Here is a 56633-nt window from a genome sequence, read left to right on the forward strand (position 1 = left end):
GAGCTTCCTCGCCGGCCTCCACCTGCGCGCCTCGATGATCTGGGTTACAGACCTCATCCGGAGCACCCGGTGATCACGACTCGATACGCGCCCTAGATGATCGATTCCAAGGGAGGCCTGATGAGTGGAGCCAGGTTCCTGCGCGGCCCAGCCGGTCATGCGCGCACTGACCGCCTACGACCACTAGAGTTCGCCCGAAAATCGCCTGGCTGGATGGTGGTGTCGTCGACGTTCGTTCGCCGTGAACGAAGTGCTGTCGCAGGTGAACGAGCTGCTGTTTTCCTCGGCCGAGGGCGTGTTGGTGGAATCGGCCGAGGTGATCGACACACGAACAGAGCCACTCCGCCAAGCCACTCCGCGAAGTCACTCCGCGACGACTCGACCTCCGCTCTCCGACTGGGCGCTCGCCGCGTGAGACGATCGGACATGTGAGCAAGACTGATGGCTATTCAGAAGCTCATTTGATCTCCCTACGGTGGACAGCATCACACCGAATCGACAGGGGAGATCCTGATGCGAGCTGTTATCCAGAAGACCTTCGGCGGCCCGGAGGTCCTTGAGGTCACCGAGGTCGAACGCCCCCGCCCGCTCTCTGGCGAGGTACTCATCCGGGTGCACGCCAGCGCGGTCAACCCGGTCGACGCCGCAGTCAGATCCGGTGCGTTCCCGCTCCTGGGCGAGCCGCCGTTCGGCGTCGGCTGGGATGTATCGGGCGTCGTGGAGGAGGCGGGGCCCGGAGCCCGGTTCGCGGTGGGCGACGAGGTGTACGGGATGCCGTTCTTTCCCCGCGCAGCCACTGGATACGCCGAGTACGTCGCCGCCCCGTCGCGGCAGGTCGCCCGCAAGCCCGCCACCCTCGATCACGTACACGCCGCCGCCCTGCCGCTCGCCGCGCTCACCGCCTGGCAAGGGCTGGTGGACGCGGCGGACATCAAGGAAGGCGACCGGGTGCTGATCCACCGGGCAGCCGGCGGCGTCGGCCACCTCGCGGTGCAGATCGCCAAGGCGCACGGGGCGCACGTCATCGCGCTCGCCAGCGCTGCCAGGCACGAGTTCGTGACCGGTCTGGGTGCGGACGAGGTGATCGACTACCGAACCATCGACTTCACCGAAGCGGTCCAGGACGCGGACGTGGTCTTCGATTCCACCGCCCAAGGCGCGCGTTCGCTGCGCGCGCTGCGCCCCGGGGGCGTGCTGGTCAGCATCCTCGAACACGGCGACACCGACCTCGCGGCCACGGTCGCGGCGGCCGGGCGGCGCTTCGCCGGGGTCTCCGTGGAGCCGGACTACGCGAGCCTGGAGGCGGTCGCCGCGCTCGTGGATGCCGGCCGGATCCGCCCTCATGTCGAGAAGACCTTCCCGCTGGCCGAGGCCGGCAAGGCACATGAGCTCATCGAGTCCGGGCGGGTGCAGGGCAAGGTCGTGCTGACGGTCTGATACGGATACCGGCCGCTCCCTTGCGCCGGGGGGCGGCCCCGTATCGTTCGTCATCGACGAGGGGAGCGACGATGGACATCCTGACCGAGGCGTTGGCCTCCATGCGCACCGGCAGCCCGGCGTCCGTCCGCACTGACGGCCGCGCGCCATGGGGGTTGCGGCTGCCGCCGGTCGCGGGCGCGGGATTCCATGTGGTGCTCCACGGAACGTGCTGGCTCGTCCCGCTGGATGACACCCCGCCGATCCCGCTCGCCCCCGGCGACGTGATCTTCGTACGCGACGGCCGCGGCCACATCCTCGCCGACCAGCCCTCGACACCGGCTGAGGAGCCCCGCCCCGAGCAGTTCAGCGACACCATGCCCATCGGCTCCGTCTCGCTGGGCGGTGACGGCCCGCGCACCAGCCTGCTGTGCGGCAATTACCACCTGGACCAAGGCCGTCCCCACCCCCTGGTCATGCGGCTGCCCGAGATCATCCACCTGCCCACACGGCACGGCCGCCACCCCGAACTCAGCGCCGCCGTCCAGCTGCTGGGCGCCGAGCTGGACAACCCACGCATCGGCTCCGAAGGCATCGTGCCGAGCCTGATCGACTCGCTGCTGCTCTACATCCTGCGCGCCTGGCTGGACGACCAACCCGCCGACACCGCTCAGGGCTGGGCCGCCGCCCTGCGCGACGCCGCGGTCGCACCCGCCCTGGCGGCGATCCACCGAACGCCCGCGACGCAGTGGACCGTTGAGTCCCTGGCCGCCCGCTCCGGCTTGTCCCGCGCGGCCTTCGCCCGCCGCTTCCACGCGCTGGTCGGCGAACCGCCGATGGCCTACCTGACCCGCTGGCGCATGACGACCGCCGCGAAGCTGCTGCAGGAGTCCGACGCACCGCTGACGACGGTGGCGGCACAAACCGGATACGGGTCGGAGTTCGCCTTCGCCAAGGCATTCAAGCGGGAATTCGGGCTTGCCCCTGGTATGTACCGGCGCCAGGCGCGCGCCGCGTGACATCGCCCCGGACCGAAGGGACGTCGACGTCGACCGCTACCGCGCGCGCTGACCTGCGAGCACCTCGGCACTCGTCGCGATTCGCCCGCAGTCGTGAACGTCCTCTCTGTCGGGGAGACGGCGAAGCGACGACGAGAAGCGGGTGGTGAGACTGCGCCGGGCCCGCGATCTACACCTGCCGCCATCCCCTCGCCATGCTGCGTCGCGACCGCGCCAACGCACCTGAAATCATTGCTGTGTTGGACGCCGGTCGTTCAGGGCACAGCTCTGGGCGAGCCGGCGGGGCAGACGCCCTTTCTGTGCTGTCCGAGCTCGACTCCGCAGCGGTTCCACCAGGGCGAGGCATCCTCGGAGGCCCGTAAAGAGCCGGCAAAGACGTGATCCAGGGCTCACGCGGTGCCACGGAAACCTGACACCGCGGAGACAGCCACAGATCGGGATCTGACGGTGTTCTGTAAGGCCAACACCCCTTTGCTGCTTCGAATTTCGTTGATCATCAGGGGTTGTTAGCCGTGTTTCCATCGTGCCACGCTCCTCCCGTCGCGACACCGAGATCCACCGCCTGACCAGGCGCAATCGCGAAGGGCATCCAGGATGGCCGGATCACGCTCGATCTGCCCGACGGCCTCACCGCCGAGGACGCAGTGGCATGGCAGATGCGGATGGCCGAGCACGACGGCGTCGTGGTCACCCCCTCCGGAGACGTCCGCTTCAGAGCTGCTGGCGCAGCAACTGCGGTGCCGTCGCGAGGAGTTGCGAGCAGAGCCGGCTGCTGAAGACGGTAGGGCTGCGCGCCGGACGGGACGCGCAGCCCCACGCAACCACGCGCAGCCCCAGGCAACCCCGACTGCTCGACCGGAAACCGGCGCGCGCCGCGGCGTGCCGACGCTCAAGGAGGTCACCCATCACTCAGCTCCCCACCCGCCGCGAGCACGCTGTCGCAGCGATCAGCAGAGGACTGGGTGCCGTCCCCGCCTCCGGGCTGGTCATGGGCGGTGTGATCGGCCTGCAGGCAGGGGCCGCCCTCACCACACGCCTCTACCCGGCCGTGGGACCGGCGGGAGTGGTGACCCTGCGCCTGTGCATCGCCGCAGTCCTCCTCACCGCCCTGTGGCGGCCTGGACTGCGGTGGGACCGAACCACCCTCGGAATCGCCGCCGCCGCCGGAACCCTGCTCACCGTGCACCACCTCAGCTACTACGAAGCGGTCGACCGCCTCCCGCTGGGTGCCGCCACCACCATGGAGTTCCTCGGCCCCTTCGCCCTCGCGCTCCTCGGCTCACGCCGGGCCGCCGACCTGCTGTGGGCCTGCCTGGCCGCCGCCGGCGTCGTACTGCTCAGTCACTCCGGCATCCCCCTCAATGCCGCGGGACTCGGCTTCGCCACCCTCGCCGGATGCTGCTGGGGCGGCTACATCCTCATCGGCAAACGCCTGGCCGAACGCGTCCCCGACGGCCGCGGCCTGGCCCTCGCCGTCACCTGGGGATCCCTCCTCAGCCTGCCCTACGGCATCGTCCAAGCCGGCACCCGGCTCCTGGACCCCGGCACACTCGCCCTCGCCAGCGCCGTCGCCGTACTCTCCAGCGTCCTGCCCTACACCTTCCACCTCGAAGCCCTCCGCCGCCTGCCACCCCGCGTCTTCGGCATCCTCACCAGCCTCGAACCCGCCGTCGGAGCCCTCATCGGCCTACTCCTCCTCGGCCAGCACCTCGCCACCCTGCAATGGGCCGGAGTGCTCGCCGTAGCCCTCGCCTCCACCGGCGCCACCCGCACCCCACGCCGCGACCCCAAGCCGCCCCCGCCCGAGACGCCAAGCGACACACCAGACGCCCTGACGACCCGAACGCCTGCGGAGTGATGTCACGGGCCAGGAGAACTCTTCGCATCCCGCGGAGTCGCGCCAAAGGCTCCTCGGCCTCATGCCTCGCATGCGTCAGGGCTCGCGTGGGTCGAGCGCCAAGGGGACGTTGACCGCGGCTCCCTCACGTTTCTGGCGCATCGATCTCCGATCAACGGCGAGGTGACGTACGCATGCTGTTCCGCACGCGAGGCACAGGCAAGGTCTCTTCCTGACAGGCAGGGTCTCTTCCTGACAGGCAGGGTCTCTTCCTCATACGCCGGGGCGAACACGCCCCGGGGGCGGACCGCGGTCATGGCCGGGGTGCTCGTGAGCGTGTCCGTGGTGGCGCTGGGGGACGGCTTCCGCGGACGAGATCAGGAGCTGGGACCAGCGGTCCGGGGCCGTCGTTCAGGCACGCGCCGCCGACCCCACCGGTAGTGGCGAGAGTGTGCGGCCCGGACGGCCGGGGCGCGCTCGGCCCGGCCGACGTGGACGAGGTCACGACGGCGGCGGGACTCAGCGGCCGCGCAGTGCGGCGAGCGTGGCACCGAGGTCGGTGGTGCGGGGGCGGTTGGGGGGCATCTTGCCGAGGACGGCCGCCATGCCGCAGGTGTCGGTGAGGGCCGAGAAGACGAGACCGCCCGCGATGGCGGCCGAGAGCAGTTGACAGGCCGGGTGCACGAGCAGGCCGAGGGCCAGTCCCAGGAGCACCAGCGCCCCCGCGGTGAAGCGGACCTGCCGTTCCATGCTCCAGGGCGCCCGGGTGTCGCAGGCCGTGGGCCGGTGCAGGCCATGTCCCTGCGCGGCCCATGCGGTGGTGCCGCCCGCGAGGGTGGCGGTCGGAATGCCCTGTTCGGCCAGGAGTTTGCCGGCGCTCTCCGAGCGGGCGCCCGAGGCGCACACCATGAGGACGTCGCCGCGGCCGGCCGCGTGCCGGAGCTCGGGCAGTGCGCGGCGGAGGCGGTCCAGGGGGATGTTGAGCGCGCCCGGCAGGTGGCCGGAGGCGTACTCGCCGGGAGTGCGGACGTCGATGACGGTGAGCTCGTGGAGGCGCTCTCGCACCTGGTCAATGCCGAGCGTGGTGGGGGAGAGGGGGCTGGTCATGGCGGCGGTGATCCTTGTCTTCCGGCTTCGGTGTCGGTCGTCGCCGTCCCGGACGGGACGTAGAGTACCCCTAGGGGTATAGGCGGAGGAGTGGTCGTGGAACTGGAGCTTGAGGGCGCCTCCTTGAAGGCCGTGCTGAACCGGCTGCGCCGGGCGCAGGGGCAGATCTCCGGTGTGATCCGGATGATCGAGGAGGGCCGGGACTGCGAGGACGTCGTCACGCAGCTGGCCGCGGCGTCCCGGGCGCTGGACCGGGCGGGTTTCGCGATCATCGCCACCGGGCTGCAGCAGTGCGTGGCGGACATCGAGTCCGGCAAGAAGAGCGGCGAGGACACCGAGGCGATGCGCGCGCGGCTGGAGAAGCTGTTCCTGTCGCTGGCGTAGGAACTCCTGGAGGCCGGGGCACTCATGCGACGGCGTCCACCAGCATGAAGCCGGCCACCCCGAGCAGGGCGAGGGCGAAGACGCGTTGCAGGGCGGCCCCGGGCAGCTTTGCCGACAGGCGCTTGCCGTCCCAGGCGCCCAGGACCGCGGCCCCGGCGAACGGTCCGATGGCGGCCCAGTTCAGGCCGCTCGCCGTTCCGGCGCGCAGGGCCAGCGCGGCGAGCGAGTTGACGGTGATGACCAGCAGGCTGGTGCCCACCGCCGCCCGCATCCGCATGCCGAGGACGTTGACCAGCGCCGGTACGGCGAGGAAGCCGCCGCCGACGCCGAGTACGCCGGTGACCGCGCCGAGCCCGGCGCCCGCGGCCGCCGCTCGGCCGGGCCGTACCGGTGCGGTGGTTGCCGGCGCCGGGCGGGGCCGGAGCATGCGGATCGCGGCGACGGCCGCGACCACGGCGAAGGCCGCGGCCAGTGCGGCTGCCGGCAGGCGTCCGGCGAGCGCTCCGCCCAGCATCGCCGGGCCGATCCCGGCCGCCGCGAACAGCAGCCCGGTACGCCAGCGGACCTGGCCGTCGCGGGCGTGTGCGGACAGCGCGGTGGCGGAGGTGACGGTGACGATGACCAGGCTGGCTGTGGTTGCCGCGACCGGGGTGAAACCGAGCAGGTAGATCAGGGCGGGCACGGCCAGCACGCTGCCGCCGCCCCCCAGCGCGCCGAGGGCCAGGCCGATGACGGCTCCGGCGAGCAGGGCGAGTATCACCCCGCTCATGCGACGGTTCCGTCCGTGCCGTGCGCGTCCACGACCGGCAGACCGGCCACGGCCCGCTGCCGTACGCCGCCGACCACGTCGAGGCTCGTCATGGTTCCCGCTCCTGTCCGCTTGGGTTCTGGGGCCCTGCTCAGGGGGTGCTGACGGTGAGGCCGGCCTGCTCGGCCGCGTCGAAGGCGTCGTCCACGGCCACCACCTCCCGGCCGGCCGCATCCAGCAGGGAGGCGGCGATGGCGGCGCGCATACCGCCCGCGCAGTGCACCCAGACCTGGCCCGCCGGGATCTCGTCGAGACGCCGGGGCAGGGTGTGGACGGGGATGTGGACCGAGCCGTCGATGAAGCCGGTGGCCCGTTCGGAGTCCCGGCGGACGTCCAGGACGACGACGCCGTCCGCGGAGCGCGCCGCGAGGTCGGCGAAGGTGGCCCTGGGGAAGGAGGTGAGGGCTTCGCCGTCCCGCACCCAGTCGGCCGGCTCGCCGGTGGCTGCGGCGGCCGGCCGGTCGATGCCGACGCGGACCAGCTCGCGCTGGGCGGCGGCGAGTTGGCCGGGCGACTCGGCGAGCAGGGTCACCGGCTTGCCCCAGGGGATCAGCCAGGCCAGGTAGGTGGCGAGCTGCCCCTCGGCCTCGAAGTTGAACGCACCCGCGACGTGGCCGTCGGCGAAAGCGACGCGGTTGCGCAGGTCGACCACCCACTCGCCGGCGGCCAGCCGGGCGGCGATCTCCTCGGCGTCGGCGACGGCGGGCGGGGTGAGGTCCACCGGAGCGGGTCCGTCGGCGTTGGCCGGGCCCATGTGGGCGTAGTACGCGGGGATGTCGTCCAGCCCGGCCAGCAGGTCCGCGACGAAGGTGTCCACGTCCCGGGTGAGCGCCTCGTTGGCCGCCTTCTCCTCGCCGATCGTGGTGGACTCGCCCGCCGCCTGCGAGGAGGAGCAGAAGCTGCCGAAGCCATGGGTGGGCAGCACTGCCGTCCCGTCGGGCAGCTCGGCGGCCAGCCGGTGCGCGGAGGCGTGCTGGGCACGGGCGAGGTGCTCGGTCAGCCGTGGCTCGACCAGGTCGGGCCGGCCGACGGTGCCGATCAGCAGCGAGCCGCCGGTGAACACCGCGACCGCCGTGCCGTCCGCCTCCAGGACGTAGGACGTGTGGTGCGGGGTGTGACCGGGAGTGGCCAGCGCCCGCACGGCCAGTCCGGCGGTGGTCTCGATCTCCCAGCGGTCACCGTCGTGCACGGGTACGCGTTCGTACGAAACGCGGGCCGCGGCGGGAACGAGATACGCGGCGCCCGTGATCCGAGCCAGCTCAAGGCCGCCGCTGATGTAGTCGTTGTGTATGTGGGTCTCGACGACGTGGGATATCCGCACGCCGTGCCGCGCCGCGGCCGCGATCACCGGCTCGATGTCCCGTGGTGGATCGACCGCCACGGCCGTCCGCTCGCCACCGGCCAGATAGCTGCGATTGCCGAGGCCGGCGATCTCAAGGGTGTCGATGAAGAACACGCGATGCTCCGTTCCAGTGGAGAATTACCCCCGGGGGTATGTATCGACGGTAGCATCCATACCCCCTGGGGTATTTCAGCGGGCAAGGGAGAGCCCTGTGAAGCAGCTCACGGATGACCGGCCGCGCGGCCGGCCACCCGTCAGCGCCGGGCAACCGACAGGAAGGCCGACCCCATGCGCTACGACCGCACGGTGCACCTCGACACCGACTTCGCCACCGCCGTCACCCGGGTCCGCGAGGCCCTCGCCGAGCAGGGCTTCGGCATCCTGTCCGAGATCGACGTCACCGCCACCCTCAAGGCGAAACTCGACCAGGCCATGGAGGACTACGTCATCCTCGGCGCCTGCAGCCCGGCACTGGCCCACCGGGCCCTGGAGACGGACCGCACCATCGGCCTGCTGCTGCCCTGCAACGTGGTCGTCCGCGCCGACGGCGACCGCACCGCCGTCCAGGCCCTCGACCCGCAGACGATGGTGGCCCTGACCGGCCTCGACGCCCTGCGCCCCATCGCCGAAGAGGCCACCGGCCGCCTCGACGCCGCTCTCGCCTCCCTCACCAGGACCGACCAGGCGCAAGGACGCTGAGCATGCCCGACCCCGCCGATGCCCACCCGGCCCGCGTTCCCACCCGCGTGTCGGCGGCAGGCGCTCTCGGGCCGTCCTTCACGGAGCGAGGGAGAAGTAGTTCTCCTCCTCCTGGGTGAAGTGCAGACGCAGGACGGTGTTGAGGCCGTAGAGGCAGGAACGCAGGTCGTCGAGTTGCTCGGCGGAGAGGCCTCCGCCCGCGTGGGCCAGTTGCAGATGGGTGGCGATGCGGCGGGAGAGACGCTCGATCTCGGTGTGGGCGCGGCTCATGGTGGCGGTGGCCTCGGGCCCGCCGAGAGTGGGCGCGAGGGCGGGGTAGAGCTCGTGCTCCTCGGCGTACTCGTGCGGCAGCAGCCGTTCGGTCAGCAGCCGGTGGGTCTCCTCCACCGCGGCCAAGGCTGCGGGGCCGGAGCCGTCGGAGAGGCAGCCGGCGGCGTCGCGCACGGCGTCGAGGACGTCCTGGAGGTCGTCGTGTTCGGCGGCGAAGCGGTGGATGAGGGCCTCGGCGGCGGGGGTGAGGGCAGGTCGCGTCGCCTGGTCGGTGCCCAGGGCGCGCAGGGCGTTGAGGATGACGGCGACATCGATGCCCTCCTGGAGCAGGGCACCGGCGGCGGGCGGGAGCAGACCGAAGGCGGCTACACCCATGGCGGCCAGGGACATCAGCATGCCACCGAGGGCGCTTTGGACGGCGATGCGCCGGGCACGCTGGGCGATGGCGACGGCGTCGGCGAGACGGTCGACGCGGTCGGTGGTCAGGACGATGTCGGCGGCTTCGGAGGAGGCGGTGGAGCCGCGGGCGCCCATCGCGACGCCGATGTCGGCGGCGGCGAGGGCGGGCGCGTCGTTGACGCCGTCGCCGACCATCACCGTGACCGCGCGCTCGCGTTCGGCGCGTACCGCGGCGACCTTGTCGGCCGGGCCGAGTTCGGCGCGTACGTCGTCCAGGCCGAGGACGGCGGCGACCTCGTGGGCGGGCGCGGCGCGGTCGCCGGTGAGCATCAGCAGCCGGTTGATGCCCGCCGCCCGCAGGTGGCGCAGGGTGCGTGGCGCGTCGTGGCGCAGGGGGTCGCGCAGGAGTACGGCGCCGGCCGGATGCCCGTCGACGGTGAGCCAGGCGACGGCCGCGCCGTCCAGGAGCGCGCGGGTGTCGACCGCCTTCGCCCAGTCCGGCCGGGCGGTCGCTGTGCCCATACGCCCGACGGAGGTCCGGTGCCCGTCCACGTTTCCGGTGGCGCCCCGGCCGGGCTCCTCGGTGACGCCGGTCGGGACCGAGAGCGCCAGTCCGCGTTCCCGGGCGGTGTCCACGAGGGCCTGGGCGAGGACGTGGGGCGAGTACTGGTCGAGCGAGGCCGCCAGGCGGAGGACTTCGGCGGGTTTGCCGTCGGGAGCGGCGATCACGTCGAGGACGCGAGGGCGGCCGCGGGTGAGGGTGCCGGTCTTGTCCAGCAGGAGGGTGCGGGCGCGACCGAGGTTCTCCAGCGCACCGCCGTCACGGATGACGACCCCGAGGCGAGAGGCCCGGGAGAGGCCGGAGACGATGGCGACCGGAGCAGCCAGCAGCAGCGGGCACGGGGTGGCGACCACCAGGACCGCGACCGCGCGGACCGCGGAGCCGCTGATCAGCCAGGCCAGCCCGGCCACCGCGAGCGAGAGCGGGAGGAACCAGACGGCGTAGCGGTCGGCCAGCCGCACGACGGGCGCGGACTCGGCGCCGGCCTGCCGAGCCAGCCGCACGACCCCGGCGTAGGTGCTGTCCTGCTCGGTGGCCGTGGCGCGCAGCTCGAACGCGCCCGCGGCGTTGACCACGCCACTGCGCACCAGCTCGTCCCGGGCCCGCTCGATCTGGAGGGACTCGCCGGTGAGCACCGACTCGTCGAGGACCGCGGCGGCGCTCGCCACGCGGCCGTCGACCGGGACGACCTCACCGGGACCGACGACGAGCAGGTCACCGACGGCGATCTCGGCCAGCGGCACCGTGGCCACGCCGGCCCCGGTGCGGCGGCGCGCGGAGCGGGGCGCGTGTTCCAGCAGGGCGCGCAGATCGTGGGAGGCACGTCGCTGGGCCGCGGCTTCGAGGGTGCGGCCGGTGGCGAGCATCAGGGCGATCAGCGCACCGGCCAGGTACTCGTGGACGGCGAGGGTGCCGACCAGCGCGAGGACGGCGATGAGGTCCACGCCCGCGCGCCGGTGCCGCAGCGCGGCGAGCACCCATCCCACGGCGGGAACGACGGCCGACAGGGTGCCCAGTCCCCAGAAGAGGTCGGCGAGGCCGGCGGCTCCCGTGAGCCAGGCGATGCCGCCGGCGAGCAGGGCGGCCGCTGTGACGGCCAGGAGGAGGGGTTCCAGCCGTAGCCGTGGGGGCGCGACCGCCGCGGTCGGGCGGTTCGGCCGGGTGGTGAGGGTGCGGTGGTGCATGGCGTACCTCGGTCCGTGCGGCGCCGGGACGGTCAGGCCGGTCCCCCTCCAGCACAGCGTGCCACCGGGGGCCGGCGGGAGGGGACGTCCGGCCCTGTTTCCGGGCCGGGCAGACGGTGCCTGAGCGTGCGGGTCATGGCCGGACCCGGTCGGAGTGGAGGGCGAGGCGGGGGCAGGCGGCGACGGCTCGGCGGGCATGGGTGCGCAGCTGGTCGGGTACCGCTCGGTCTTTCAGGACGGGATAGCCCCATTCGTCGAGTTCGATCAGTTCGGGCAGGAGCTCGGCGCACAGGCCCGCGCCGGTGCAGGCGATGCGGTTGACGCGCAGGGTTCGGGTGCCGGTCATCGCCATGTCTCCGGAGGTGTCGCGGCCGGTACGGGAATGCGGGGCGGCAGATGGGCGGCGGGGCAGGGGCCGTGGGTGAGGTGGTGGTCGACGTCGTCGGCGAAGGCGTGCAGGGCGGAGGCGGCGAGACGGGCGGCGCCGTCGGGGTGGCGGCAGGCGCCGCGGTCGGGCAGCAGACCGGTGTGGCGACGCAGGCGCGCCGGCAGGCCGGGATCGGCTCGTCCGGCGGCCAGGGCGGTGAAGTCCTCGGCCACGGCGGGCAGCCCGAAACGGCAGGGGCCGCACTGGCGGGCGCTGTGGGCGGCCAGGTAGGCGAGCATCCGTGCCGTCTCGTTCACCGCGCAGGCCGCCCGGGGCAGCGCGATGAGGACCCCGGCGCCGGGGGCGGCACCCAGCGGGGCGAGGTCGCGACGGGCGAGGGGCGTGTCCAGATGTGCCGTCGGCAGCCAGGTGCCGGCGAAACCGCCGAGCAGGACCGCCCGCACAGGCTCGACGGGTCCTCCGGCACGGCCGAGGATCGTGGTGATCGGTGTGCCGAGCACCACCTCCAGCACACCGGGGGCGGCGACGGCGCCGGAGACGGTGACGAGCGTGGTGCCGGGCTCGTCCGGGGTGCCTGCCTGCCGGTACCAGTCGGGTCCGTAGCGGGCGATGAGGGCGAGGTGGGCGAGGGTCTCAGCGTTGTTGACGAGCGTGGGGCGCCGGTCGACGCCGCGCTCATGGGTGCGTGGCGGGCTGCCCTGCGGGCGGGCCGGGCCGCCGCCCAGCCAACGCACCAGAGAGGTCGACTCGCTGGAGACATAGGCGTGGGGCAGGGCGTGCAGCCGCAGCCGGACCGGGTCGAGACGGGCGCATCGGCGCTCGTCCAGGGCCGCACTCAACTGCCGGTGCTGGGCACCGCGGGTGCGGGGCAGGCACACGTGAACCGTGTCCGCGCCGATCGCGGCCGCGGCCAGCACGGCGCCGTCGAGTACCAGGTGGGGTGCGACGGCGATGAGGAACCGGTCCTTGCGGCTGGCTGGTTCGCTCTCCATGGCGTTGACGACGACCACGGCGCGGCCACGGCGTTCCGCCACGGCGCGCAGCTTGCGGGCGGTGGGGAAGCCCGCGCCGCCGCGCCCGGTGAGCCCGGCCACCTCGACGTCCTCCACCAGCGGCATCGACGTGCGGCTGCCGACAGCAGCGGTGACGGGCGGCGGCCCGTGGCGCCTGAGATGGTCGTTCAGGGTGGCCGGCCGCCCGGTGGCGTACCAGTCCGCCAGAAGTCGGGCTTCGCCGGGGGAAGTCGGGCGGCGGAAGGGCGCCAGGGGCGCCGTGGCCGAGGAGTTCACCGTCCACCTCCCAGGACGATCGTGGTGGCGGCCGCGCGCTGGGCCCAGCCGGGCTGCAACGGGCCGGTGGCGAGGAACGCGCCGAGCACGACCGGTACGGCGGCTGCGGCTGCGGCGGCGAGCACGCGCCCGATGAGGCGCCCCGGACCGGCCCTGGCCAGCCGCCACCACACGGCCGCCACCACCGCGCCGAGGCATCCGGCGTAGATCCACAGTTGAAGAGCCAACCGGGTGTCGGTGCCGGTGCCGACGCCGTGGAAGAGGGCGAGCGGCCAGGCCGCGTACGCCAGCCGGTGCACGGCCTTCCAGCGGCGCACGCCCAGGCGCTGTCGCAGGGCGCTGGTGAGGAGCACCGCGAGCAGCAGGTCGAGTGCGGCCGTGCACGGCCCGAGCCAGAGCGGTCGGTAGGACGCCCCGAACGGCACCACCAGCACCGCCCACCCCAGGTGGACGAACGGATCGAGTACGGCCGTCACCACGTGCACGGCGAGGAACACCAGCGTGAGCAGGGACAGGTTGCGGTGCAGCAGGCCGATCTCGAACCGGCCGATGCGGTGGGGCGCGGCGCGGCCGCCGGAGGCGATGCCGAGGGCCACGGTGGCCGTGAGCAGCACCAGGGCGAGGGTGCCGCCTGCGCGGCCGGCGTACCAAAGGGGGCTGCCCGTGAGGGCCAGCGTCGTCATCGCGGGCCTCCTGGAGCGGGAGCGTCGGTGTCGGGAGGCCAGCCGCCGAGGCGAACGACGTGGCCGTCGAGGCCGACCAGGCGAGCGGGCAACGCGGTGCCGCGCAGCCGGTCGACGGCCCGGTCACCCAGCACGATCGCCGCCGTAGTGGCGGTGTTGGCGTCCACGCACGTGGCCGCGGCGACGGTGACGGTGCGCCAGACGGGGGCGGCGGGCTCTCCGGTGGCCGGGTCGACGATGTGGTGCAGGATGCGGCCGGCGCGTCGCCAGGTGCGCACGCGGATGCCGGAGGTCGCCACTGCGCCGCCGGTGATGGCGACGGCGGGGCCGCGGTCCGTCGCGGGCCGGGCGTGGTCGTCGGCCAGGGCGATGCGCCAGCCGCCTTCGGGTGCCGGTCCGGCCGCCGCGAGGTCGCCGCCGAGGCTGACCAGGACGCCACAGCCGGTGGCAGCGGCGGCGTTGCGGGCGGCGCGGTCGGCGGTGAGGGCCTTGGCGGTCGCGCCCAGGTCGAGGTGGGTGTGCGGTGGCAGGCACAGCCGTCGGGTGTGCGGGTCGAAGGCGATCCTGCGCCATCCGGGGGCGGGTTGGGGCGGTGGCAGGGGGCGGACGTCGTCGGGGCGCAGGGACACGAAGGTGCGGTCGTAGCCGAGCGCGGCCATCGCCCGGCCGACGGTCGGGTCCACGGCTCCGCCGGTGAGCCGTGCGGCCCGGAGAGCGGTCAGGAGGGCCTCGGTGAAGCAGGCGCTGACCGTCGTGGGAATGCCCGCGGTGAGGTTCACCCGGGTCAGTTCGGAGTCGGTGCGGAAGCGGCTGCAGGCACGGTCGATGGCGGCCAGTTCGGCGCGCAGGACCACCTCGGCGGTGGGCAGCGCGGCGGGCTCGGTGACGAGCAGCGTGGCCGTGGTCCCGAGAGCCGGGAAGCTCAGTTCGGCGGGTGCCGGCTTCGCGATGTGCGTGGTCATGACGCCCCCGTGGTGGTGTGCGGCTTCTGCTGGGTGGGGGTGGGCGGCGGGGCCGGGGTTTTGGGCGCGGGCTTCGTGACGGCCGCGGGCCCCTCGTCGTCCGAAGCGCCCTCTTGGTCCTCCTTGGTCGTGGTGGACGACGCCGGCGGGCTCTGCCCGGACGGGGCCGACGGTGCGGGGGAGGGGGAACTCCCGGGCATCAGCTGGGTGTAGGTGCCGCCGAGGGCGGCCGTCGCTGCTACGGCGGTGACGGCGAGCCACCGGGTGAGGCGGCGGGTCCGGCGCAGCCCGCGGTCGCGTGCGCGGGGGGAACCGGCCGGGGGGAGGGTCTGGTCGAAGGCGTCGGGTGAAGGTGCCATGGCAGCGGCTCCTGGTGATACGGCGGCCCGGATGGGTTGCGTGCACTCCCAGGCTGTGACCGCGGCATCCAGAAACTCGCTCACATCTCCTTCAGGACCGGTAAAGATCTTGGGCCACCACGTGGCGGCCCGCGTCAGCCCTGCGGCCACCGCGGCAGTTCCAGCACGACGGTCAGCCCGCCGCCCGGGGTGTCCTCCAGCCCAGCCGTACCGCCGTTGGCGGTGACCAGCCGGTGGACGATGGCGAGCCCCAGACCGGTACCCCTGGCCTCCGGGTTGCCGAATCGGCGGAAGGCGACCGCCTTGGCCTCAGCACTCATCCCCGGGCCGTCATCCCGCACGCGCACGCGGGCCAGGCCCTCAGCCGCTCGGTGATCGAGCGTCACGCTCCCGCCCTCGGGCACGGCGTCGACGGCGTTGGCGATCAGGTTGTCGAGGATCTGTTCCAGGTGGCCCGCGCCGAGCGCGCAGGTCAGGGCAGGTCCGTCGGAGACGGTCAGCCGTACGCCGCGTTCCTCGGCCACCGGCGACCAGGCCGCCACCCGCTCGGCCACCACCTCGTCGACCCGGACGGCCACGGGCCGGAACGTCGCCTGTTCGGCGCGCGCGACCGCGAGCAGCCCGTCGACCAGCCGCGACAGCCGGACGATCTCCTCCTGTGCCAAGGCCAGCTCGGCGGCGGTGTCGCCCTCCGCCCCGGCCGCGAGGACGTCGAGCCGCAGCCGCAGCGCGGCCAGCGGGGTCCGCAACTGGTGGGACACGTCGGCGAGCACCGCCCGGTGACCGTGCACCAGCGCCTCCATGCGGGCCGCCATGGTGTTGAAGGTGGCGGCGAGCCGGCGGACCTCCGGCGGCCCGCCACCGACCTCGGCCCGCTCGTCGAGCGCGCCCTCGCCCAGCCGCTGGGCGCTGACGTCCAGCCTCGACAACGGGCGGCTGACCCAGCGGGCGAGGCGGACGGACAGCAGCACGGAAGCGGCCAGCCCCACCGCGCCGATCGCTGCGGACCAGCCCCAGAGGGCGGCGATCCGGGCGTCGAGCGGGGCCGCGGAGCGCGCCAGGACGACCGCGCCGGACGGACTGCGAACCTCACCGGCCGGCTCCGCCGTCAGCAGCCGCCCCTCGTTCTCCGGCGGCTCGGGCTCGTGTCCGGACACGACTTCCTCCACCAGTTCCTCTGCCTCCTGGCCCTGGGCCGCCGTACAAGGGGTACTGGCCACCAGGCGTGCGGCGGCGTCGTACACGGCTGCGCAGTCCCCCGCGCGGGCCGCCGCATCCAGTTCCCGGCGCATGGCGGTGGGGGGCTTGCGGTCGGAGAGGTGTTCCTCGGCCGCGGCGGCGACCACCCGGGTGGCCGCCCGCTGGCTGTCGCGGAAGGCGACCCGCTCGCGGGCCGTCATCGACACCGCGAGCGGTACGACCGCAAGTACCAGCAGCACGGAGGTCAGGACCAGGAGCGTCCAGGTGATCCGGCGGGTCATGACCGTTCCCGGGAGTCCTGCCCCGCCCCGAGCCGGAACCCGTGCCCGTAGACGGTCTCGATCAGCCTCGGCACGGCGAGCTTGCGGCGCAGCGCCGCGACATGCACGTCCACCACCTTGGTAGGGCCGTACCAGTCGGCGTCCCACGCCCGCTCAAGGATCTGCTGGCGGCTCACCACCCGGCCGGGGTCGGCGGCCAGGCACTCCAGGATGCCGAACTCCTTCGGCGTCAGCGCGACCACGCGGCCGCCGACCGAGACCTGCCGGGTGCGCAGGTCGAGCGTGAGCGGCCCATGGCGTACGGTCTCCGGCTCCGCCGGGCGCCGGCGGCGCAGCACGGCCCGCATGCGCGCGAGCAACTCGGCCAGCCCGAACGGTTTGACCAGGTAGTCGTCGGCGCCTTCGTCCAGGGCCACCACCCGGTCCGCCTCCTCGCCCCGCGCGGTGACGGCGATGATCGCGGCGTCCGACCGCGCCCGCAGCCTCCGGCACACCTCGACGCCGTCGATGTCGGGCAGACCGAGATCGAGCAGAACGACATCGGGGCTGGGCGCGGAGAGCGCCGCACGCCCGGTACGGACGCCCTCGACCGCGTAGCCGGCCTGCCGCAGCCCGCGCACCAAGGAGTCCGCGATGCCCCTGTCGTCCTCGACGACCAGCACCCGCGTCTCGTCGGCCACGCCCGTGTCCCTGGTGCTCATGCCCGATGCCCGTCCTCCCGGCGGTGAGCTCAGCCGTCCGTCCCCGACACCCAGCCTGCTCCTCGCGCCCCTTGCGACGGCAGGGCCGTTCGTCCCCGGACCGCGCTGCTCGGACCGCCTCCGTCCCGGCGCGCACGTCGGTCACGAGGGCACCGGGCGGCTCAAGCCCACACCGGCCGGACGGTTCCTGGGCCCCCCGGCCGCCATGGGGTTCCGTCAGGGCGAGGCACTCGGCGCAGCCGGTTCAGCGCCGCCTGGAAGGCGGCGGCGTGCGTTTCACCGTTGACCGCCTGACGCAGATTGGCCGTGTTCGTGCCGACCACGCCGGCCAGCGTGGCCGCCTCGCGCAGGTGCTCGTTCAGCTCGGTCCGCGCGCCGTGGCCGGGAAGAGCCGGCCGACGGCGGCGGGGCGCCGAGCACGTTCCGTCATCACCCGGACGGCTCGGCAGGCAGGGCAGTGGTGCACCCGACCGGGTCATATGAGGGAGTGGCACTTTCACCGAGCGGTCCCCGGGACGGGGAAGCCATGTTCCGCCACTCGATACGTACCCTCCTGCTCGGACAGGTCGAGCTGGTGCGGCGGGGCACGGCGGCCCCTGGGGCGCGTCCAGGGACGGGCCGGTATCGCTGCCGCGCAAGAGTTCCCGGGCGGGCCATCGGGTCCTCCTGCGCTGCGCGTCACGGAGGCAGAGGATGGACGGGAGCCGGGCCGGCGGGCGTACGGCCGGGCCGGCGAGGAGGCGCGGCATGGTGAAACCAGTGGTCGTGGGAGTCGACGGCTCACCGTCCAGCCTGGACGCGGTCGAGACGGCGGCACGCGAGGCGGTGCTGAGCGGAGGCGGCCTGCGGCTGGTGCACGCCTTCGGGTGGCCGTCGATCCATCCACCGCCCGGTGGCCCGCCCTGGGATCCTGCCAGGGCGGGGATGCGCGAGCTGGTGGATGGCACGCTGGCCGAGGCCGAACAACGGGCACGCGAGGTCGCGCCGCGGGTGGACATCACCCGAGAGGTCACCGTCGGCGAGCCGCTGATGGTGCTGGAGATCGAGTCGCGCACCGCCTCGCTCGTCGTGGTGGGCAGCCGCGGGCTGGGCGCGTTCGGCAGTCTGCTCCTCGGATCCACCGCCGTGCACCTGGCCGCCCACGGCCGCTGTCCGGTGCTGGTGGTACGGGGCAGGCCGAACCCGACCCGACCCGTACTGCTGGCGGTGGACGGCTCCCCGGCGGGCCAACGCGCTGTCGAGTTCGCCTTCGGAGAAGCGTCGATGCGCGGAGCGGGCCTGCTGGCCCTCCACGTGTGGAACACCTGGAGCGAACGTGCCTACGAGGGGCCGGGCGACCCGCTGAACATGGTGGTCGACGTCGACCGGCTCCGCGACGAGGAACAGCGGCTGCTGGACGACACGCTGGCTCCGTGGCAGACGCGTTACCCCCAGGTCGCTGTGGAACGGCGCCTGGTGCGCTCCCGGATCCGCCCGGCCCTGATCGACGCGAGCCACGAGGCCCAACTGGTGGTGGCCGGTGCACGGGGCCGCGGTGGCTTCACCGGCTTGCTGCTCGGCTCGGTCAGCCAGGCTCTGCTCCATCACGCGCACTGCTCCGTCGCCGTGGTCCGCGGCAAGGAATGACCCGCCTGCGCTCACGACCGTGAACCCGGCGGCGGACGCCTCGGAGCCGCGACGGTTGCCGTGGGCGTTCGCGCTGGACGCCGAGGCCCGCGGGCCGAGGTCGCGCAGGCCGATGTCGCGCTTCCGGACGGGCGACTGCCGGCCGTGTGCCGGAGGGGCCGTCCGGCCCCCCTTCGCCGCCGCGTTCCCCCGGGCCGCTCTCCGGCCAGAGAGGGACCCGTGGCCCTCACCCGAGGCCGCCGGCGGGCTCAGTATGGACACGACTCCCTCAGGCGAAGGACGGCTGACTCATGTACCCGAACGATGGTTTCCGGGAGCTCGGCCGTGACGCGTGCCTGCGCCTGCTGGCGACGGCACCTGTCGGCCGCGTCGTCCACACGCGCCAGGCCCTGCCTGCGGTCGTGCCGGTCAACTTCAGCCTGGACACCGACGGAGCGGTGCTGCTGCGCACCTCGGCGGCCTCCGAGCTGGCCCGCGCGGTCGACGGCGTAGTCGTAGCCTTCGAGGCGGACGCGGTCGACGTGGACACGCACTCCGGTTGGAGCGTCGTCGTCACCGGCCGGGCCGAGATCGTGACGGATGCGGCCGAGGCGGCGCGCCTGCAGCGGATCGGTCCCGACTCGTGGGTTCGCTCGCCCGAGGAGGTCTTCGTGCGGATCGAGCCGGAACTGGTCACCGGGCGCGAACTCGTCGGGGGCCGCACCATGTACGGCTTGGACCTCTCCGCCTGACCGCCGGGAACCTGGGCTCGGGCCGTGGCCGAGGTGCCTCGGTCCTGGCCGGATGACCTCCACCGGGGCGTGCTGCGGTTCCGGGCGGTGCGCTGCGCCCCGTTCGGCTCCCCGGCACGTCACCACCGTGGCACCTGATCGCCAAAGCTGTCGGGCCGTCGCTGCTCGTGCTGCGGTCGCACCTCGTGGGCGCGGGAGACCGGGGAAAACAACAGGGCCGACCGGCCCTGCCCTTCGGCCCGGATACGGGGAAGGATCTCGGCAGGGAGGGTCGAGCCGTCCCCGGGCGGACATCGGCACGGAACGACGAACCAGGGAGCAGTTTGATGGCGGACAGCGAGCAGCCCGGCGCCGACAACCCGATAAGGGTCTTCCTGCTGGACGATCACGAGGTGGTACGGCGCGGGGTGCGCGACCTGCTCAACGACGAGCCGGACATCGAGGTCATCGGCGAGGCCGGCACGGCGGAGCAGGCCTTGGTGCGGGTGCCCGCATTGCGCCCGCAGGTGGCAGTGCTCGACATCCGCCTGTCCGACGGCGACGGTGTGACGGTGTGCCGGGAGCTGCGCTCGCGCATGCCCGAGCTGGCCTGCCTGATGCTCACCTCCTTCGACGACGAGGAAGCGCTGCTGGACTCGATCATGGCGGGCGCCTCCGGGTACGTCCTGAAGCAGATCCAGGGCTCGGACCTGGTGTCCGCCGTGCGCACCGTGGCAGGCGGCCAGTCCCTGCTGGACGCCAGTGCCACCACCAAGCTGATGGCCCGGCTTCGGGGCGGCCGGCAAGAGGAGGAGCAGCCCGACGGGCTGCAGGGTCTGACCCAGCGGGAGCGGGAGATCCTTGCCCTGATCGGTGAGGGGCTGACCAACCGCCAGATCGGGCAGCGGCTGTACCTGGCCGAGAAGACGGTGAAGAACCACATCTCCCGTCTGCTGGCCAAGCTCGGCGTCGAGCGCCGCATCCAGGCCGCGGTCATCGCCACCCAGGTCCACGACCGGCAGCGGCCGGAAGGGCGCTGAACCCGACGCCGGACCTGGCCGGTGTGCCGGGACGCGGTGCTCTCGGACGGCCGGCAGAGCACAACGGGGGAAGCCAGCGGCAAGGCAGGGATCCATCCGTCCCGTGCCGCTCAGGCGGCGTGGCCGGCGCCGTACGGGGCGTAGAGGTCCAACAGCCGGGTCCTGGCGGAGCGCAGGTGATGGGCCAGTACCTCACCGACCCATTGGGTCACGGCCTGGCCGAGAGCCGGGTCGTCCTGGCACAGGGCGCGGACGGCGGCGCCGCTGAACTCGTACGCACGGACCGGGGTCGTCGCCTCGGCCCCCAGATGCCAGACATGGGGCGTGAAGAGCCAGGACCAGCCCAGGAGTTCGTTGTGGCCGAGGGCCTCGACGACGGCGGCGCGGCGGCCGGGCACGGGCATGTCGAGCTCGATCGTGCCGGTACGGATGATCCAGAAGCGGTCGGCGTGGGCTCCCTCCTCGAAGAGGCGCGTCCCCTGGGGGAAGGACACGTGCCGGGCTACCCGCATGAGCCGCTGCCGGTGTTCGGTGGGCAGTGCGCGGAGCATGCTGGGGGTGTTCATGTCCTGCCTCCCGACGGGGGTGTACGACGTGGTGCCTCCATCCTGTGACGGCGGGTGACAGGGGGCGAGGGGCCATCCGGTCCACAGGAGGGCCGCCCGGCCCCGGGACAGATCGTTCGGCTGCGGGCTCCCGGGCGAGCCGTCGCGGCCCACGTGGGCCGTCGCCCAGGTCCGGCGCTGTGGCCGGACCGACGGTCCCTGCCTGCAGGGAACTTCGGCCCTGTTCCGGGTGACGGCCCATCGGAATGATCGTTGTGACGGCCCGGACCCGCCCCACGGTCCCGGCTCTGACGGTGAGCGCCGTCTCTCCACGTGCGTACAACCAGAGGAGTCCTTGCATGCTTTCGCCCGAGTCGGCCGCTGTCGTCCGCGCCACCCTGCCCGTCGTGGGCGGAGCCCTGGACGAGATCACCATCCGCTTCTACGGCACCATGTTCGCGGAACAACCCGAGCTGCTGGACGGCCTGTTCAACCGGGGCAACCAGGCCAGCGGCGAACAGCGCAGGGCCCTGGCCGGATCCATCGCCGGCTTCGCCCGGGCCCTGCTGGCCGACCCCGACGCCCGCCCGGACGCCCTCCTCGCCCGGATCGCCCACAAGCACGCGGCCCTCGGCGTCACCGAGGACCAATACACCATCGTCCACAAGTACCTCTTCCAAGCCATCGGCGAGGTGCTCGGCGATGCGGTGACCCCGGACGTGGCGGCCGCGTGGGACGAGGTGTACTGGCTGATGGCCGGCGCGCTGATAGCTCAGGAGGCGCGCCTCTACCAGGAAGCCCGGGTCGACCCGCGCAAGCCGTGGCGGCAGTGGACCGTCGTGGAGCGGCGCGAGGAGACCCCGGACGTGGTCTCCTTTCTGCTGCACCCGGCCGACGGCGGCCCCCTGCCCCCGGCACGGGCCGGCCAGTACGTCAGCGTCCGGGCGCTCATGCCCGACGGCATCCACCAGACCCGCCAGTACAGCCTGTCCAACGCTCCCGGCGGCCGCTTGCGGCGCATCACCGTCAAGCGGGTGGCCGGCGTCGCCGACGCCCCGGAGGGCGAGGTCTCCAACCAACTGCACCGCACCGTACGGGACGGGGACGAGCTCACCCTGTCGGCCCCGTTCGGAGACGTGGTGCTCGACGACGCCGACACCCCGCTCGTGCTGGTCTCCGCCGGCATCGGCTGCACCCCCATGGCCGGCATGCTCGAACACCTCGCCGCCACCGGCGCGACCCGGCCGGTGTGGGTCCTGCACGCCGACCGCACCCCGACCGACCACGCTCTGCGCGCCGACACCCGACGTCTGGTGGAGCAACTGCCCGATGCGAGGGCGGAGTTCTGGTACGAGGCGGAGGCGGCCGAGGAAGCCGGTTCCCGCCCGGGCCTGATGGACCTCGACGGCCTGGACCTGCCCACCGACGCCGACGTCTACCTGTGCGGCTCGCTCCCCTTCATGCGCGCCGTCCGCACCCAGCTGCTCCGGGCCGGCGTCCCGGCGCGCAGCATCCGCTACGAGGTCTTCGGCCCCGACCTGTGGCTCGCCCACGCGGAAGGCTGACGGTCTCCGGCGGCGTGGCGACGTGGCGGCGCGCGGCCGGACCACTGGGCCGACCGCCTCATCTGCTCCTCCTCCGCCGCCTCAGCGCCCGACCTGGGTGCTGAGGCGGCGCGGGCGCGCCGCGGTCCGCCGGCCGCCGGCAGGGAGCCGCCGTCGATGACCTCCGGACGTCCGCCGTGGTGGTTCCGCGCCATCACCAGGCCGGTGCCGCGGCTCGCGCCCGAGGGCTGCGCGGGTCTGTGGTCGTGGCATCCGGTGTGCGGGCCGGTCGGTGGCTCATGCGGCGCGTCGCCCGGGACCGGGCCTCCGGCTGCCACGTCGTACGGCCGAGTGGGCCGCCGGAACCGTCCGCCCGCGGTAGACCAGGTACGGCCGGGTCAGATACCCGACCGGGACGCTCCACACGTGTACCAGCCGGGTGAACGGCCAGAGCGCGAAGAGCAGGCAGGCGCTCAGGGCGTGCCACTGGAACAGCAGCGGTGCTCCGGCGATCGACCCGGGTCGCGGCTGGAGGGTGAAGATGCCGCGGAACCAGACGGAGACGGTTTCGCGGTAGTCGTAACCGGGGCCGAGGACGTTGTGCGCGGCCGTGGCGGAGATGCCCAGCAGGACGGTCGTGACCAGCAGGGGGAAGAGCAGCTTGTCGGTGCGGTCGGTGCCGAGCCGGATCCGCCGGGTCAGCAGCCGCCGGGCGCACAGCATGCCGAGCCCGGCGACCATCGCGACGCCCGCCACGGAGCCCAGCCACACGGCCGTGGTGTGGTAGGCGTGCTCACCGATGCCGGCGGCCTCGGTCCAGGAGGCCGGCACCGCGAGTCCCACCACGTGCCCGGCGATCACCGCGAAGGCCCCCAGGTGGAACAGCGGGCTGCCCCAGCGCAGCCAGCGGTGTTCGAGGAGCTGGCTGGTGTGGGAGGTCCAGCCGAACTGGTCGTGCCGGTAGCGCCAGACATGCCCCGCGACGAACACGGCGAGGCAGATGTAGGGGACGGCGACCCACAGGAGAAGGTCGACGCCGCTCGGTGTGGCGAATGCGGATCCTGCGGCGCTCATCGTGGGCCTTCCGGGGGCGAGAGGGGCGGCATGAGGCTGGGCGGGGCCTGCTCGGGCGGGACGAAGGTGCCCGGCGGCGCGAACCCGCCCGAGCCGTACGGGTCGAGGCCGACGTCCTCGCCGGGCGGGCCCTGTGCGGCCAGTTCGGCCACGGCCGCCAGGTCCGCCTCGGTGGGTGGTGGCAGGAGCGTGAGCAGCGCGGCCAGGACGTGCCGATAGGGGGACCCGGCGTCGGTGAGCGCGTGGTGGATCAGCTCCAGGCCGCGCCGGTGCTGGCGCAGCGGCGCCTCGCCCCTGCCCGGCCCGGCGAGAGCGGCGAACTCCAGGACCACCGGCAGGTGGTCGGGCAGCTCGCCGCCGTCGATCTCCCAGCCGGCCGCCCGGTACCGCTGGGCGAGGGCGAGCAGTGCCATGCCCCGGCGGCGGGTGTCGCCGTGCAGGTAGTAGGTGAGGTAGAGGCTGCTCTTGCGGCGCAGGTCGAACATCTCGACGTAGTGCCTCTCCAGTGCCTCCGGCTCCTGGCCGGCGAACCAGGTGGCGGAGGCGGCCAGCCGTTCGGCGGCGGGTGAGGGCGGTAGCCCGCCGACGGTGGCGGTGAAGTCCGGCCGGGCGGCGACCAGTTCGGCGTCCGGGTACTGCAGCAGCAGCGAGCACAGCCGCAGCAGCAGCACCCGCGCCTCGGCCTCCTCGGGCGTGAGCCGGGCCGGGCGGCGCACGGCCGCTCGCAGCCGCGTGCGCACGAGGGCGGGAACGGATGGGGGTCCCCCCAGGCGTCCGGCACTGGGGGAGGGCAGGGGACTCACGGACGGCCTCCGGCGGGGGCTTCGGGCGTACGACGACGGAGGGTGGGGATACCGAGCATGACCTTCCGCCCGGCCGGCTCACCGGAGGACTCCACCGGGCAGCGGTTCTCCACGGCGGCCAGAGCGGCCGCGTCCTCCTTGTGCGCGGCGGGGACGACGTACCGGTCCCGGTACTTGGCGACGGCCAGCAGCCGGTGCAGGTCCTCAGCCTCGCGCGGGGTCAGTCCCACGGAGTGCAGCGCGGTCTCGTCGCCTGGCTCACCGAGGATGCGCTCGCGCATGTACGAGCGCAGCGCGGTGAGCTTCATCAGTACCCCGGCGACCACGCCGCCGTCCCCGGCGGTGAACAGACTGGCCAGGTAGTCGAGCGGGATGCGCAGGCGGGTGACGGCGGCGAACACGTGGTCCGGGTCGTCCTGGTTCCCGCCGGCGCTGCTCACCGCGTCCAGGACGGGGGAGAGCGGGGGGACGTACCAGACCATGGGCACGGTGCGGTACTCCGGGTGCAGCGGCAGCGCCACCTTGTACCGCATGACCAGGTCGTACACCGGGGAGCGGCGGGCGGCCGCCAGCCAGTCCTCGGGGATCTGGGACTCCCGTGCGGCTGCGATGACGTCGGGGTCGGCGGGGTCGAGGAACACGCCCCGCTGGGCCTCCAGCAGGTCCCGCTCGTCCGGGGTGGCCGCGGCCTCGCCGACGCGGTCGGCGTCGTACAGCAGCAGGCCGAGGTAGCGCAGCCGGCCGACGCAGGTCTCGGAGCAGACGGTGGGCTGCCCGGCCTCGACGCGTGGGAAACAGAACGTGCACTTCTCGGCCTTGCCGGTGGCGTGGTTGACGTACACCTTCTTGTACGGACAGGCCGTCACGCACATCCGCCAGCCACGGCAGCGGTTCTGGTCGACGAGCACGATGCCGTCCTCGACCCGCTTGTACATCGCGCCCGACGGACAGGCGGAGACACAGGCCGGGTTGAGGCAGTGTTCGCACAGCCGGGGGAGGTGGAAGAGGAAGGTCTGCTCGAACTCGAACCTGACCTTCTCCGCCCACGCCCCGGAGAGGTTGGGGTCGCCGCCCGCGTGCTCGGGCGCGCCGCCCAGGCCGTCCTCCCAGTTGGCGCCCCAGGTGATCGCGGTGGGTTTGCCGGTGAGGACCGAGCGGGGGCGGGCGACGGGGAGGTCCCGGCCGGCCGGGGCGCTGACCAGGTTGTCGTAGTCGTAGGTGACCGGCTCGTAGTAGTCCTCGATGGACGGCAGGTCGGGGTTGGAGAACAGGGACAGCAGGCGCTTGACCCGGCCGCCGGAGCGCAGGACCAGGCGCCCGCGCCGGTCCAGCGTCCAGCCGCCCTTCCACTGCTCCTGGTCCTCGTAACGCCGCGGGTACCCCACGCCCGGTTTGGTCTCGACGTTGTTGAACCAGGCGTACTCGACACCCGTGCGGTGGGTCCAGGTCTGCTTGCAGGTGACCGAGCAGGTGTGACACCCGATGCACTTGTCGAGGTTCATCACCATCGCCACTTGGGCCATGACGCGTCCGATGGGGGCTCCGCCACGGGGCATGTCAGTACTCCACTTCCTGCGAGCGACGGCGGAGGACGGTGACCTCGTCGCGCTGGTTGCCGGTCGGGCCGTAGTAGTTGAAGGCGTAGGTGAACTGCGCGTAGCCGCCGGCGAGATGAGTGGGCTTGAGCAGCAGCCTGGTCAGCGCGTTGTGGATGCCGCCGCGCTTGCCGCTGACCTCGGTCTTCGGGACGTTCACGGTGCGGTCCTGGGCGTGGTACATGTACACCGTGCCCTCGGGCATCCGGTGGGTGACCACCGCGCGGGCGGCGACGACGCCGTTGCGGTTGTACGCCTCGATCCACTCGTTGTCCTTGACCCCGATCTTCTCGGCGTCCGCGGTGGACATCCAGATCACCGGCCCGCCCCGGGACAGGTCGAGCATGTACGCGTTGTCCTGGTAGTTCGAGTGGATGGACCACTTCGAGTGCGGGGTCAGATAGCGGACGGTGACCTCCGCCCGTCCTGCTTCGTGCAGGTGCTCGTCACCGTAGTGCCGGGGCGTGTGCAAAGGGGGTCGGTAGACGGGGAGTTGCTCGCCGAGTTCGGCCATCCAGTCGTGCTGCACGAAGAAGTGCTGGCGGCCGGTGAGGGTGTGCCAGGGCTTGAGGTGCTCGACGTTGATGACGAAGGGGGAGTAGCGGCGGCCCCCGGTCTCCGAGCCCGACCATTCGTACGAGGTCATCACGGCTCGTGGCTGGGTGCGGGTGTCGGCGAACGTGATGTGCTCGGCCTCGCGCTCGGCGGCGAGTTCCACCAGGCCCGTGCTGCCGGTCTGCCGCTCCAGCTCCCGGAAGCCCTCGGTCGCCAGGCGCCCGTTGGTGGTGCCGGACAGGGCGAGGATCGCCTCACACATGTCGGAGGCGGTCGCCAACGAGGGCCGGCCCGCGGTGACCCCGTCACGGACGGTGCCGCAGCGGTGCCGCAGCTCGTCGATCTCGCGGTCGGGATGGACGGTGACACCCTTGGTGGTCGTCCCGAGCGTGTCCAGCAGCGGACCGACGGCGCGCATCTTGTCCGCCACGGCCGGGTAGTCGCGCTCGACGGTGACGAGCCGGGGCATGGTCCGGCCGGGGACCGGTTCCCACGCGCCCGCCTTCCAGTCCCGTACCACCCCGCCCGGCTGGGCGAGTTCGTCCCGGGTGTCGTGCGTGAGCGGGACGGCCAGGACGTCGGTGCGGGTGCCCAGGTGCTCGGCGGCCAGCTCGCTGAACCTGTCGGCGAGGGTCAGGAAGGTGTCGTAATCGGTGCGGGCCTGCCAGGGCGGGGCGATGGCGGGGGTGAAGGCGTGTACGAAGGGGTGCATGTCCGTGCTGGACAGGTCGTCCTTCTCGTACCAGGTCGCGGCGGGCAGGACCACGTCGGCCAGTAGTCCGGTGGAGGTCATGCGGAAGTCCATGCAGACGAGCAGATCGAGCTTGCCCTCCGGAGCCTCTTCCCGCCACACCACGTCCTCCGGGCGGGCTTCGGGCGGCGTCTCGGCGGAGCGGACGACCGCGTCGGTGCCCAGCAGGTGACGCAGGAAGTACTCGTTGCCCTTGCCGGAGGATCCGAGCAGGTTGGCCCGCCACACCGTCAGTACGCGCGGGAAGTTGGCCGGGTCGTCGGGGTCCTCGACGGCGAACCGCAGCCGCCCCGACGCCAGCTCGTCGACGAGGTGCTCGGCGACCGGCCGGCCCGCCCGCGCCGCTTCGTCCGCCAGGTCGAGCGGGTTGCGGTTGAATCCGGGATGGCCGGGTGTCCAGCCCAGCCGCACCGCCTGCGCCAGGCAGTCGGCGAAACCCTTGCCCCGGAACCGCCCCTCCCCCAGAGGGGAGGCCAGCTCGTCGGGGCCGAAGGCCTCGTACCGCCACTGGTCGGAGTTCAGGTACCAGTACGAGGTGCCGGCCATGTGCCGCACCGGCCGCTGCCAGTCGAAGGCGAACGCGAGGTGCTGGAGGCCGGTGAGCGGGCGGACCTTCTCCTGGCCGACGTAGTGGGCCCAGCCGCCGCCGTTGACACCCTGGCAGCCGGTCATGGTGGTCAGCGCCAGGAAAGCGCGGTAGATGGTGTCGGAGTGGAACCAGTGGTTCGTGCCCGCGCCCATCGCGATCATCGAACGGCCCTGGGTGCGTTCGGCGTTACGGGCGAACTCGCGGGCGACCCGGGCCGCCTGCTTCGCGGGGACCGAGGTGATCGTCTCCTGCCAGGCCGGGGTGTAGGGCTGCGAGGCGTCGTCGTAGGAGGCCGGCCAGTCGCCCGGCAGGCCGGGCCGCGCTACCCCGTACTGGGCGAGCATCAGGTCGAAGACGGTGGTGACGAGGCGGCCGCCGAGCCGGCGTACCGGCACGCCACGCACCATCGCCGAGCCACCCTCGGTGGCCCCCTCGTCGAACCGGGGCAGCGCGACGGCCATGGTGTCGTCCGCGCCGGCGAGCAGGCTCAACTCCGGTACGACACCGCCCAGGTCGAGGTTCCAGCGGCCTTCTTCGGCCTGCCCCCAGCGGAAGCCGAGCGAGCCGTTCGGCACGACGCACTCGCCGGTGGCCGAGTCGAGGAGAACGGCCTTCGACGCGGCGTGTTCCGTGTCGTGGCCGAGGTCGGCGGCGGTCAGGAACCCGTCCGGAACGAGGCCGCGCTCGTGCTCCCGCAGGGTCACGAGGAAGGGCGCGTCGGTGAACTTCCGCAGGTAGCCCTGGAAGTAGGGAACCTCGCGGTCCACCAGGAACTCGCGAAGGATCACCTGCCCCATGGCCATCGCGAGCGCGCCGTCGGTGCCCGGGTGCGGGGCCATCCACTCGTCGGCGAACTTCACGTTGTCGGCGTAGTCGGGGCTGACGGCGACGACCTTGGTGCCGTTGTAGCGGGTCTCGGTGAGGAAGTGGGCGTCCGGGGTGCGGGTGACGGGGATGTTGGAGCCCCACATGATCAGGTAGCCCGCGTTCCACCAGTCCGCCGCCTCCGGGACGTCGGTCTGGTCACCGAAGACCTGCGGGGAGGCGACGGGCAGATCGGCGTACCAGTCGTAGAAGGACAGCAGCGTTCCGCCGATCAGCGACATGAAGCGGGAGCCGGCCGCGAAGGACGCCATCGACATCGCCGGGATCGGGGAGAAACCGGCGACGCGGTCGGGACCGTACGCCTTGATGGTGTGGACGTGGGCCGCGGCGACCAGTTCGGCGACCTCGTCCCAGCCGGCACGGACCAGGCCGCCCTTGCCGCGGGCCCGCTTGTAGGCGCGTGCCTTCGCCGGATCGCCGGTGATCTCCGCCCAGGCGGCCACCGGGTCCCCGAGCCGGCGCCGGGCCTCGCGCCACAGCTTCAGCAGCGCACCCCGTACGTAGGGGTACCGGACCCGGCTGGGGGAGTAGGTGTACCAGGAGAACGACGCACCGCGCGGGCAGCCGCGGGGCTCGTACTCGGGGCAGTCCGGGCCGATCGACGGGTAGTCGGTGGCCTGGTGCTCCCAGGTGATGAGGCCGTCCTTGACGTACACCATCCATGAGCAGGAACCCGTGCAGTTGACCCCATGGGTGGAGCGGACCACCTTGTCGTGCGCCCAGCGGTCCCGGTAGAAGCCCTCCCACTCCGGGTCGGTCTGCCCGAACACGGCACGTCCGTCGGCCGAGATCTCGCGGCGGTGCAGCAGCCTGCGGGCGGCCAGGGGCCAGCTTTGTTGGACGCGCGACGGTTCTGGCCGTGCTGTCTGGTCGGTCTCCATGGCCGTGAACGTTAGGTTTTGGCCGCCGGCGGGTCCTTGGGCCCAACGGCCCCCACTGCCCGTCCTCTTGGCCCCCTCCGCGGCTCTTTCCAGGGACCGAGGTCCCTGTTGGGCGGCTGTCGTCATGCGATCGTCTGCCGACAGGGCGGCCCGTGAGCACGAGCCTCCGACGGGAGCGCTGCGCCCCGCCCCAGTGATGAGCAACTTGGGTTGACTATCCTCGTTAGTCAACTACGGTTGCTTACATGTCCGTCGGCGAAAATCCCCTTCCCCCCGAGCCTGCTGACGCCCTGGCGGCTGTCGTGGCGTTGCGGCGCCTTGCCGATCAACTGGAGGACGCCGCTGTCGAACAGGCCATGCGGGCGGGCTGGAGCTGGCCGCAGGTCTCCGAGGCGCTTGGTGTCACCCGCCAAGCTGTCCACAAGAAGCACGCCAAGCGGCTCATTGCCGCCGGAGTCAAACTGAGGAGGCGCGGCGATGAGCGCGTTTGACAAGTACCTGCACGCGGTCATCGTGCGGGCGATGGACGAAGCTCAGGATGACGGGTCGGCGACGATCGACGCGCACCATCTTCTGCTGTCGCTCGCCGCCGATCAGGGGTCGACCGCTCAGCAGGTCCTGGCCTCGGTCGGGCTCGATCGCGCTGCCGTCCGCGAGGCACTGGATCGAGAGTTCGCGCACAGCCTGAGCATGGTGGGGGTGTCTGCGGCCGCCTTCTCGCAGGCATGATCATCGAACGGGCCACCGGCCGTGCGCTCGCCGAGGAGATCGCCGTGCGGATCTCCCGCCCCTTCGGCCTGGCTGCTACGTACCTGCCGCACGGCAGCGACCCGACGATCCACGGGCCGCACTCCCGGCACTACACGAAGCTGTTCCAGACCGGCCCCGGCGCGCCGGTCCACGACGCGACCGAACTCGACTCGTCCATGTTCTGGGCGGCCGGCGGCATGATTTCCACCGCTGGGGACCTCAACCGGTTCTTCCGCGCCCTGCTGGGGGGCCGGATACTGCCACCGGACCAACAACGCGCCATGTTCACCACCGTGCCCACCCGCGACTGGATTCCCCACGCCGCCTACGGCCTCGGCGTTTCCTCAGTGAGACTGCCCTGCGGGGAAACGGTCTGGGGCATGGGGGGTGCGCTCTTCGGATCGTGGTCCTACGCCTACGGCGCTCGCGACGGCGAACAGATGGTCACCACCAACGTCAACGGCGACTGGAGCAATGGCATTTGGGACGATCCCATCGGTATCTTCACCGATCTCCTCCAGGCGAAGTTCTGCTGCCGGAGCCATCCCTGAACACCGGGTCGTACACAAGGACCCGGCGCGGCCGGCGGCGCCCGGGGCACCGACGGTGACGCGCTGGGTCATACCGTGCCGGGCGTGCCGACAGAGCCGACCCGGAAGGGCCCGCACCCCCCGCGGAGGGACCATCGGCCCTGACGGCCGGCCGGGGAAGGGCCCATACGGCCTGAGCCCGAGGACCCGGACGGACGGCCCCGTGGCACCGACGGCCCCATGCGGGGCAACTCCGAGCCCTCGAACCTGGACCCGGGCCGCCGCGCCGTACGAGCGAGGCGGCCGGACCACTGCGCTCAGGAGGGACACGATGGTGCTCCAACGGTCGGGGAGAAGCGAAGCGACACCGCCGGCGCACGAGCCGGTACCGGGCCGGGCCTGGGTGATGACGGCGCTGGCCACGGTCGGCTTCGCCGTCAACTTCTGGGCGTGGGCGCTGCTCAGCCCGCTCGGCCCGCGGTTCAAGGACAGCCTGGACCTGAGCTCGTTCCAGCAGTCGTTGCTGGTGGCGGTGCCGGTGGTGGTCGGCTCGCTGGGTCGTGTTCCGGTCGGCGTCCTGACCGACCGGTTCGGTGGGCGGGTGATGTTCCCGCTCGTGTCGGCAGCCACCGTCGTGCCCGTGCTCCACCTCGGCCTGGCCGGGCACTCCTCCCTCGCCGCTCTGCTGGTCGGCGGGTTCTTCCTCGGCATCGGCGGCACGGCGTTCGCCGTCGGCGTGCCCTTCGTCAACGCCTGGTTCCCTCCGGAGCGGCGCGGTCTGGCCATCGGCGTCTTCGGTGCCGGCATGGGCGGCACCGCCATCAGCGCCCTGACCACGGTCGAGCTGGTGGACGAGCACAGCATGACCACCCCGTTCCTGATCACCGCCGTGGTGCTGGCCGTGTACGCCGTGACCGCCGGGCTGCTGCTGCGTGACGCGCCCGGCCGCACGGTGCCGACCGAGTCGTGGGGACGCCGGCTGGCCGCCACCGCCCGGCTGGGCATCACCTGGCGGGCGTCCGCGCTGTACGCCGTCGCGTTCGGCGGTTACGTGGCCTTCTCCGTCTACCTGCCCACCTACCTCAGGACCGGATACGGCCTCACCCAGGCCGACGCCGCGAACCGCACGGCCGGCTTCGTAGTGCTCGCCGTGGCGATGCGCCCGGTCGGCGGCTGGCTTTCCGACCGCCTGGGCCCGGCCCGGGTGCTTGCCGGGGCGCTGTCCGTGGTGGTGGCCGGAGCGGTGGTGCAGTCGTTCACCCCGGCCCTTGCCCCGGTGGGCACGATCGCCTTCCTGGCTATGGCCGCCGCGCTCGGTGCCGGCAGCGGAGCGACGTTCGCCCTGGTGGCCCTGCTGACGCCGGCCCACCAGGTCGGCTCGGTCACGGGCGTGGTCGGTGCCGCCGGCGGACTCGGTGGCTTCCTGCCTCCGCTGGTGATGGGCTCCCTGTACGGCGCGTACGGGACCTACGCGGCCGGACTCGTCCTGCTCGCGGTCGTGGCCGCCGCCGCGCTGGCCCACACCGTCACCGGTGTGCGCGCCGCGGCCGCAGGCGGCGGGCGGCAGGCAGCGCCACCGCCGTCGGCGTCGGCACCGCACCGCCCGCACCGCCGTGTGAGGGCGAGTGGGTACGCACGGCGAGTGGAATGACGACGGGCCGACGGCGCGCTGACCTGGACCAGCACGGACTGTTCCCGGCTCTGGCCGCCGAATTCCCCGGCCAGGTCGCCGCCCTCGCGGCCGAGCACCGCCATGTCGTCCCGGCCAGCCGCCCGAGGCGCTCGCGGCTTTGCCGGCCGAGGGCGGCCCGACCGTGGGCACCGTCACCGCATCGGTCACCCCGTGGAGTGTGGTCAGCCTCTCCTGGGAGGAGGCCGGCCGGTCAGGACAGCGGGACCACCCATTCGACGACGGTGCCACCCGGTTGGTTGGGGGAGAGGGTGAAGGCGCCGCCCAACTCCTCCGCCCGTGCACGGAGGTTGGCGAGGCCGCTGCGGCGGGTGACCTCCGGGCCGATCCCGCGCCCGTCGTCGGCCACCCGCAGTTTCAGCGCGGTGTCGGTGACCTCGACGCCGACGTCCACAACGGTGGCGTGTGCGTGCCGGGCGGTGTTGGACAGGGCCTCGCCGAGCACTGCCAGCAACTGCTCGGCCTGCTCGGCGGAGACGACCGTGTCCAGCAGTCCGGTCATGCGCAGCGCCGGAGCGAAGCCGAGCGATGCCGTGGCCCGTTCGGTGGCCGCCACCAGCTGAGCGCGGAGCCCGCTGCCGTCACGGGCCCGATCGTGCTCACGCAGGCCGTAGATCGTCGAGCGGACGATCTTGATGGTGTCGTCCAGATCGTCCACGACCCGCTGGATCCGCTCGCTCACCTGCGGCCGGTCGGCAACCCGCCCCAGCGTGGACTGCAGCGACAACGCGCCGGCGAACAGCCGCTGGATCACCAGGTCGTGCAGGTCACGGGCGATCCTGTCCCGGTCGTCGAGCACGACCATCCGTTCGGAGTCCCGCCGGTGCTCCGCGACGTCCAGCGCCAGGGCGGCCTGATTGCCGAACCCGGTCACCATGTCGACCACGGCGTCGGTGAAGAAGGAGCCGCCCGGCAGGTTCGCCACCTGCAGCACCCCGCGCACATGCTCCCGGGTGCCGAGTGCGACGAAGAACGCCGGACCGAGCTCCACCACCGACGCACTGCCGCCCTCGGCGCGCGGATCGGCGCTCACGGCTTCGCTCGTGATGGTCTCCCCAGAGGCGTAGACCTTCGTAGCCAGTGCTGTCACTGGGAGCACCAGCCCGCGGACCTCCTCGGCGTGCGCTCCCGATGCGGCCTCGATGACCAACTCCCCCTTCTCGCCGACCGGAACCGCCAGGGTGACCAGGTCGGCGCCGGCCATCTCCCGCACGGTGGCGGTGAAGGACTCCAGGACGGCGGCGGGCTCCGCGCCGGACAGCAGGCTGCGGGTCAGCTCGTTGCTGGCCGCCAGCCACCGCTGCCGGCGGTGCGCGTCGTCGTAGAGCCGGGCGTTGTCGATCGCCACGCCTGCCGCCGCGGCCAGAGTGCGCAGCACCGCCTCGTCGTCGGTGTCGAACTCCGCGCCGCTCTGCTTGTTGGTCAGATAGAGATTGCCGAAGACCTGGTCGCGCACCCGGATCGGAGCGCCGAGGAAGCTGGCCATCGGTGGGTGCCCGGCCGGAAAGCCGGCGGATGCCGGATGCTCCGCGAGGTTCGCCAGACGCAGCGGCTCCGGGTGGCGGATCAACAGGCCGAGAATGCCCTCGCCGCGCGGGTAGTGCCCGATGCGGGCAATCGCCTCCTCGTCGATGCCCACCGTGACGAACTGCTTGATGGTTTCCTCCTCGCCCAGGACTCCGAGCGCCCCGTACCGGGCGTCGACGAGGGCGACCGCCGACTCCACGATCCGGTGCAGCACCACCTCCAGATCGAGGTCGGAGCCGACGGCCAGCACGGCGTCGAGCAGCGTGTGGACCCGGTCCCGGGCCGCCCGGACCTGCGTGACCTGCTGCTGCAGGTCTTCCAGCAGTCCGTCCAGCCGCAGCTGTGGAGACGTCCCGGGCGCCTCCACCTCAGGACCCCGCGCGCGTTCGTCCACCACAGCTCCCCTCACCGTTCCACGGCATCCCCTCAAGGATGCCCGACGAGCCGAACCCGCACGACGGCACCCGGCGGGTGGGCGTGGCCACGGTCCACGACCGGCCGGCTGCTGGGACGCCGCAGGGCTTGGCCGCTGATATCCCCCGAAGACGGGCTTGTTGGCCCGCCCGAGCTGCCGGACCCCGTCCGCCGGCACACCGCCTGACGGACCGGTACGCAGGCAGGGGCCACGCGCCGGCCGCCCTGCCCTGCCACAGCCCGGAATGCTCCCGGGGGTACTCGCGGGGGCGGGGCACCGGCACGGAGAGTCGCCTGTCCGGTCGGAGCCGTTCCGCCGCCAGGGAAGCGGGGCGGCGGCCTGACCGCTCCGTCTCAGAGGGCGTCGCGGACGGCGCGCTCGAAGCTCTCGACGTGGTGGCGGGCGAGTCGTGCCGCCTTGTCGGGTTCACCGGCGACGATCGCCTCGATCAGCGGTCCGTGTTCCCCGACGTGGCCGGCCATGTCGGAGAGACGGTCGAGGAACAGGCACCAGATGCGGGTGGCCAGGTTGTCGTAGCGGACGAGGGTGTCGTCCAAAAACGGGTTGTGCGTGGCGGCGTAGATGGCGCGGTGGACCTGAAGGTCCAGGTGCAGGAGGTCGGCGGCGTCGTGCCGGTGAGCACCCGCGCTCTCCAGTTCCCGCCGCAGGGCCGACAGCGTCTCCCGGTCCCGGGGCGTGGCGCGCCGCGCGGCCTGGGCGGCGGCCAGGGGCTCCAGCTCCTGGCGCACCTCGGAGATGTGGGCCAGGTCGGTGATGTTGACCTCGGTGGCGAAGGTGCCGCGCCGGGGGTACGTCGTGATCAGGCGCTCGTACTGGAGCCGTTTCAGGGCCTCGCGCACCGGCGTCCGTCCCACACCGAGGGACTGCGCCAGCTGATCCTCGTTGATCGGCGCGCCCGGGCGGATCTCCAGCATGACGAGCCGGTCACGGAGGGCGCGGTAGGCGCGCTCGGCGAGGGACAGCTCCTCGCCCCTGGGCTCGGTCGGTACCTGCTGCATATGGCCCCCTTGACCTTCTCCGGCGAGCTCCCATACCTTACCGAGGAAGCTAATATATCAGTTGCGCTTCAGTCGTCTCTCAGGACGGTGTGCAGATGGCAACCACCCCCTCGACCACGATCTCCCCCCTCTCCCGCTCACTGGGCGAGCTCGACCCGGATGTCGCCGACGCGGTGAACGCCGAGCTTCGCCGCCAGCGGTCGACGCTCGAAATGATCGCGTCGGAGAACTTCGCCCCGGCCGCCGTCATGGAGGCCCAGGGTTCGGTCCTGACCAACAAGTACGCCGAGGGCTACCCGGGCCGCCGGTACTACGGCGGCTGTGAACACGTCGACGTCATCGAGCAGTTGGCCCTCGCCCGGGTGAAGGACCTCTTCGGCGCCGAGGCCGCCAACGTGCAGCCCCACTCGGGCGCCCAGGCCAACGCCGCCGCGATGTCCGCACTGCTCCAGCCCGGCGACACGATCCTCGGCCTCGACCTGGCGCACGGCGGGCACCTCACCCACGGCATGCGCCTCAACTACTCCGGCAAGCTGTACCGCGTCGTGCCGTACCACGTGCGCGAGTCCGATATGCGCATCGACATGGACATGGTTGAGCAGTTGGCCCTCGCCCATCGGCCCAAGATGATCGTCGCCGGCTGGTCGGCCTACCCCCGCCGCCTCGACTTCGCCGCGTTCCGGCGCATCGCCGACAAGGTGGGCGCCTACCTGATGGTGGACATGGCGCACTTCGCCGGCCTGGTCGCCGCGGGCCTGCACCCGAGCCCGGTCCCGTACGCCGACGTCGTCACGACCACGACGCACAAGACCCTCGGCGGCCCGCGCGGCGGAGTGATCCTCAGCCGCGCCGACCTGGCCAAAAAGATCAACTCCGCGGTCTTCCCGGGCCAGCAGGGCGGCCCGCTGGAGCACGTCGTCGCGGCCAAGGCGGTGGCCTTCAAGGTGGCGGCGAGCCAGGAGTTCAAGGAGCGCCAGCAGCGCACCCTGGACGGCGCCCGCATTCTCGCCGGACGGCTGCTGGCCGACGATGTGGCCGAAGCCGGGATCACGGTGCTGACCGGCGGCACCGAGGTCCACCTGGTCCTCGTCGACCTGCGCAGGTCCGCCCTCGACGGCAAGCAGGCCGAGGACCGGCTGCACCGCATCGACATCACCGTCAACCGCAACGCGGTGCCGTTCGACCCGCGCCCGCCGATGGTCTCCTCGGGTCTGCGGATCGGCACCCCGGCCCTGGCCACCCGGGGCTTCGGCGAAGCGGACTTCAGGGAGGTGGCCGACATCATCGCCCTGGCCCTGAAGGACGAGCGGCTCGACGACGAGTGCACGGGCCGGCTGCGTGACCGCGTGGCGAAGCTCGCCGCCGCGTTCCCCCTCTACCCCCACCTGATCGGAGGCGCGGCATGACGGCCGAGCCGCTGCCGGAACACCCCGACTTCCTCTGGCGCAACCCCGAGCCGCGCTCCTCGTACGACGTCGTCATCGTCGGCGCGGGCGGCCACGGCCTGGCCACCGCCTACTACCTCGCCCAGAACCACGGCATCACCAACGTCGCCGTCCTCGAAAAGGGCTGGCTGGCCGGCGGCAACATGGCCCGCAACACCACGATCATCCGCTCCAACTACCTCTGGGACGAAAGCGCGGCCATCTACGAGCACGCCCTCAAACTGTGGGAGCGCCTCCCACAGGAGCTGGACTACGACTTCCTCTTCAGCCAGCGCGGCGTCCTCAACCTCGCGCACACCCTCCAGGACGTCCGCGAGGGCGTGCGCCGCGTCAACGCCAACCGCTTGAACGGCGTGGACGCCGAATGGCTGGAGCCGGACGAGGTCGCCGAGGTCTGCCCCATCCTCAACGTCTCGTCGCGCACCCGGTACCCGGTCCTCGGCGCCACCTTCCAGCCGCGGGCCGGCATCGCCAAGCACGATCACGTCGCCTGGGCGCTGGCCCGCCGCGCGGACCAGATGGGCGTGGACCTGATCCAGGGCTGCGAGGCCACCGGTTTCGTCAAGGACGGCGACCGGGTCGTGGGCGTCGAGACCAACCGCGGCCGCATCCACGCCGGCCGGGTCGGCCTCGCGGCGGCCGGGCACAGCAGCGTGCTGGCCGAGCGGGCGGGCGTACGGCTGCCGGTGCAGTCGCACCCGCTCCAGGCACTGGTCTCCGAACTGCACGAGCCGGTCCACCCCACCGTCGTCATGTCGAACCACGTCCACGTCTACGTCTCCCAGGCCCACAAGGGCGAGCTGGTGATGGGAGCGGGCGTCGACGCCTACAACGGCTACGGCCAGCGCGGCTCCTTCCACGTGATCGAGCAGCAGATGGCCGCCGCCGTCGAGCTGTTCCCCCTCTTCGCCCGCGCGCACGTGCTGCGGACCTGGGGCGGCATCGTGGACGTCACCCCGGACGCCTCCCCGATCATCAGCACCACCCCCGTCGAGAACCTCTACGTCAACTGCGGCTGGGGGACCGGCGGGTTCAAGGCCACCCCGGCCGCCGGCTGGACCTTCGCCCACACCATCGCCACCGGCGAGGCCCACCCCCTGAACGCCCCCTTCGCCCTCGAACGGTTCGTGACGGGCGCCTTGATCGACGAACACGGCGCCGCCGCCGTGGCCCACTGAGGAGGACCCGGTGCTGCTGATCACCTGCCCGTGGTGCGGCCCCCGCGACGAGAACGAGTACCACTACGGGGGACAGGCCCACGTGCCCTACCCGGAGAACCCCGCGGAACTCTCCGACCGGCAGTGGGCCGAGTACGTCTTCTACCGCGACAACCCCAAGGGCCCCTTCGCCGAGCGGTGGGTGCACAGCACCGGCTGCCGCCGCTGGTTCAACGTCCTGCGCGACACCGAGACCTACGAGGTGCTCGCCGCCTACCGGCTCGACCAACCCCGCCCCGAACTGCCCCAGGCCGGAGGGAACCGATGACCGACCAGCACTTCCGGCTGCCGCAGGGCGGCCGCGTCGACCGCGGCACCGTGCTGCGGTTGACCGTCGACGGACGGGAACTGACCGGGCACCCCGGAGACACCGTCGCCTCGGCGATGCTGGCGAACGGCCTCGTCGAGGCCGCCCCGTCGCTCTACCGCGGTCGCCCGCGCGGCATCGTCGCCGCCGGCGTCGAGGAGCCCAACGCCCTGCTGGAGATCGAAGGCCCCTGCTCGGAGGGCATGCTGCCGGCGACGACGATGGAGCTGTACGACGGCCTGTCCGCCCGGACCCTCTCCGGGAAGGGCCGACTCGACCCCACCCCCGACCCCGCCGTCTACGACAAGAAGTACGTCCACACCGACGTCCTGGTCGTCGGCGCCGGACCGGCCGGGCTCGCGGCCGCCGCCGCTGCCGCAGGCTCCGGCGCCCGCGTGCTCCTCGTCGACGACCAGCCCGAATGCGGCGGTTCGCTGCTCTCCGGTCGCGCCGAAAGGGCCGGCGGGCGGAGCGCCCTGGAGTGGGTCGCCGAGGTCCGCGCGGCACTCGACGCCGCTCCCGAGGCGGTCGTACTGGAGCGCACCACGGCCTTCGGGTCGTACGACGACAATTACGTGCTGGCACTCCAGCGGCGAACCGACCACCTGGGAACCGCCGTTCCCGAGGGTGTCTCGCGCCAGCGGCTGTGGCACATTCGGGCCCGCCAGGTGGTCCTCGCGACCGGCGCGCACGAGCGTCCGCTGGTCTTCGCGGGCAACGACCGGCCCGGCGTGATGCTCGCCGGGGCCGTGCGCACCTACCTCAACCGGTACGCGGTCGCACCCGGTTCGCGGGCCGTGGTGAGCGCGACCAACGACAGCGCCTACGACACCGTCGCCGATCTGCACGCCGCCGGCATCGCCATCGCCGCCGTCGTGGACGCGCGCCCCGAGCCGTCCCAGCGGGCCGCCGAGGTCGCCGCGGCCACCGGGGTGCCGGTGCTGACGGGCAGCGCGGTGGTCGACACCACCGGGGACGGCCGGCTCACCGGCGTCACCGTCCACGCCCTCGACCCCGACGGTCAACTCACCGGTGCGCCCCGGTCGTTCGACTGCGACCTGCTCGCCGTCTCGGGCGGCTGGAGCCCGGTGGTGCATCTGCACAGCCAGCGCCAGGGACGGCTGCGCTGGGACGAGGACCTGGTCGCGTTCGTGCCCGACGGCACCGTACGGGACCAGCAGGTCGTCGGTGCGGCCCGCGGGACCTACGACCTCGACGGCTGTCTGTCCGAAGGGGCGCGGGCCGGTGCGCGAGCCGCCACGGATGCCGGGTTCCCGGTCGCCGTACCGCCGCCCGCGCCCGGACCGACCGGTCCGGGCCCCGTCCGCGCACTGTGGCTGGTGCCCGCCCCCGACGGCGAACCCGGCACCTGGGACACCCACTTCGTCGACCTCCAGCGCGACGTCACCGTCGCCGACGTCTGGCGCTCCACCGGTGCCGGCCTGCGCGGCGTCGAGCACGTCAAGCGCTACACCTCGCTCGGCACCGCGAACGACCAGGGCAAGACCTCCGGCGTCAACGCGATCGGTGTCATCGCCGAGGCCCTCGGCGCGGGCGCCTCACCCGGGGAGATCGGCACCACGGCCTACCGGGCGCCGTACACGCCGGTGGCCTTCGCCGCCCTGGCCGGGCGGGAGCGCGGCGAGCTGTTCGACCCGGAGCGGACGACCTCCCTCCACAGCTGGCATGTGGCGCAGGGCGCCGCGTTCGAGGACGTCGGGCAGTGGAAGCGCCCCTGGTACTACCCGCAGCCCGGTGAGGACAGGGACACGGCCGTGGCCCGCGAGTGCCGCGCCGCCCGCGAGGGAGTGGCGTTCATGGACGCCTCCACCCTCGGCAAGATCGAAGTCTGGGGCGCGGACGCGGGCGAGTTCCTCAACCGCATCTACACCAACGCCTTCAAGAAGCTCAAGCCCGGCATGGCCCGCTACGGCGTGATGTGCAAGCCCGACGGCATGATCTTCGACGACGGTGTGACGCTCCGCCTCGACGACGACCGCTACTTCATGACCACCACGACCGGCGGCGCCGCGGGCGTCCTGGACTGGCTGGAGGAGTGGCTGCAGACCGAGTGGCCCGAACTCGACGTGCACTGCACCTCGGTGACCGAGCAGTGGGCGACGATCGCCGTCGTCGGACCCCGGTCGCGCGAGGTCGTCGCCCCCCTCGCGCCCGACCTCGACCTGTCCGCCGAGGCGTTCCCCTTCATGGCCTTCCGCGAGACCACCCTGGCCTCCGGCATCCCGGCCCGCATCTGCCGGATCTCCTTCTCCGGCGAACTCGCCTACGAGATCAACGTCTCCGCGTGGTACGGCCTCGCCGTCTGGGAGGAGGTGTACGCGATCGGCCGGCCGTACGGCATCACCCCGTACGGCACCGAGACCATGCACGTCCTGCGGGCCGAGAAGGGCTACCTCATCGTCGGCCAGGACACCGACGGCACGGTCACCCCGCAGGACGCGGGAATGTCCTGGGTGGTCTCCCAGCGGAAGGACTTCATCGGCAAGCGGTCCCACGCCCGTGCCGACACCTCCCGCACCGACCGCAAGCAGCTGGTCGGTCTGCTGCCGAGCGACCGCACCACCCGGCTGCCCGAGGGCACCCAACTCGTCGCGCCCGACGTCACCCTGGAGACGGTGCCCGTGCCGATGCTCGGCCATGTCACCTCCAGCTACCACAGCCCGGCCCTCGGCCGTCCCTTCGCCCTCGCGCTCGTCGCCGACGGGCGGGCAAGGATCGGCCAGACCCTGCTCGCCCCGGTGGGCGAGGACCTGGTGCCCGTCGAGGTGACCGACTCCGTCCTCTACGACCCCGAAGGGACCAAGCGAGATGGCTGAGCCGACCCAGTCGGGCCCCGCGGTACTGCGCACCAGCCCCCTGGCACACCTGGAGGCGCGGATGCGCGCCGCCTCCGTCACCGGAGCCCGCGGCGTCACGCTGACCGAGTGGCCGTTCCTCACCATGGTGAACCTGCGCGTCGACCCCGCCTCCGAAGCGGCCGACCGCATCGCGAAGACCCTGGGCGCGCCGCTCCCACGCCGGTGCGGCCACACCAGCGCGTCCGTGCCCCACACGGCCGTCTGGCTCGGGCCGGACGAGTGGCTCGTGCTGTCCCAGGCCGATGCGGCCGCCGTGACCGCCGAGTTGCGCGAGGCCCTGGACGGCGACCCGGGCTCGGTCGTCGACGTCTCGGCGAACCGCACCACGCTGGAGCTGAGCGGCCCGGCCGCTCGTCAGGTGCTCGAAAAGGGCTGCCCGTTGGACCTGCACCCCCGTGGCTTCCGGCCCGGTCAGGCGATCTCGACCACGGTCGGGCCTGTCCCGGTGCTGCTCTGGCAGGTCGACGACACGCCCACCTACCGGCTCTTCCCGCGCTCCTCGTTCGCCGACTACCTGGCCCGCTGGTTCATCGACGCGATGAGCGAGTACCGGGGCCCGCAGGTGCCCTGATGAGGGGCTTCAGCACCTTCGACCTGCACTCCGTCGGCATCGGCCCTCCTCCTGTCACACGGTGGGCCGATGCGGACGGAGGCTCACCGCAGCGACGGCCGCCGCCTCAACGGCAGCCACCGTTGCCCTTCAAGGCGGTGAGGCAGGGGCCGCATGCGCTTACCGCTTCTCCCTTATGGAGGCGCGGTCCGGTTCCCTGCCGTTGGGCGGGGCCCGTGGCCCGGCTCATGCGTCGGTGCGGATCACCACCACCAGGGTGCGTGGGCCGTGCACCCCCTCGACGCGCTCCAGCTCGATGTCGGACGTGGCCGACGGCCCGCTGATCAGCGTCGTCGGGCGCTCCGGTACCAGCCGGGCGACCGCCTCCGGCACGCCGGCCACCACCGACGACAGGTCGACGACGCAGACGTGCAGGTCGGGGACGAGGGACAGCGCGCGCCGGCCCTGATCGGGGGAGCCGTCCAGGAAGATCGTGCCGGTCTCCGCGGAACTGACCGCGGAGGCGGTCACCACCCCGTCCAGCTCGCCGAGTTGGTGGGCCGGGATGTCCGCGGAGTCCCACTGGACCTCGCCGTCGTAGGCGGCGAGCCAGGCCGCGTCGAGGCCGGCGGGCGCCCCGGTCCTGCGCGCGCCGCGCTCCCGCAGCGCTTCGGCGATCACCTCCGGGGTGCGGTCGGCGGTGCACGTGCGCACGTGCGCCTTGTAGTCGGTCAGCCGGTCCACGAAGAGGGCGAGCCGTTCGTCGTCGGGCAGAGCACGGCCGGTGCGGTACTCGCGGGGGACCGTCACCCCCGCCGGGCCGGAGAGGGCGAGGGCGTCCCGGACGCGTCCGAGCACCGTCTCACGTGCGGTAGCGGTCACCGGTTCTCCTCCTCGTGGGAGTCGTTTCCCTGCCGGGCACCCTCGTCGCCGGCGGCCCGCAGGGCGGCTTCGCCCTCCTTGGACGCCAGCCAGGAGCGGAAGGTCTGCCTGGGTGGGGCCGGGATGTCCCGGCTGTCGGTCCAGCCGTCAAAGGGCGCGGGGAGCCGCGTGATCTTCCGGTCCCGTGCGGCCACCAGCCTGCCGCCGGGTCCGGCGGCCTTCTGCACGGCGGTGAACAGTCCGGGCCGCTTCATGACGGCTGCCGCGGCCTTCATCGCCAGCTTCTCCCCTGTGGTGCCGGCCTGTTCGGTGTGCTGGTGCCGCAGTTCGACCAGGAGCGACGGGATGTCGATCTTCACGGGGCAGGCGTCGAAGCAGGCGCCGCACAGGCTGGAGGCGTACGGCAGCGAGCTGTTCGGGTCGTTCTTCGCGGCGTCCATCCCGGCGAGCTGCGGGGTGAGCACCGCGCCGATGGGGCCGGGGTAGGTCGATCCGTAGGCATGACCGCCGGCCCGCTCGTACACCGGGCAGACGTTGAGGCAGGCGGAGCAGCGGATGCAGTGGAGCGCCTCGCGCCCGATCCGGTCGGCGAGCGCCGCGGTGCGCCCGTTGTCGAGGAGCACCAGGTGGAACGCCTGCGGGCCGTCGCCCGGGGTCACCCCGGTCCACATCGAGGTGTACGGGTTCATCCGCTCACCGGTCGAGGAGCGCGGCAGCAGCTGCAGGAAGACTTCCAGGTCCTGGTAACGCGGCAGCACCTTCTCGATGCCCATGACGGTGATCAGGGTGTCGGGCATGGTCAGGCACATGCGGCCGTTGCCCTCGGACTCGACCACCGACAGGGTGCCGGTCTCGGCGATGCCGAAGTTGGCGCCGGAGACGGCGACCGGGACCGTCATGAACTTCTGGCGCAGATACGCCCGGGCCGCGGCCGCCAAATGGGCCGGTACGGAGTCGAGATCGGGGTCGACGCCGGGGATGGCCGTGCGGAAGATGTCCCTGACCTCATGGCGGTTGCGGTGGATCGCCGGGACCAGGATGTGCGACGGCTTGTCGTCGGCGAGCTGCACGATCAGCTCGGCGAGGTCCGTCTCGTACGCCGTGATGCCGCGGGTGGCGAGGTGCTCGTTGAGGCCGATCTCCTGGGTGGCCATCGATTTGACCTTGATGACCTCGTCGCTGCCGGTCTCCTGGACCAGGCGGGTGACGATCTCGTTGGCCTCGACGCCGTCGCGCGCCCAGTGGACCGTGCCGCCGTGCTCGGTGACCTTCCGCTCCAGCCGTTCGAGCAACTCGGGCAGCCGGTTCATGGTCTCCGTCTTGATCGCCGAGCCCGCATCGCGCAGCCGCTCCCAGTCGGGCAGTTCCCCGGTGACGGCGAGCCGCTTGGCGCGGATGGCGTGGGTGGCCTTGCGGAGGTTGCCGCGCAGCTGCTCGTTGCGCAGCTCGTCGTGGGCGGCCTCGGGGAACTTCCGGTCGCCGCGCAGATTGCCGGTCCCGTAGGGGGAGCGGGGTGGGGCTGTGGGCATGCCGAGGAAGGTGCGGCTCATCGGGCGGCCTCCGGTTGCGGGAGCAGGCAGGGCGAGGTGCGGGTGGAGGCGAGGATCTGCGCCAGGTGCAGGGTGCGGGTCCCGGCCTCGATGCGGGACAGGCCGCCGCCGATGTGCATCAGGCAGGAGGAGTCGCCGGCCGTGCACACGTCCGCGCCGGTGGACAGCACGTCGTGCATCTTGTCCCGGAGCATGGCAGTGGACGTGTCCGCGTTCTTGACCGCGAACGTGCCGCCGAAGCCGCAGCACGCGTCGGCCTGCGGCAGCTCCACCAGGTCGATGCCGGCGACCGCGCGCAGCAGCCTCAGCGGCTTGTCGCCCACTCGCAGCATCCGCAGCGAGTGGCAGGTCGGGTGGTAGGTCACCCGGTGCGGGAACCAGGCTCCGACGTCGGTCGCGCCGAGCACGTCGACGAGGAACTCCGACAACTCGTAGGTCTTGGCCTTGACGGTGGCGACCCCGGCGCGGAGCGCCGCGTCCCCGTACCGCTCGGCCACGATCTCGTGCTGGTGGCGCACCGAGCCCGCGCAGGATCCGGACGGCATGACCACCGCGTCGAGCGACGAGTCCCCGAACTGCTCGGTGAAGGCCCGCACCAACGGGACCGGTTCGCGCTGGTAGCCGGTGTTGATGTGCATCTGACCGCAACAGGTCTGCTCCGGCGGGAACACCACGTCGTGGCCCAGCCTGGCGAGCAGCACCGCGGTCGCCTTCACCGCGTCCGGGAACAGTGTGTCTCCCAGACAGGTGGCGAAGAGTCCGACGCGCATGGAGCCTCCCTAGTTAGGTCTGACCATAGTAGGCACCGACCCTTTTCTTGGCCACACTTTGGTCCGACCTTATTGACATGTGAGGTCATCGGTGACCTACTGATGCCGCTTCGGCAGCACCACGGGCATGGCCGGCGGGACGGGACACCGACGGCGGCGGCCCCCGCAGCACCCGCACTCACGAAGGAGCACGCACTTGTTGACAGCGCATCCGGCCGTCCTCGCGGCTTACACCCCCGACGTGACCGCCGTCGGGGGGAGCCTCACCGCCACCGCCCTGCTCGGTCTCGTGCCCCTCGCGGTCTTCTTCCTGCTGCTGATGGCGGCCAAGCGCTCCGCGCTCCAGTCAGCACTCGGTGCCTTGGCCACCGCGCTGCTGACCGCGGTGCTGGGCTACGGGATGCCGGTAGGGCTCGGCGTCCTGTCCGCCACCCAAGGCATGTTCTTCGGCCTGTTCCCGGTGATGCTGATCGTCGTCGCCGCCCTCTGGTTCTACGAACTCACCGTCGTCAGCAACCGGTTCGGTGACCTGCGCCGCTCCTTCAGCGCGATCGGCCGCGGCGATCTGCGCATCCAGGCGATGCTCATCGCCTTCTGCTTCGGCGGCCTGCTTGAGGCCCTGGCCGGATTCGGCGCGCCCGTCGCCATCACCGCCGCGATGCTGATGGCGATCGGCCTGCCCAAGCTCAAGGCGGCCATGACCGTCCTGGTCGCCAACACCGCACCGGTCGCCTTCGGTGCCATGGCCATCCCCGTCACCACGGCCGGCAACCTCACCGGCATCCCGCCCGAGGACATCGCCGCGGTGGTCGGCCGGCAGACGCCGCTGCTTGCCCTCTTCGTCCCGATGCTGCTGCTCTTCCTCGTCGACGGGGTGCGCGGTTTCCGGCAGCTGTGGCCCATCGCCCTGGTCACCGGACTCGTCTTCGCCGTGGCCCAGTTCTGGTGCGCGTCGCACTTCGCCTACGAACTCACCGACGTGGTCTCCGCGCTGGCCGGGTTCGCGGCCGCGGTCGTCATGCTGCGGTTCTGGACGCCGAAGACCGCCGACGACCAGCGTTCCCAGGTCGATCCGGAGCCGCTGACCCCGCGCCGGGTGAGCCTGGCCGTCCTGCCGTACCTCCTGGTGATCGCAGTCTTCGCGCTGGCCAAGCTCCGGATCGGCGGGCTCGACGTCCCCGCACTGCTCGGCGCAGTCAAGATCGAGTTCCAGTGGCCCGGCCTGTACGGCAATCTGCTGGCCGGCGACGGCTCTCCGGCCGCCAGCGCCGTCTACAAGCTGGAGGTACTCGGCAACCCGGGCACCCTGCTGATCGCCTCCGGCCTTCTGGTGACGCTCGTCTACAGCCTCGCGAGCGACGTCGACCGGTTCCCGATGTCCGCCCGCACCGCACTGCTCGCCGCGGGGCGCACCGTCACGAACATGCGCACGGCCATAGCCACGGTCGCCACGGTGCTGGCACTGAGCTACGTCATGAGCCAGTCCGGCCAGACGGTCGCGATCGGCACCTGGCTCGCCACGGTCGGCGCCATCTTCGCCCTGCTCTCGCCGGCTCTCGGCTGGCTCGGCACCGCCGTCACCGGCTCTGACACCTCGGCGAACGCCCTGTTCGCCACTCTCCAGCAGACCGCGGGCAAGAGCGCGGGCATCGACCCGACCCTCCTGGTGGCCGCGAACACCTCCGGCGGGGTGGTCGGCAAGCTGGTCAGCCCGCAGAACCTGACCATCGCGGCGACCGCGGTGGGACAGCCCGGCTCCGAACGGACCCTGCTGCGCAAGGTCGTCGCCTACAGCGTCGCGATGCTCGCAGCGCTGGGACTGCTGGTCTACCTGCAGTCGCTGCCGGCCCTGTCCTGGATGCTGCCGTAGGAGCACCTGACACGGGGGGAGGAGCGAGGCGGCTCGCCCCGCTCCTCCCGCACGCACCGCTTCCCTGCGTGTCCACCCTGCGCGGTGGCAGCGCCTCCCGCCGCGCTATTCCCCCTCGTGCTCCGGCTTGGTGTCGTCCACCAGCGTGCCGTGGAATCCGCGGATGTGCTCCTCCACCAGATCGGCAGCCTCCGCACCCTTGCCGACCCGGACCAGACGCAGCAGCTCCGCGTGCTGGTCGTTCAGGGTGGCCGCTGCGGCCGGCCAGTCCTCGACCGTCTCCAGGGCCCGCAGAATCAGCGGACGCACGGACTCGCGCACGGCCGAGGTGAGGGTGGACGTCAGCCGGTTGCCGGAGCTCCGGGCGATCAGCACGTGGAACCGGGTGTCGAGATCGTTGAACTCCGCGACCTCGATGCCGGGCGCCCGCATCCTCCACACGAGGGCCTCCGCCTCCTCCAGGTCCTCCGCCGAGGCGTGGCCGGCGGCGGTCTGGAAGCTGGACCGCTCCAGCGTGACCCGCGCCTCCAGCACGTCCTCCAGGCTGTAGCTGCCCAGCGCGAAGTGCAGGCGGAGCAGCCGGCCGAGCGCGTCGTCGGGGTGCCGCACGATCCGCGCACCAGCGTCAGGTCCGCGACCGGGCTGGGCGACCAGCACGCCGATCGTCTCCAGCACGCGCAGCGCCTCGCGCAGCGCGGACCGGCTGACACCGAGCACCGGCGCCAGCTCCCGCTCGGGTGGCAACCGGTCACCGGCCTTGAGCTCACCGGCCAGCACCCGCGCCTCGATGCTCGCGAGCACCAATTCGTGGGTGCGGGACTGCCGGACGGGCTCCCACTCGACGGCCATGACGCACTTCCCTCCCGTAACCCTTTGGGCACGACTATGTCACACATCGCATGTGGTCCGACCAAAACGGTGCGCTGGCCGGCACCCGGGCGGCAGGAGTGGTCAGCGGCGCGATCGGACGGGAAGGACTCCTGGGCGGTTATGGATCAGGCCCGGCCGGGGTGGGATCTCGGGGATCGGCATCCCACCCCGGCGGGGCCTTCACCGGTAGCGAGGGGACTGATCAGAGGAAGCTGCCCCCCCTGGTGCAGCGCGATCGCCTCGTCGAGGGTGTCGTGAGTACCCTCGGCCAGGCGCCGGTTCCCACCGGCCAGGATCGTGCCGGCCTGGGCCTGGACGCGGCTGAGGGCACGGTGCATGGCGTCGAGCGCGGTGGTGGAGACGAGCGGGCCGACCAGGGTCGTGTCGTCGAAGGGATTGCAGCCGGACGGACCGCGGGGTTCACCGGATATGAGAGCGTCACCGATCCCGTACGGGCCCGGCAACTGTGGCGGATCCGCGAAGACGGAGCCGGTCTGGACACCCGCCTGCCCGGGGGCACCTCCCAGCCCCCCGGGGCCGGGGGAGGATCCGAGGCATGGCCCGGATGGGAGGACGCAGCGGTACCGCCCGACCAACTCGGCTCCTACCTGCGCCGGTTCACCGAACTGCTCAGCCGTCATCAGCTGCAGGGAGCCGTCTACGGGCACTTCGGCGAGGGCTGCCTGCACGTACGCATCACCTTCGACTTCACCACCGAACACGGCACTGCCGTCTTCCGCGCCTTCGTCACCGAAGCCGCCGAACTCGTCACTGCACACGGTGGCTCCCTCTCCGGAGAGCACGGCGACGGCCAGTCGGAGTTTCTGCACCACCACTCCAAGGGACGGCTCCGGCCCGCCTCCCACTACTCCATGGGCTGGCTGCCCCTCCACTCCCGCATCGCTGCCCGCATGCCCCGGCTGATCAACGCCCTCACGGCGTCCCGCCTCGCACCGACGATCAAGCGACTGGGAGGCATACCACCGGACAACTGGGCATCGCCCACCGGATGGCCCGTCGCACCGCCACCGCGCTCGCACCGGCCATGCGCGCGGGCATACCGGTCGTGGGCCTGGAACCGAGCTGCACCGCGGCATTGAAGAACGATCTGCCGGAACTCCTGGACGGCGCCATCGCCGCTGGTCCACTCCGGTCCGCCCGCACCCTCGCCGAACTCCTCCTCCACCGCACCCCCGACTGGCAGCCTCCGCACATCGGCGCCCGCTCCATCAGCCAGACCCAATGCCACCAGCACGCCACCGCGGCTTCACCGCCGACAGCGAGCTCCTGCACGCCATGGGCGCCGACAACAGCATGCTGAACTCCGGCTGCTGCGGCCTGGCGGGCAACTTCGGCTTCGAACGCGGCCACTACGCCGTATCCGTCGCCGCCGGCGAACAGGTCCTGCTGCCCGCCGTTCGAGCGGCAGCACCGGACACCGTCGTCCTCGCAGACGGCTTCAGCTGCCGCACCCAGATCACCCAGCAGACCGACCGCACCGGCATGCACCTCGCCGAGCTCATCGCCCGTGCCCTGCCCCCGCAGCCCCGGTCCACCAGCTCTTTTCACCAGCAGACAAGGAATACGCACTGTGACTGACGCACTGTCCCTCGTCGACGACTGGGGGCCCGAAAAGATCGTCGAAGAAGCCCGGCGCCGCACCACCACCCCGCACCTCGCCGGCCGCGGCCTCGCCGAGGAACGCGTCCGCGCCGCCATGCGCAGCAAGGGCCGCGTCGCCCCCTGATCCGACCTATCCGACGACTGATCGCAGCAGCCACACGCACGCGCTGCCGGCGGGCGTCAGTCGGGTGGATCACCTCCCGGTTGCGGCTTTCGTCGCGGACGGGCCCTGCGGCCGGAGGTGTGCAGTTCGAACCAGACGGTCTTCCCGGCGGCGGTGCGCCGTGCGCCCCAGCGGGTCGAGAGCTGGTCGACCAGGTGCAGCCCTCGGCCGTGCTCCTCGTCGGCGCGGGCGGGTCGACGAGGAGCGGGCGGAGCAGAGGGGGAGCCGTCGGCGATGTCGCAGCGCAGCGTCCGGTACACGGGGGAGTGGGACATCCGGAGTCGGAGGGGGCCCCGGGCGTGCTGGAGTGCATTGGTGACCAGCTCGCTCACCAGGAGTTCGGCGATTTCGACATGCTCGGGCAGCCCCCATCGGACCAGCTCGGTCCGGATGATCCGCCGGGCTTGCGGCACGGCGCGCACATGCGGGTCGAGCGGCTGCGAGACCACTTTGCTGTGTGTCCTCAGCTGCCGGGCCAGCTGAGCAAGCCGCGCGGCAGCGGTCGCCGCCTTCCGCCACAGCAGACGGCACAGCGGGAGCAGTACGCCCTCACGTGCGGCGACACAACGGTTGCGAATGACGGTACTCATGACGTTGCGGTCCAGTCGAACGGGATCCGCCGCAGCAGGAGGCTGGAACGGCAGGGGCGGGGGCCGCCATGCGGGAGGACTGGTGTGGGGCCCGGGCCAGGAAAAGACGTACGGCACCAGATCTGCGCCCGCCGGGGGCTGTCGGAACGTGTTCGGGGGCGATTCCGGTTTCGGGAACATCTGTCTGCCCTCGCTTCTCTCCGGGACCGTGGGCGGCCGGTGGGGGCAGGAGGCGGTGCGGGCTTCCGGTGGGGCACCCGAGCGGGCCGTGGTGTGGGAACAACGACCCGGGTCATCACGTCCACCCCATCTCTTTCCGTGCCGTCGGCCGTGTCGGGGAGTTGACGTATGCCTTCACCGTGCACCCGGTGCCCTGGGGCAGTCGTTAGGGGAACCCCCTAACACAACCCCTAAACAGGCGCCGGGCGCGGGACGGCGGGGTGGGGTGGCTGAGGAGACGGGGTGGGGGTGGCGGAGGAGCGGGAGAGACGGGCTGAACCGGTGTGGCCCCGTCCTGCCGGCGCGGGTTGCTTGGGAAGAGCAGCGGTTACTCGGTGTGGCGGTCCGGCTCCCAGGTGCCGTGCGCCTACCGTTCCGACGTCACGGCCGCGAGTTGCTGAAGCTGTCGTGCCAGCCGGCCGACCGAGTCGGTTTGCCCGGCGACCCGGTCCAGGGCCCCGGCCGGGAGCGTACCGCCGGCCATGGCCTGCACGGCCTCGGTGAGCTCGGCGAGCGCCTTTTCCACCTGCTCAAGCCGGATCTTCAGCAGGATGTTGTTGACCCTGGAGGTCAGCAGGAGGTGGTCCAGGGGCTTCGGCAGGTAGTCCTCGGCGCCCATTTCCAGGCAGCGGACGACACTGTCCAGCTCACCCACGGCGGACATCATGATCACGGGGGTGCGGCTGAGTTGCTGATCATGTTTCATCAGATCGAGCGTCGCGTAGCCGTCCATCCCGGGCATGAGGATGTCGAGCAGCACCACATCGAAGTCGCTCTCCCGCAGCATCCGCAGAGCCTCCAGCCCGTTCTCGGACGTCGCGGTCTCAAGCCCGGCCATTTCCAGGCGGTAGGTGAGCATCATGCGGTTCGTGCGGTCGTCGTCCACGACCAAGATGCGTCCCTTCCTTTCGGTTCTGTCCGGCACGGCGTTGCTATCGGTCATGGCCAAGCTCCGCTCTCTGGGCGACGAGCCCGTCTCTCGCCTCGCGGTACTCCTCTTCGATGCGGGTCACCAGCGGTTCTGCCGCGCGGGGATCCCCACTGGCGCCGATGTCCTCCGCGTCCTGGCACGGCCCGACCAGACGCGGGAATCCAAAGGTGTTCGCGTGGGACTTGAGCGTGTGGGCCGCTCTGCGGAAGGCGCTTCCGTCCCCCTGGTCGAGGTTGCGCCGAAGGCTTTCGAGCAGGTGGGGGGAGTCCTCCAGGAAGGTATCGATGAGCCGGCTGACGAATTCCTTGCCGAAGGAGCCGACCAGGCGCTCGAAGGTGGGTTTGTCGAGGACGGGCGGGGCCGACGCCTCGTCGCCGGCGCCGTCCACGGCACCGGCCGCCGGCTCGGGCCGCGCCGTCTTCGGACGCCGCGCGGAGGGGCCGAGGGGCACCCGGTCGAGGGCCTCGGCGAGATCGACGCCGCGCAGCGGCTTTCTGAGGTAGTCGTCCATCCCGGCGGCCAGGCAGGCGTCGCGGTCCTCGCTCGTCGCATTGGCGGTGAGGGCGATGATGTACGGCCGTTCCGCGGCGGACAGAGTCTGGTGGATCCGCCGGGAGGCGTCCAAGCCGTCCAACACCGGCATCTGTACGTCCATGAGGACCACGTCGTACCGCGTGTGCTGCAGTGACTCCAGCGCTTCGGCTCCGTTGCCGACGGTATCCACCGAGTGACCGAACTTCCGGACCATCCGCACCATCAGCTGCTGGTTCACCAGGTTGTCCTCGGCCAGAAGGATGCGCAGGGGAGTGCGGCGGCCCTCCTTCACCTCCGGCCGCTGCGCCGTGCGGGACGATTCGGCGGGCACCGTGACGCCGAGCAGTGTCCGGCAGAGGTCCGCGTAGAGTTCGGCCGCCCGGATGGGTTTGGTGTGGTACCCGGAGAATGCCGCCAGGCTCTCCCGGCTCGCCATGGGACGGCCCACGGAAGTCAGCAGGTACAAGGGCAGCTCCTCTTTGCTCCGGTAGCGGCGGATTTCTTCCGCGAGCATGACGCCGTCCATGTCCGGCATCTGCATATCCAGAATTCCGATGTCGAACGGATCGCCTTGCCGGACCCATTCGAGGGCCTCCCGGGGGGATCCGGTGGCGCGTACCACCATTCCCCAGGCGCTCGCCTGGTGGGTGAGAATCATCCGGTTGGTGGATTTGTCGTCCACCGCCAGCAGGTGTTTTCCTCGGAGCTCGATACGGGAGACCACCTGGCTGGAACGCATCGCTTCGGGAACTTCCCGTGTTTCCACGGTGAAGTGGAAGGTCGACCCCACGTTCAGTTCGCTCTCGACCCACATCGTGCCTCCCATCAGCTCGGCCAGCCGCTTGCTGATGGCGAGTCCGAGTCCCGTTCCGCCGAAACGCCGGGTGGTGGACGTGTCGAGCTGCTCGAACGGCCGGAACAGCTGACCCAGGCGGTCCGCGGCCATCCCGATGCCGGTGTCGCAGACGGAGAAGTGGAGGCGGATGATGCCGTCCCTGTCCTCGGAAGCCGGCGGGCGGCGCTTTTTCGAGGACTCCGGGAAAGATCCCGGCTCCGCGTCGGCCAACGCGACCCTGAGGACCACTTCACCGGTTTCCGTGAATTTGACGGCGTTGTTGAGCAGATTGATGAGGATCTGGCGCAGCCGGTCGACATCTCCGATGATTTCTTCCGGAAGTTCCGGGTCGATGATGTACGCCAGGTCGAGGTCCGGCTTCTCGGCAGCCATCGGCGTGACGAAGTCGAAGGCTGATTCCACGCAGTGTCGAAGCTGTAGCGGCGCAAGGCGGAGATCGAATTTTCCAGCCTCGAACTTGGAGAAGTCGAGGATGTCGTTGATGATGGTGAGCAGGCTGTTGCCACTGTTCTGGATGACATGCGCAAATTCGGCCTGCTCGGCATCGAGTGGGGTGTCCAGCAGAATTTCGGTCATGCCGATCACCGCGTTCATCGGCGTGCGGATCTCATGACTCATCGTCGCGAGGAACGCGCTCTTCGCCTGGGTGGCGACCTCTGCCGCCTCCTTGGAGGCCTGGAGCTCAGCGGCGGCGCGGGACCGTTCCAGCACCCGTCCGAGCTGGGTGCTGACGTTGAGCAGCAGCCGCAGCAAGGCGTCGTTCGGCTCCATGGCCTCGGGCGTCAGGAAGTCCAGGACCGCCGCGACGTCCTTCCCGATGACGACCGGGACGGCGATCCTGCCGGTCACCCCGGCACTCTCGGTGACACCGGGCGCCGTCGGGCGAGGCCCGGCAGCCCCCGCGGTGATGTCACGTATCCAGGCGGGGCGGCCGGTGGCGCACACCGTGGCGGGCAGACCCTTCGGCTCGTACAGTCCGGCTGCCGCGGCGAAGTCGGCCAGCGGCACCCGCAGTCTTCGCTCCTCGACGTGCCGGACCGGCGACGTGGTGAACTCCGGCTCCGGACCGGGGCGGCCGGTGGGGGACCCCGAGCCGGTGGGGGAGCCCGAGCCGGACGTGGACGCGACGACGTGGACGTGGCCGACCGGCCACCCCATGTGCCCGCACACCAGATCCAGGATCGTCTGCACCGCGTCCTCCCAGCTGTCGGCCTCGTTGGCAGCGGCAGCCACGTGCTGGAGGAGGCTGAGCGACTCGGTCTTCTGGTTCAGCTCCGCGGTGCGCTGGCGGACCTCCTCCTCGACGGCGGAGTAGCTCTCCTGGAGCCTCCCGGCCATGGCGTTGAAGGCGGTGGCCATCACGCCGATCTCATCGCGGCTGCGTACCGTCGCGCGGCGCGTCAGATCCCCTGCGGCCAGAGCTCGCGCGGCGTCCACCACGGCCGCCACATTGCCGGTGATACGGCGGGAGAGCAGCGCGGCCACCACGATGATCACGGCGAGGACTGCGGCGATGCCGGCCAGGACCCGCAGGTTGCGGTCGTGCAAGGTGTCCAGGCGGGCGTTCAGCATGTGGTCTTCCTGGTCGAACAGGGCCTTCCACAGGTGCGCGTGCGCCCGGAGGGCGCCGGTGGCCTGGGCGTCCCAGGCGGCCCGCGGGAGCGTACTCCGGCCGCTGTCGGTGAACTGCCGGTTCACGGTGCCGGTCACCTTGCGGGCCGATGAGGTGGCCGCCGCCAGGAGTGGCTGGATCGCGGGGCGGAGCCCGGTGTGCGAGGTGGCCCCGAACGCCCGGTTCAGATCGCTGTTGAGCTGGAGGAGATTCTGGTTGAGCACCGTGGCGTCGTAGGCGATGCGTACCCGGTTGCCGGTGGAGCGGTCGCCCTGGGCCAGTATCGAGTCACCCCGCTCCGCCATCTGGTAGAGCTGGTTCATCATCTGCGGCTCGCGGAGCAACAGTCCGGCCATCGTGTAGTACGTGTCGAGGTCGGGGTCGAGAATCAGCTTCGAGGTGTCACCGACGTAGGAACCGAGCGCCAGCAGGTTCCCGACGAGCCGGTTGTACCCCGGCACGTCGGCGCGGGCGTCGGAGGGAGCCGACGCCAGCCGCGTCCAGTCCCGGCGCAGAGCAGTCGGTGCCAGCCGGCTCTTCCCCTTGGAGGAGAGGTCGGGGACGGTCGTGCGCAGCGGCTCCCTCAGCCGCCGGTCGACCTGCAGGAGTGCCGCGAAATCCCGGTTGACGGCACGGTCGGCTGCCGCGATGCGGCTCCTCGGTACGGACTCTCCGGTGATGCCGCGGTGCAGCAGCGCCCGGCGGTCGGAGACGTCCTGCACCAACGCACTCAACGGACGCAGGTACTGGACCCCGCTCAGCTCGGTCCGCGCAAAGTCGATCTTGCTGTTCTGCTGGTCGACCAGGGAGAACGTGGCCACCCCGAGGGGGACCATGAGGGCGATGCAGATGGCCAGCAGCTTGTGCCAGATCCTGGGTGCGAAACGCATTCTGCGGTGGCTGCGTACTCCGTCCTGCGGCCCGTCCGGGGCCGGGGGCGGCTTCGCACCGGGCACGGCGGACATGAGTTACTCCGGTTCGTCCGCCGCGTGGGCCTGCTCCGAGAGCCGACCGAGCTGGCGTCGGCTGGTGACGCCGAGCTTCCGGTAGACGCTGGACAGGTGGACCTCCACGGTCTTGGCCGTGACGAACAGCCGTTGCGCGATCTCCCGGTTGGTGTGCCCGGCGACGGCGAGGTCGTAGACCCGTTGCTCACTCGGTGTCAACGACTGCAGACCGGTGACCGCATGGCGCCGCGGGCGCATTCCGGCCACATGCAGCTCGTCCAGGATCTGCTGGACGAGGGGCGCCGCGTTACGGGCCTCGGCGACGTCCAGGGCGTCGCTGAGCAAGGTCCGCGCCTGGCCCCGTACGCCGTGCCGGCGCAGCGCCGCCCCGTAGTCCGCCAGGGCCTTGGCGTACTCCAGGCGAGCAGCAGAGCCCTTCAGACGGGTGACGGCCTGGCGCAGCAGACCGACGTCCGCGTCGCCCTCGCTCAGCGTGCCGACGATGCGCAGCGCGCGGCCGAGAGCCCGGGGCGCGCTCCAGTAACGGGCCAGTCTCAGCTCGGCGTCGGCCATGGCCCTGGCCTCCTCGTCCCGGCCGAGCAGATGCAGGCACAGGGCGGCCTCCGACCGCCAGGGGACGATGGCGGGGTTGTCCCCGCCGGCCGCGCTGAACGACGCGCCCGCGGCCAGCGCCGCGTTGAGGGCCTCCGCGGTGCGGCCCTGAAGGCGCAGGAGGTGGGAGCGGCTGTAGAGCACGTAGTACATCAGCCCGGTGAGCGGAGCGGGATCGGGAACTCCGGTCCACTCCAGTGTGGCCTGCGCACGCGACAGCGCACCCTGCTCGATCTGCACCTCGGCCTGGACGGGACCGAGGACCAGCCGGCGCAGATCCAGCGAGGACGCGTCGACGGCGTGCCTCGCGTCCGAGGCGTCCGCGGCGGCCTCGTCGAGATTGCCCTGGTACAACCACGCCATCGCGCGGTAGACCAGGGCCCCGGTCAGGTCGTTGACCGACCCCTGCCGGTGCGCCTGCTCGACCGCGGCGTCCAGACTGCCCAGGACCTCCCTGCGGTCGGCGCTGATCAGGGCCAGCCAGCCGAAGGACAGTGACATCTGCCCGTCGGACGGTCCGGTCGGCACGTCGTGGAGCGCGCGCTGCGCCCGGACGACCGCCCGCGGGTCGCCGATCACCGCGTCGTGCCCGGCGATGACGCAGTCCAGGTACCGGCCGCCCATGCTCCCGCCCGGTTTGCGGGAGCGCAGAGCCGCAACGCGGCCGAGGATGTTCCTCCGCAGATCCGGCCGGCCGGGCTCGTAGAGCGGGATCGAAAGGATGCAGGCGTTCAGCTGATAGAGCAGTTCGGTGTCCTGCGGTGCCGTATCGGCCAGGGCCTGTTGC

The 56633-nt window shown here is 72.0% G+C and carries 49 protein-coding genes (1 of these 49 running past the window's edge); 23 read left to right on the top strand and 26 right to left on the bottom strand.

Going from position 1 to position 56633, the window contains the following annotated elements:
* The first annotated feature begins 241 nt into the window (after positions 1-241).
* The 4 genes from AB0G35_RS23385 (at position 242) to AB0G35_RS23400 (ending at position 4293) form a co-directional block, all read left to right on the top strand.
* Complete coding sequence (locus tag AB0G35_RS23385; protein WP_360952676.1) at positions 242-415, top strand: hypothetical protein; 174 nt, start codon at positions 242-244, stop codon at positions 413-415.
* Between the two features lie 98 nt (positions 416-513).
* Entirely contained in the window at positions 514-1437 is a 924-nt protein-coding gene (locus tag AB0G35_RS23390; RefSeq protein WP_360952679.1) for an NADP-dependent oxidoreductase, read from the top strand.
* Between the two features lie 71 nt (positions 1438-1508).
* Entirely contained in the window at positions 1509-2435 is a 927-nt protein-coding gene (locus AB0G35_RS23395; RefSeq protein WP_360952682.1) for an AraC family transcriptional regulator, read from the top strand.
* A gap of 988 nt (positions 2436-3423) precedes the next feature.
* On the top strand, positions 3424-4293 hold the full coding sequence (locus tag AB0G35_RS23400; protein WP_360952685.1) for an EamA family transporter: 870 nt from the start codon (positions 3424-3426) through the stop codon (positions 4291-4293).
* 498 nt (positions 4294-4791) lie between these two features.
* Here AB0G35_RS23400 and AB0G35_RS23405 read toward each other — a convergent pair whose 3' ends face one another.
* The gene (locus AB0G35_RS23405) at positions 4792-5379 is read right to left on the bottom strand and encodes a rhodanese-like domain-containing protein (RefSeq protein WP_360952688.1); all 588 of its coding nucleotides are present in this window, start codon (positions 5377-5379) and stop codon (positions 4792-4794) included.
* Positions 5380-5475: 96 nt separating this feature from the next.
* Here AB0G35_RS23405 and AB0G35_RS23410 point away from each other — a divergent pair, with 96 nt between their 5' ends.
* The gene (locus AB0G35_RS23410) at positions 5476-5763 is read left to right on the top strand and encodes a metal-sensitive transcriptional regulator (protein WP_360952691.1); all 288 of its coding nucleotides are present in this window, start codon (positions 5476-5478) and stop codon (positions 5761-5763) included.
* A gap of 22 nt (positions 5764-5785) precedes the next feature.
* Here AB0G35_RS23410 and AB0G35_RS23415 read toward each other — a convergent pair whose 3' ends face one another.
* Both AB0G35_RS23415 and AB0G35_RS23420 read right to left on the bottom strand, forming a co-directional pair.
* A complete protein-coding gene (locus tag AB0G35_RS23415) occupies positions 5786-6532 on the bottom strand; it encodes a sulfite exporter TauE/SafE family protein (protein WP_360952694.1) in 747 nt (248 codons plus the stop codon).
* A gap of 130 nt (positions 6533-6662) precedes the next feature.
* Entirely contained in the window at positions 6663-8027 is a 1365-nt protein-coding gene (locus AB0G35_RS23420; protein ID WP_360952697.1) for an MBL fold metallo-hydrolase, read from the bottom strand.
* Between the two features lie 174 nt (positions 8028-8201).
* Between AB0G35_RS23420 and AB0G35_RS23425 the strand changes: the two genes are divergently transcribed.
* Complete coding sequence (locus AB0G35_RS23425; RefSeq protein WP_360952700.1) at positions 8202-8612, top strand: DUF302 domain-containing protein; 411 nt, start codon at positions 8202-8204, stop codon at positions 8610-8612.
* 78 nt (positions 8613-8690) lie between these two features.
* Here the strand turns inward: AB0G35_RS23425 and AB0G35_RS23430 are convergent, their stop codons facing one another.
* The 8 genes from AB0G35_RS23430 to AB0G35_RS23465 all read right to left on the bottom strand — a co-directional run bounded on the left by AB0G35_RS23430 (position 8691) and on the right by AB0G35_RS23465 (position 16890).
* The gene (locus tag AB0G35_RS23430; RefSeq protein WP_360952702.1) at positions 8691-11027 is read right to left on the bottom strand and encodes a heavy metal translocating P-type ATPase; all 2337 of its coding nucleotides are present in this window, start codon (positions 11025-11027) and stop codon (positions 8691-8693) included.
* A gap of 133 nt (positions 11028-11160) precedes the next feature.
* Complete coding sequence (locus tag AB0G35_RS23435) at positions 11161-11373, bottom strand: ferredoxin (protein ID WP_360952705.1); 213 nt, start codon at positions 11371-11373, stop codon at positions 11161-11163.
* Positions 11370-12704 carry an NADH-ubiquinone oxidoreductase-F iron-sulfur binding region domain-containing protein gene (locus AB0G35_RS23440; RefSeq protein WP_360952708.1) on the bottom strand — a complete coding sequence of 445 codons (1335 nt, stop codon included), beginning with the start codon at positions 12702-12704 and terminating at the stop codon, positions 11370-11372. The genes AB0G35_RS23435 and AB0G35_RS23440 overlap by 4 nt, the downstream gene beginning before the upstream one ends.
* Positions 12701-13387 carry a ferric reductase-like transmembrane domain-containing protein gene (locus AB0G35_RS23445; protein WP_360952712.1) on the bottom strand — a complete coding sequence of 229 codons (687 nt, stop codon included), beginning with the start codon at positions 13385-13387 and terminating at the stop codon, positions 12701-12703. The genes AB0G35_RS23440 and AB0G35_RS23445 overlap by 4 nt, the downstream gene beginning before the upstream one ends.
* Complete coding sequence (locus AB0G35_RS23450; RefSeq protein ID WP_360952716.1) at positions 13384-14349, bottom strand: FAD:protein FMN transferase; 966 nt, start codon at positions 14347-14349, stop codon at positions 13384-13386. The genes AB0G35_RS23445 and AB0G35_RS23450 overlap by 4 nt, the downstream gene beginning before the upstream one ends.
* On the bottom strand, positions 14346-14708 hold the full coding sequence (locus AB0G35_RS23455; protein ID WP_360952719.1) for a hypothetical protein: 363 nt from the start codon (positions 14706-14708) through the stop codon (positions 14346-14348). Before AB0G35_RS23455 ends, AB0G35_RS23450 begins: the two co-directional genes overlap by 4 nt.
* Before the next feature lie 134 nt (positions 14709-14842).
* Positions 14843-16189: a HAMP domain-containing sensor histidine kinase gene (locus AB0G35_RS23460; protein WP_360952722.1), complete on the bottom strand. Its 1347-nt coding sequence runs from the start codon at positions 16187-16189 to the stop codon at positions 14843-14845.
* A complete protein-coding gene (locus AB0G35_RS23465) occupies positions 16186-16890 on the bottom strand; it encodes a response regulator transcription factor (RefSeq protein WP_360952725.1) in 705 nt (234 codons plus the stop codon). Before AB0G35_RS23465 ends, AB0G35_RS23460 begins: the two co-directional genes overlap by 4 nt.
* 747 nt (positions 16891-17637) lie before the next feature.
* On the opposite strand from AB0G35_RS23465, the gene AB0G35_RS23470 reads away from it, so the two are divergent.
* From AB0G35_RS23470 to AB0G35_RS23480, 3 genes are all read left to right on the top strand, one after another.
* The gene (locus AB0G35_RS23470; RefSeq protein WP_360952728.1) at positions 17638-18516 is read left to right on the top strand and encodes a universal stress protein; all 879 of its coding nucleotides are present in this window, start codon (positions 17638-17640) and stop codon (positions 18514-18516) included.
* Positions 18517-18806: 290 nt separating this feature from the next.
* Positions 18807-19247 (top strand): pyridoxamine 5'-phosphate oxidase family protein, encoded by a 441-nt coding sequence (locus tag AB0G35_RS23475; RefSeq protein WP_360952731.1) that lies wholly within the window; start codon positions 18807-18809, stop codon positions 19245-19247.
* A 326-nt stretch (positions 19248-19573) separates the two neighbouring features.
* Positions 19574-20266 carry a response regulator transcription factor gene (locus AB0G35_RS23480; protein ID WP_360952734.1) on the top strand — a complete coding sequence of 231 codons (693 nt, stop codon included), beginning with the start codon at positions 19574-19576 and terminating at the stop codon, positions 20264-20266.
* 110 nt (positions 20267-20376) lie between these two features.
* Here AB0G35_RS23480 and AB0G35_RS23485 read toward each other — a convergent pair whose 3' ends face one another.
* Positions 20377-20832, bottom strand: a complete 456-nt coding sequence (locus tag AB0G35_RS23485) for a cyclic nucleotide-binding domain-containing protein (protein WP_360952737.1) — start codon at positions 20830-20832, stop codon at positions 20377-20379.
* Positions 20833-21170: 338 nt separating this feature from the next.
* Here AB0G35_RS23485 and AB0G35_RS23490 point away from each other — a divergent pair, with 338 nt between their 5' ends.
* Positions 21171-22376, top strand: a complete 1206-nt coding sequence (locus AB0G35_RS23490; RefSeq protein WP_360952740.1) for a globin domain-containing protein — start codon at positions 21171-21173, stop codon at positions 22374-22376.
* Between the two features lie 276 nt (positions 22377-22652).
* On the opposite strand, the gene narI is transcribed toward AB0G35_RS23490, so the two are convergent.
* Genes narI through AB0G35_RS23510 form a run of 4 tightly spaced genes read right to left on the bottom strand, consistent with a single transcriptional unit; the run spans position 22653 to position 29488 of the window.
* Positions 22653-23429 carry a respiratory nitrate reductase subunit gamma gene (gene narI / locus AB0G35_RS23495; protein WP_360952743.1) on the bottom strand — a complete coding sequence of 259 codons (777 nt, stop codon included), beginning with the start codon at positions 23427-23429 and terminating at the stop codon, positions 22653-22655.
* Positions 23426-24169, bottom strand: a complete 744-nt coding sequence (gene narJ / locus AB0G35_RS23500; RefSeq protein WP_360952746.1) for a nitrate reductase molybdenum cofactor assembly chaperone — start codon at positions 24167-24169, stop codon at positions 23426-23428. Before narJ ends, narI begins: the two co-directional genes overlap by 4 nt.
* Positions 24170-24228: 59 nt before the next feature.
* Positions 24229-25788, bottom strand: coding sequence for a nitrate reductase subunit beta (gene narH, locus AB0G35_RS23505; protein ID WP_360952749.1), 1560 nt, complete (start codon positions 25786-25788; stop codon positions 24229-24231).
* A gap of 1 nt (position 25789) precedes the next feature.
* A complete protein-coding gene (locus AB0G35_RS23510; RefSeq protein ID WP_360952752.1) occupies positions 25790-29488 on the bottom strand; it encodes a nitrate reductase subunit alpha in 3699 nt (1232 codons plus the stop codon).
* Between the two features lie 245 nt (positions 29489-29733).
* On the opposite strand from AB0G35_RS23510, the gene AB0G35_RS23515 reads away from it, so the two are divergent.
* The 4 genes from AB0G35_RS23515 (at position 29734) to AB0G35_RS23530 (ending at position 32419) form a co-directional block, all read left to right on the top strand.
* Positions 29734-29979, top strand: coding sequence for a hypothetical protein (locus AB0G35_RS23515; RefSeq protein ID WP_360952755.1), 246 nt, complete (start codon positions 29734-29736; stop codon positions 29977-29979).
* Positions 29966-30217, top strand: a complete 252-nt coding sequence (locus AB0G35_RS23520) for a Clp protease N-terminal domain-containing protein (RefSeq protein WP_360952758.1) — start codon at positions 29966-29968, stop codon at positions 30215-30217. The genes AB0G35_RS23515 and AB0G35_RS23520 overlap by 14 nt, the downstream gene beginning before the upstream one ends.
* A complete protein-coding gene (locus tag AB0G35_RS23525; protein WP_360952761.1) occupies positions 30214-30789 on the top strand; it encodes a serine hydrolase domain-containing protein in 576 nt (191 codons plus the stop codon). The genes AB0G35_RS23520 and AB0G35_RS23525 overlap by 4 nt, the downstream gene beginning before the upstream one ends.
* Positions 30790-31174: 385 nt before the next feature.
* Entirely contained in the window at positions 31175-32419 is a 1245-nt protein-coding gene (locus tag AB0G35_RS23530; protein WP_360952938.1) for an MFS transporter, read from the top strand.
* Between the two features lie 232 nt (positions 32420-32651).
* On the opposite strand, the gene AB0G35_RS23535 is transcribed toward AB0G35_RS23530, so the two are convergent.
* On the bottom strand, positions 32652-34379 hold the full coding sequence (locus AB0G35_RS23535; RefSeq protein WP_360952764.1) for a GAF domain-containing protein: 1728 nt from the start codon (positions 34377-34379) through the stop codon (positions 32652-32654).
* A 374-nt stretch (positions 34380-34753) separates the two neighbouring features.
* Positions 34754-35419 (bottom strand): GntR family transcriptional regulator, encoded by a 666-nt coding sequence (locus AB0G35_RS23540; protein ID WP_360952767.1) that lies wholly within the window; start codon positions 35417-35419, stop codon positions 34754-34756.
* A 95-nt stretch (positions 35420-35514) separates the two neighbouring features.
* Between AB0G35_RS23540 and glyA the strand changes: the two genes are divergently transcribed.
* From glyA to AB0G35_RS23565, 5 genes are read left to right on the top strand one after another with little or no spacing between them, the layout of a single operon-like run.
* Positions 35515-36825: a serine hydroxymethyltransferase gene (glyA, locus tag AB0G35_RS23545; protein WP_360952770.1), complete on the top strand. Its 1311-nt coding sequence runs from the start codon at positions 35515-35517 to the stop codon at positions 36823-36825.
* Complete coding sequence (locus tag AB0G35_RS23550) at positions 36822-38042, top strand: sarcosine oxidase subunit beta family protein (RefSeq protein WP_360952773.1); 1221 nt, start codon at positions 36822-36824, stop codon at positions 38040-38042. Before glyA ends, AB0G35_RS23550 begins: the two co-directional genes overlap by 4 nt.
* Positions 38043-38052: 10 nt before the next feature.
* The gene (locus AB0G35_RS23555; RefSeq protein WP_360952776.1) at positions 38053-38349 is read left to right on the top strand and encodes a sarcosine oxidase subunit delta; all 297 of its coding nucleotides are present in this window, start codon (positions 38053-38055) and stop codon (positions 38347-38349) included.
* Complete coding sequence (locus AB0G35_RS23560; protein ID WP_360952779.1) at positions 38346-41225, top strand: sarcosine oxidase subunit alpha family protein; 2880 nt, start codon at positions 38346-38348, stop codon at positions 41223-41225. The genes AB0G35_RS23555 and AB0G35_RS23560 overlap by 4 nt, the downstream gene beginning before the upstream one ends.
* Complete coding sequence (locus AB0G35_RS23565) at positions 41218-41838, top strand: sarcosine oxidase subunit gamma family protein (protein ID WP_360952782.1); 621 nt, start codon at positions 41218-41220, stop codon at positions 41836-41838. The genes AB0G35_RS23560 and AB0G35_RS23565 overlap by 8 nt, the downstream gene beginning before the upstream one ends.
* A 225-nt stretch (positions 41839-42063) precedes the next feature.
* Here the strand turns inward: AB0G35_RS23565 and AB0G35_RS23570 are convergent, their stop codons facing one another.
* Genes AB0G35_RS23570 through AB0G35_RS23580 form a run of 3 tightly spaced genes read right to left on the bottom strand, consistent with a single transcriptional unit; the run spans position 42064 to position 45019 of the window.
* Complete coding sequence (locus AB0G35_RS23570) at positions 42064-42699, bottom strand: LUD domain-containing protein (RefSeq protein WP_360952785.1); 636 nt, start codon at positions 42697-42699, stop codon at positions 42064-42066.
* Positions 42696-44249, bottom strand: coding sequence for a lactate utilization protein B (locus tag AB0G35_RS23575; protein WP_360952788.1), 1554 nt, complete (start codon positions 44247-44249; stop codon positions 42696-42698). The genes AB0G35_RS23570 and AB0G35_RS23575 overlap by 4 nt, the downstream gene beginning before the upstream one ends.
* Positions 44246-45019, bottom strand: coding sequence for a (Fe-S)-binding protein (locus AB0G35_RS23580; RefSeq protein WP_360952791.1), 774 nt, complete (start codon positions 45017-45019; stop codon positions 44246-44248). The genes AB0G35_RS23575 and AB0G35_RS23580 overlap by 4 nt, the downstream gene beginning before the upstream one ends.
* Positions 45020-45215: 196 nt before the next feature.
* Here AB0G35_RS23580 and AB0G35_RS23585 point away from each other — a divergent pair, with 196 nt between their 5' ends.
* Positions 45216-46889: an L-lactate permease gene (locus AB0G35_RS23585; RefSeq protein WP_360952794.1), complete on the top strand. Its 1674-nt coding sequence runs from the start codon at positions 45216-45218 to the stop codon at positions 46887-46889.
* 105 nt (positions 46890-46994) lie between these two features.
* Here the strand turns inward: AB0G35_RS23585 and AB0G35_RS23590 are convergent, their stop codons facing one another.
* Entirely contained in the window at positions 46995-47738 is a 744-nt protein-coding gene (locus tag AB0G35_RS23590; RefSeq protein ID WP_360952797.1) for an FCD domain-containing protein, read from the bottom strand.
* Between the two features lie 275 nt (positions 47739-48013).
* On the opposite strand from AB0G35_RS23590, the gene AB0G35_RS23595 reads away from it, so the two are divergent.
* The 3 genes from AB0G35_RS23595 (at position 48014) to AB0G35_RS23605 (ending at position 49506) form a co-directional block, all read left to right on the top strand.
* On the top strand, positions 48014-48859 hold the full coding sequence (locus AB0G35_RS23595) for an FAD-linked oxidase C-terminal domain-containing protein (protein ID WP_360952800.1): 846 nt from the start codon (positions 48014-48016) through the stop codon (positions 48857-48859).
* 142 nt (positions 48860-49001) lie between these two features.
* A complete protein-coding gene (locus AB0G35_RS23600) occupies positions 49002-49358 on the top strand; it encodes a hypothetical protein (RefSeq protein WP_360952803.1) in 357 nt (118 codons plus the stop codon).
* Positions 49351-49506, top strand: a complete 156-nt coding sequence (locus AB0G35_RS23605) for a hypothetical protein (protein ID WP_360952806.1) — start codon at positions 49351-49353, stop codon at positions 49504-49506. Before AB0G35_RS23600 ends, AB0G35_RS23605 begins: the two co-directional genes overlap by 8 nt.
* A 56-nt stretch (positions 49507-49562) precedes the next feature.
* Here the strand turns inward: AB0G35_RS23605 and AB0G35_RS23610 are convergent, their stop codons facing one another.
* The 4 genes from AB0G35_RS23610 to AB0G35_RS23625 form a co-directional block, all read right to left on the bottom strand.
* The gene (locus tag AB0G35_RS23610) at positions 49563-50135 is read right to left on the bottom strand and encodes an ATP-binding protein (protein WP_360952809.1); all 573 of its coding nucleotides are present in this window, start codon (positions 50133-50135) and stop codon (positions 49563-49565) included.
* 586 nt (positions 50136-50721) lie between these two features.
* Entirely contained in the window at positions 50722-51297 is a 576-nt protein-coding gene (locus tag AB0G35_RS23615) for a response regulator (RefSeq protein ID WP_360952812.1), read from the bottom strand.
* On the bottom strand, positions 51287-55177 hold the full coding sequence (locus tag AB0G35_RS23620; protein WP_360952815.1) for a response regulator: 3891 nt from the start codon (positions 55175-55177) through the stop codon (positions 51287-51289). Before AB0G35_RS23620 ends, AB0G35_RS23615 begins: the two co-directional genes overlap by 11 nt.
* Before the next feature lie 78 nt (positions 55178-55255).
* Positions 55256-56633, bottom strand: partial view of an AAA family ATPase gene (locus AB0G35_RS23625; RefSeq protein ID WP_360952818.1) — the 3' portion only. Its footprint extends 1634 nt past the window's final position; 1378 of the gene's 3012 nt are visible here — the last part of the coding sequence; the start codon falls outside the window, past its right edge; it ends in the stop codon at positions 55256-55258.

Origin of the sequence: Streptomyces sp. NPDC021749 (assembly GCF_040640655.1) — a bacterium.
Classification (GTDB): Bacteria; Actinomycetota; Actinomycetes; order Streptomycetales; family Streptomycetaceae; genus Streptomyces.

Excerpts from the sequence above, each read along its gene's own strand:
- AB0G35_RS23590 (WP_360952797.1), bottom strand. The coding sequence starts at position 47,738 with ATGGCCGTCGAGTGGGAGCCCGTCCGGCAGTCCCGCACCCACGAATTG.
- narH (WP_360952749.1), bottom strand. The coding sequence starts at position 25,788 with ATGCCCCGTGGCGGAGCCCCCATCGGACGCGTCATGGCCCAAGTGGCG.
- AB0G35_RS23425 (WP_360952700.1), top strand. The coding sequence starts at position 8,202 with ATGCGCTACGACCGCACGGTGCACCTCGACACCGACTTCGCCACCGCC.
- AB0G35_RS23520 (WP_360952758.1), top strand. The coding sequence starts at position 29,966 with ATGAGCGCGTTTGACAAGTACCTGCACGCGGTCATCGTGCGGGCGATG.
- AB0G35_RS23470 (WP_360952728.1), top strand. The coding sequence starts at position 17,638 with ATGGTGAAACCAGTGGTCGTGGGAGTCGACGGCTCACCGTCCAGCCTG.
- AB0G35_RS23510 (WP_360952752.1), bottom strand. The coding sequence starts at position 29,488 with ATGGAGACCGACCAGACAGCACGGCCAGAACCGTCGCGCGTCCAACAA.
- AB0G35_RS23475 (WP_360952731.1), top strand. The coding sequence starts at position 18,807 with ATGTACCCGAACGATGGTTTCCGGGAGCTCGGCCGTGACGCGTGCCTG.
- AB0G35_RS23560 (WP_360952779.1), top strand. The coding sequence starts at position 38,346 with ATGACCGACCAGCACTTCCGGCTGCCGCAGGGCGGCCGCGTCGACCGC.
- AB0G35_RS23580 (WP_360952791.1), bottom strand. The coding sequence starts at position 45,019 with ATGCGCGTCGGACTCTTCGCCACCTGTCTGGGAGACACACTGTTCCCG.
- AB0G35_RS23390 (WP_360952679.1), top strand. The coding sequence starts at position 514 with ATGCGAGCTGTTATCCAGAAGACCTTCGGCGGCCCGGAGGTCCTTGAG.
- AB0G35_RS23400 (WP_360952685.1), top strand. The coding sequence starts at position 3,424 with ATGGGCGGTGTGATCGGCCTGCAGGCAGGGGCCGCCCTCACCACACGC.
- AB0G35_RS23530 (WP_360952938.1), top strand. The coding sequence starts at position 31,175 with ATGACGGCGCTGGCCACGGTCGGCTTCGCCGTCAACTTCTGGGCGTGG.
- narI (WP_360952743.1), bottom strand. The coding sequence starts at position 23,429 with ATGAGCGCCGCAGGATCCGCATTCGCCACACCGAGCGGCGTCGACCTT.
- AB0G35_RS23485 (WP_360952737.1), bottom strand. The coding sequence starts at position 20,832 with ATGAACACCCCCAGCATGCTCCGCGCACTGCCCACCGAACACCGGCAG.
- AB0G35_RS23610 (WP_360952809.1), bottom strand. The coding sequence starts at position 50,135 with ATGAGTACCGTCATTCGCAACCGTTGTGTCGCCGCACGTGAGGGCGTA.
- AB0G35_RS23575 (WP_360952788.1), bottom strand. The coding sequence starts at position 44,249 with ATGAGCCGCACCTTCCTCGGCATGCCCACAGCCCCACCCCGCTCCCCC.
- AB0G35_RS23415 (WP_360952694.1), bottom strand. The coding sequence starts at position 6,532 with ATGAGCGGGGTGATACTCGCCCTGCTCGCCGGAGCCGTCATCGGCCTG.
- AB0G35_RS23450 (WP_360952716.1), bottom strand. The coding sequence starts at position 14,349 with ATGACCACGCACATCGCGAAGCCGGCACCCGCCGAACTGAGCTTCCCG.
- AB0G35_RS23405 (WP_360952688.1), bottom strand. The coding sequence starts at position 5,379 with ATGACCAGCCCCCTCTCCCCCACCACGCTCGGCATTGACCAGGTGCGA.
- AB0G35_RS23490 (WP_360952740.1), top strand. The coding sequence starts at position 21,171 with ATGCTTTCGCCCGAGTCGGCCGCTGTCGTCCGCGCCACCCTGCCCGTC.
- AB0G35_RS23430 (WP_360952702.1), bottom strand. The coding sequence starts at position 11,027 with ATGCACCACCGCACCCTCACCACCCGGCCGAACCGCCCGACCGCGGCG.
- AB0G35_RS23465 (WP_360952725.1), bottom strand. The coding sequence starts at position 16,890 with ATGAGCACCAGGGACACGGGCGTGGCCGACGAGACGCGGGTGCTGGTC.
- AB0G35_RS23395 (WP_360952682.1), top strand. The coding sequence starts at position 1,509 with ATGGACATCCTGACCGAGGCGTTGGCCTCCATGCGCACCGGCAGCCCG.
- AB0G35_RS23615 (WP_360952812.1), bottom strand. The coding sequence starts at position 51,297 with ATGACCGATAGCAACGCCGTGCCGGACAGAACCGAAAGGAAGGGACGC.
- AB0G35_RS23550 (WP_360952773.1), top strand. The coding sequence starts at position 36,822 with ATGACGGCCGAGCCGCTGCCGGAACACCCCGACTTCCTCTGGCGCAAC.
- AB0G35_RS23460 (WP_360952722.1), bottom strand. The coding sequence starts at position 16,189 with ATGACCCGCCGGATCACCTGGACGCTCCTGGTCCTGACCTCCGTGCTG.
- AB0G35_RS23455 (WP_360952719.1), bottom strand. The coding sequence starts at position 14,708 with ATGGCACCTTCACCCGACGCCTTCGACCAGACCCTCCCCCCGGCCGGT.
- AB0G35_RS23600 (WP_360952803.1), top strand. The coding sequence starts at position 49,002 with ATGCCACCAGCACGCCACCGCGGCTTCACCGCCGACAGCGAGCTCCTG.
- AB0G35_RS23515 (WP_360952755.1), top strand. The coding sequence starts at position 29,734 with ATGTCCGTCGGCGAAAATCCCCTTCCCCCCGAGCCTGCTGACGCCCTG.
- AB0G35_RS23435 (WP_360952705.1), bottom strand. The coding sequence starts at position 11,373 with ATGACCGGCACCCGAACCCTGCGCGTCAACCGCATCGCCTGCACCGGC.
- AB0G35_RS23525 (WP_360952761.1), top strand. The coding sequence starts at position 30,214 with ATGATCATCGAACGGGCCACCGGCCGTGCGCTCGCCGAGGAGATCGCC.
- glyA (WP_360952770.1), top strand. The coding sequence starts at position 35,515 with ATGGCAACCACCCCCTCGACCACGATCTCCCCCCTCTCCCGCTCACTG.
- AB0G35_RS23445 (WP_360952712.1), bottom strand. The coding sequence starts at position 13,387 with ATGACGACGCTGGCCCTCACGGGCAGCCCCCTTTGGTACGCCGGCCGC.
- AB0G35_RS23620 (WP_360952815.1), bottom strand. The coding sequence starts at position 55,177 with ATGCGTTTCGCACCCAGGATCTGGCACAAGCTGCTGGCCATCTGCATC.
- AB0G35_RS23540 (WP_360952767.1), bottom strand. The coding sequence starts at position 35,419 with ATGCAGCAGGTACCGACCGAGCCCAGGGGCGAGGAGCTGTCCCTCGCC.
- AB0G35_RS23480 (WP_360952734.1), top strand. The coding sequence starts at position 19,574 with ATGGCGGACAGCGAGCAGCCCGGCGCCGACAACCCGATAAGGGTCTTC.
- AB0G35_RS23565 (WP_360952782.1), top strand. The coding sequence starts at position 41,218 with ATGGCTGAGCCGACCCAGTCGGGCCCCGCGGTACTGCGCACCAGCCCC.